Here is a 57671-nt window from a genome sequence, read left to right on the forward strand (position 1 = left end):
GGTTTCCTCTCTTCCGGGCACTAGTTGAGCGATCTAGTTACCCCTTTCCTCCGGTTTCCTCTCTTCCGGGCACTAGTTGAGCGGTCTAGTTACCCGAGCAGCACTTTCCTAACCAACTTGGCCATTAGTTGGAGCACCCAGTTCACCTTTCACCAAAAAAAAAGATAACTCAAAGATCCCCTCTGAATTATCTTTATTCTAATCGTTATTAACATTCTGCCACTATATATAATTCCCAAGCTTCATCAAACACTGTCATGCTTTCGAGATACAGTGCATTTAATTCCAAATAAGAACTAAGTTCATGGTAATCCTGTGAGATTTTTGGAAAACTGTGATCTTCATAAGCATTATTAGCAAAGATACTGATGGCATCAGGTGGTTCAGGATGCCGATACTTCATTAAAAAATGATAAAACGATTTTGACATATTACCGACTTCCTTTTTGATGAAATGATACTTTTCATCATGAAGGAAGCGATAGAATAAATCAAGAATTAATCATCTATTCTTGTCCTGGGTAGCTCGAAAAGTCGAAATAGTTTCTTTTTAATAGTCTTGGCTGGGCCATTAGATCTTCGTAGCTAATTTCATTGCCAACAGCATTTGTATTTATTAAAAATAGCTGATCTTCTATGACTTTGACCGTATTTTCTGTTTGATACTCCATTTCGCATGAATGGCAGGTAATTGAAGGTGTTTGGCGAATTTCTATCGCTCTTGAACCATCTGGCAATTCCCAGAAAACACTATTCTTGCTACTGGTAACCTTTTCGCTTTCACACCAAGCGCAAGTCTGTGCCACATCCATCCCTCCTTATTCGCATTCTTTTGCTGACCTATTAGGAGCTTTTGCCCCCATAATCGAACTTATTCGTTCGTAGCAGCTGTTTCTGAATCAGTTTGCTTTCGTTGCTCAGCTTTGAATTTCTTCTCCTTTAATTCATCGCGTTTTTCCCGTTTATCCTTTAAGCTAGCATGTGCGGGGTCATGATCATAATTATCTCGACGGTTTAACCGCTCTAGCCCGTTCGGAACAAGATTAAATGCCTCATCATTCATTAAGCCTGCTATGCCTGCCTTTGATTTCATGCCATCTAAGTCACCATATATTTGCTGGAAATATCCCTCTGCTCGCCCTGGTACATAGCTTTCTGGCTCTGGATACGTTGTAATGACCCCTTCAAAGTTGCGCAAGACCACTTTTTCCGCACTTTGTGAGATTAAGTAATTTGGCTGAAGAGATATTTTCCCTCCTCCGCCTGGTGCATCTACCACAAATGTTGGAACAGCATAGCCTGAAGTATGTCCTCTCAGACCTTCAATAATCTCAAGGCCCTTGGAAACTGGTGCACGGAAATGACCGATCCCCTCTGAAAGGTCACATTGATAAATATAATAAGGGCGCACGCGAATTTTAACGAGATCATGCATTAACTTTTTCATGATTGGTACGCTATCATTAATTCCTGCAAGGATGACAGACTGATTACCAACAGGGACACCTGCATTTGCCAGCATTTCACAAGCCAGTTTTGATTCTTCTGTAATTTCAATTGAAGTATTAAAGTGAGTGTTTAACCAAACTGGATGATATTTTTTCAAAATATTGCATAAATTTTCTGTAATTCTCTGTGGAAAGACGACAGGTGCTCTCGTGCCAATTCTAATGATTTCCACATGATCAATTTCACGAAGATTCTTCAGAATGTATTCAACAATATTGTCGTTAATTAATAGTCCGTCTCCACCTGATAATAGGACGTCACGAACTTCCGGAGTATTACGGATATATTCAATTGCAGCATCAAGCTGCTTCTTGGGTACACCCATGCCAATTTGTCCTGAGAATCTTCTTCTCGTACAATAGCGGCAATACATTGAGCACTGGTTTGTAACTAAAAATAAGACGCGATCAGGATAGCGATGAGTTAGCCCAGCGACTGGTGAATCTTCATCCTCGTGAAGCGGGTCCTCCAAATCATATTTTGTTTTATTGATTTCTTCTGAGATAGGCACTGATTGCATTCGAATAGGACAACGTGGGTCATCCGGGTTCATTAATGAAGCATAATAAGGCGTTATATTTAAAGGAATCGTTTTCGTTGAGATTCTAACACCTTCTTCTTCCTCAGGTGTAAGATTAATTACCTTTTTTAAATCATCCAAGGTACGAATGGTATTGGTTAATTGCCAAAGCCAATCATTCCATTTTTCTTCAGGTACATCCTTCCACAGCTCAATATCTTTCCAATGACGATCTGGCTTATACAAAAATGGTTTCATGTGTATTCCCCTTTCAAAGTAGTCATCGTATCTATTACTTGCAATTCCTGTGCCACTTATCTTATTTATCACTATAAGCTATGCGAACTAAAGGCATCTGGGTACATGTGGAGATGTTGATGGCAATGGAAAAACAAGGATTTATAAAAAGATGATTATTTCTGAATTCAATGAGTAAAGGAGCAAGTAGAAAATAAAAAAATGCCGATTATTCGGCATTCGCAGTTTCTAGCTTTTGGAGTTTATATTGTAACGTTTGTCTAGGTATTTCTAATAGCTTAGCGGCTTTAAGGATATTCCCTTCCGTTTTTAACAAGGCTGTTTCGATTAGATCCTTCTCTATTCCAGCAATTCTTTCTCGTAAAGACATACTTTCCTCCACTGCATCAGAGGTCCGATTTCTTGTCTGCTGCTTTAGCATAATAGGAAGGTCAGCCTCGCATAAAGTATCTCCTTCACAGACATTCATCATATATTCAATGGTGTGTTTTAATTCTCTTACATTTCCCGGCCATTTGTATTGTGCGAATAAATGCTTTACCTGATTGTTCACACCGCTTATATTTTTATGAAACCGTTGATTATAAGTCTGAATAAAATGATCTGTCAGGAAGAAAATATCCTCTGTTCGCTCCCTTAAAGGAATCAGCTCGAAAGTTAATACATTTAAGCGATAAAATAAGTCTGTCCGGATTTTTTGCTTTTCCATTGCTTGTCGCGGATGAATATTCATTGCGGCAATTACGCGAAAATTAACATATGTGCTTGTTGTACTGCCGATTCTTCTTACTTGCCCATCCTCAATTACCCGCAAAAGCTTCGCTTGTAGTTCAATAGGCATCGCATGAATTTCATCAAGGAATAATGTACCTCCATCTGCTAGTTCAAACAATCCAGGACGATCAAGCGCGCCGGTATAACTGCCTTTTGCCGTCCCAAATAATACACTTTCAAGTAGCGATTCAGGAATAGCTGCACAATTTTGCGCAATAAACGGTGCATCAGGTCGTAATGAAGCATGGTGAATTCCTTGAACAAACAGTTCCTTGCCTGATCCACTCTCACCAAAAACTAAAATCGGAGAGTCTGATTTTGCGAGCTTCTTAGCTTCTTCTTTAATTCCTTTCATTTTGTTATTCGCAGTTAGCAAACTATCCAATGTATACTGAATACTATTGTTGCTCACTTGTTTTTTCTTGGTTCTTGGCTTACTTACCATATTTCTCAGATCCATCAAGCTCTCACTTAAAAGCTTCAATCGGGAATAATCCTTGGCGATTTCAACCGCGCCAGCAATCCTCCCATCGACTTGAATGGGGAGCGTCGTATTGATTGTTTCAATCTGATCGCCATGCAGATTTACATAGCTTTGCGTTTCATTGAAAATAGGCTTATTTGTTTCCATTACCTTAAGTAAAGTACTCGTTCCGTCGTTTAATGATGGAAAAACGGATAATAAAGGTTTCCCTAACACTTCATTCACATTTAATCCATCATGCTTAGCAGCAATATCATTATAATAAATGGTGTTGCCTTCAAGGTCTACAACATGGATACCTTCATCGATGCCATTCAGTATGGCTGCAAGAATTTCTTTAGAAATCCCACGTTCTTCAGCCACCCTCATTCCCCCTCTAATCATGATTGTTGTTCAAGTGCTGAAAGTTCGTCATTTCACTGCCCGTTTTTCGGCAAAAATAAAAATATTATGAATTAACTAAATTTTTAACCCAAACATTCATATCTTCAAGCTTGTCAAAAATATAGCAGTTATTCAACAACCTCCCTCTGTAATCGTAGCCTAACTGATGAAGTACTCTATTCATTCCAAATGATAAAGCTCTTGCAATCGAATAGGCACAATAAATACCATGGTCTTTTAATTCATCCTCTAGCCTCTGCAGTAAAACCTTCATTAGTCCATGCTTCCGATGCTCTATAAGAGTAGCGCAATCGGTTAATTCCGCATTTTTATAAAAGCTATTTACTTCTGCTGATGCCGCACTTACACATTCGCCTTCATACATGAATCCATAATAGATTGTTCCTTCTTCCATGGTTTGCTTAATATAATTCGGATCATGCAGCGGTGTAGGATAAACTTGAAATACTTTTTTATATAGTGCTGCCAGTTTTTCAACATCTGTTTCCTGAATTTTTTCTAATCTATATTCAGGGGGAATATGGTCAACTTCGTTATTCCGATCCAGTTTTAGCACGCTTTCCATTAGGTCATCTTCCTTCAGCCAATGGTTACTGTTCCTCCTTTCACCCTGATAATATTTACAGAAAAAATAGAGATCAGAACCTAAAAAATATCGGTCTATTTTAGCTTCACAAAGAAAACCTTTCTCTAAAAGATGGTGATAATCCTCCTTCCTTGCCTTTATTATCAGTTTCTCAGCTCCATTTTTCTTTGCATGCTTTTCTGCCATCTCCATCACTAATCCAATATTGCCTGTCATATCGTCAATGCGCAGACGCTTATTATAATTGTCAATATACATTTGCATCGAATAATTTCTCTCTTGGATGACGTTCATTTCTGCTGTCTCATTCACTATTATCTCCCCCAAATATTAAGATTGCCCGGTGTCGGCACCGGGCAATCTTAAGCCTAATTTATATGGAAGCTGACAAGTTTCATCTCTGTCATCTCTTCGATCGCATACTTGATTCCTTCTCTTCCAGTGCCGCTCTGCTTTACACCGCCATATGGCATATGATCGACTCTAAAGGTTGGGAAGTCATTGATCATTACCCCGCCAACATGAAGATCTTTAGCTGCTTTGAAGCCTTTTTGAAGATCATTTGTGAAAACGCCCGCTTGCAGGCCATATTTTGAATCGTTAACCCATTCAAGCGCCGTATTGAAATCGTTGAATGCATTGATATGAACAACAGGGGCAAAGGCTTCTTCGCATGAAATTCTCTCCGTCAACCCAACATTTAAAAGGATAGTTGGATGAAGTACACCGTCTGTTGACTTCCCTCCTAAAGCAAGCTCAGCTCCACTTTCGATTGCTTCATCTATCCAGCTTTGGGCCCTTTCAACATCCCCTTTAGAAATAAGCGCAGAAATATCTGTCTGCTCGTCAAGCGGATCACCAATTTTAAGTTTCTTTGCTTCCTCAACAAATCTTTCAACAAATGGTTTAAATACTGATTCGTGAACAAAAATTCGCTGTACAGATATACAAACTTGGCCTTGAAAGGCAAATGCTCCTGCTGCAATCCGGGGAACAATTTTTTCGATATTTGTATGCTCATCAATGACAACTGCTGAATTTGAGCCCAGCTCAAGCGTGACTTTCTTTAATCCTGCATTTTCTCTAATCGATTTGCCTACCTCTGGACTTCCGGTAAAGGTAATCATCGAGATACGTTCATCATTAATAAGCACATCTCCTACCTCACTTCCGCTGCCTGTCACCACATTTAAAGCACCGCTCGGCAGTCCTGCTTCATGAAAGTATTCAGCAATTTTATATGACGACAACGGTGTTTGACTAGCAGGTTTCAACACAACTGCATTTCCTGCAGCAATGGCAGGGCCAACTTTATGGGCAACAAGATTCATTGGAAAATTAAATGGTGTAATGGCCCCGATCACCCCTAAAGGTTCTCTCACTGTGTAGGCAACTCTCCCTTCCCCTCCAGGCGCTCCGTCCATTGGAATGGTTTCACCATATATTCTTCTCGCTTCCTGCGCGGCAAATTGATAGGTCATGATTGTTCGATCCACTTCCGTAATAGCTGCCTTGATTGGCTTCGCCGCCTCGCGTGAGATGATTTTTGCACATTCTATACGGTCTTGCTTTAACAAAGCTACTACCTTTTCTAAAATATCAGCCCGCTTATGCGCAGGCATTGCTCTCATTTCCTTCGCCGCTTCTGCAGCTGCATCAATTGCATTGGTGACATCCTCAGCTGAGCTTTGTGCCACATCTGCAATAATTTCTTCATTATAAGGACTTTTCAAACTTTTATATGCCTGTGATTCCTCACGTTTACCGTTAATCCATAGTAGTTGCTGCATAATCGATTTCCTCCCTTAGATTATTTATATACCCACTATTGGTAAATCTTCATCTATTAAATTATGACCTACTGCTATTGTATAGGAAATCGATGGCAAATTTCATCTAATCAAACTGGTGTATATAGATTATTTAATAAGCTGCGCTTAAATAAGAAAAGGCTATCGCTAAAACATTCGCTCAAATATTATTCATCGCTCATCCCGCACCAATCTACTATTGTATGTGCAATAATCTCGGCTGCAGTAAACACCTCATCAATATGGATATATTCATTTACATCATGCGCGGACGCTGTTACTCCTGGTCCGATTACTACAACCGGAGTATTGCCAATATTAGAAAGAATCCCGCCATCGGTTCCCCATGGCGAAGCTTCAATGATCGGCTTTTCATTTTTTACTTTTTCAAAAGCATGAGAGATAGATGCCATTAATGGATGTTCAACCTCTAAATTTCCAGGCAGCCAGCGCCCCCCAAACCATTCAATTGCAGGCGGATTCTTCTGCAGCCATTCATCCTGGGCAGAGGCCTCAGCGACACAGTTCTCCAGCTCTTTCTCAACATCTTTCATCTGTTCATTAGGAGCAACGCCTATTCTGCCTTCAATTGTTGCAATATCTGGTACAGAGGATGGCCACTGACCGCTATTCATTTTACCAATATTCAAAGGGATGGGAATCGGGATGCGATCATAAAGGGGGTCATCTATTCTTTCATTCCTCTTATTCTCTAACTCTTGTAAATGCTTAATTAACTGCATTGCCTTTTCAATCGCATTCACACCTTCATACCTGGTCCCACCATGTGCCGATCGGCCTTTAACCGTTATTCTAAACCACATCGAACCTTGTTGTTTAGGGAAAACCTTCATATTAGTAGGTTCAGGAATAATCGCTCCATCTGCCTGGTAGCCTCGTAATACGGCGGCCAAGGTTCCAGCCCCTCCACTTTCCTCTTCTATAACGCTTTGGAAAATCACATCGCCCTTCAGTTTAATTCTTGAAGAAATAATTGCCTCCATCGCGAGCAAAAGGGACACAGATCCGCCTTTCATATCTGTTGATCCTCGGCCATAAAGCTTTCCATCTTCAATATATCCGCTATAGGGATCATGCTCCCAATCATTTTCATCGCCTTCAGGCACGACATCAATATGACCATTTAATATTAGTGACTTCCCACCGCCGCTTCCTTTTAAAACAGCAACGACATTTGGATTTCCAGTGAAATCTGTTCGGTCTGAACAATAGGCAGGGTGCTTGGTGAGCTCCTCTCCACCAATTTCCCAGATATCTAAAGTTAACCCAAGCTTGCGGCATTTTTCAATGATGACCGCTTGCGCGCCGCTCTCCAAACCACGCGTACTATTTTCTTGAACGAGTCTTTGGAGAAATCTCGTACCTTTTCCTCTATTCCCCCATAACCAATCTTCTATTTTTTTCTCATATTCCATATAGAATCACTCCTTATTTTGAAGTGGAGATTTCGATGTTTAAATGACTTTCAGCTCTTTATTAGTATTGAAGGTACAACCAGTGTTTAATATAACCTCTTCGATGGTGTGCGGAGCAAATACTTCCGTTAATTCAAGGCCTTCTTTCCCAAGAGTAAAAACTGCCATATCCGTTATAATCATATCTACGCAACCGGATGATGTTAATGGCAGAGTGCATGACTCGACGATCTTTGATTTCCCGTGTTTATCTGTCTGGTTCATTACTACAATGACTTTTTTAGCTTTTTGGGCTAGCTCCATTGCTCCCCCCATTCCCGGTACTTTTTTTCCCGGGACAATCCAATTTGCAAGATCTCCTTTTTCACTGACTTGCAGCGATCCTAAAATTGTCATATCGACCCTGCCTCGTCGGATCATTCCAAAAGAAATCGTGCTATCACAATAAGATCCGCCAGGGAGAAGGGAAACCGGAAAGCCCCCTGCGTTGCATAAATTTGCGTCTTCAGCCCCAGCTTCTGGGCTTGGACCCATTCCAGTAATGCCATTTTCAGCGTGGAACATGACCAACATACCTTCAGGCAAATGATTAGGAACGAGCGAAGGAATCCCAATTCCTAAATTGACGACCATCCCTTGCCTGATTTCCATCGCTGCTCTTCTAGCAATCTTATTCCTTATATCTACTCCCAAGCCCATTTCCAGTTCACTCCTTCTGAAGGAATTATATAATCAACAAATACTCCAGGCGTGATGATTTCATCAGGATGCAAACTGCCTAATGGTACAATTTCCTCGACTTCAGCAATCGTAATATCTCCAGCCATCGCACAGAGCGGATTGGTATTGCGGGCACTTTTGTCATAAATTAAATTTCCATATGAATCAGCTTTTTTAGCGTATATTATCGATATTTCCGCAGTTAGTGCGGGTTCCACTAAGTATTCCTGCTTCCCTATTGTGCATGTTTGTTTGCCTGCTGTTACGATCTCATTATCCATCCCAATATCGGAAAGAATGGCTGGAATCCCCATTCCTCCTGCTCTGATTCTTTCAGCCAGTATACCTTGAGGGCAAAATTCCACATCCATCTTCCCATCGGTCATTAGTTGACCTGCGATAGGATTGGAGCCGATATGAGAGGTCGTGATTCTTCGCACCCTGCCCTGGCTGACAATCTGCCCGATTCCGATATGAGGAAACCCTGTATCATTCCCTATCAGCGTTAAATCTTTAATCCCTGATTGAAGAATGGCTTCGATTATGGTAGGAGGCGACCCAACGCCTCCGAATCCACCGTACATCAATGTCATCCCATCATGAAAATGCCTGATTAATTCATCTGCAGTTGTGATTTTTTGGAAAGGATTATTCATTTTGGCTTTCCTCTCCTTTGGAAATATTTATATACTGTTCAAAAAACTGTTGCAGCGTTTCTTTAAGCCGTTTAATTAATTCTTCCATCTCTTTATTTGATATCGTTAAAGGCGGAGCTATCATCACCGCATCACCGCTCACCCCATCTGAACCCGCACCAGCTGGATAAAGAAGCAAGCCATTCATTTGTGCCAAGCTGATAAGACGTTCAGTTACTTGATAATCTCTAGGGAATGGTATCTTGTCAGCTGGATTCTGCACAAACTCTAAGCCTATCATTAGTCCCCTGCCTCGAACATCTCCTATAAAAGGATACTGCTTTTGTAGCTCCAATAATTCATTCATTAAAAAAGCGCCTTTTTTCTCTACTTCAGGAATAATTTTGTTTTTTTCCAAATATTCTATGACTGCAAGTGACACTGCACAAGCCTGGGGGTTGGCGCTTAATGTATGGCCGCCCATTATCGTTTTTGATCCCTTTAAGACAGGCTCCATCACATGATCGCCAACTAAGGTGGCAGCGATTGGGGTATATCCCGCCCCCATTCCCTTTCCAAGTGTTACAATATCCGGTTCAATATCCCATTGTTCACAAGCAAGCATCGTACCAGTCCTGCCAAAGCCTGTCATGACTTCATCAGCAATGAAAAGGATATTATGTCTTTCACAAATTTCTTTAATAACCTTGTAGTAATCCTTCGGCGGAGTAATGGCTGCACCGGCTGCACCAATCACTGGCTCAGCAATGAAGGCGGCAATATGATCAGCTCCGATTCTTTTAATTATGGTCTCTAATTCATGAGCGCATAAATAGCCGCACTCCGGGGCCTCTTTGTTATAAGGACACCGATAACAATAAGGGGGCTGAATAACAGGAAAATCCTCAAGCAGCGGAATAAAGCGTGCACGCCTGCCTGTATGCCCTGACATCGATAAAGCTCCCATCGTAATTCCGTGGTAGCTCATCCAGCGTGATAATACTTTTGTCTTTGTAAAAACTCCTTTTTCCTGCCAATATTGAATGGCGATTTTCATTGCCGTTTCTGTTGCCTCTGAACCGCTATTTACAAAGAAACACCAATTTAAATTAGGCAGTGAAAGGTTGGCAATTTTACGAGCAAGCTTTTCTGCTGGCTCACTCGTAAATTGCGAGCGGTAAACAAATGAAACCTTTTTTGCCTGCTCCTGCATTGCGTCGATGATTTCTTGAACACCATGGCCAATATTCGCAGTGATTGCACCAGATGATGCGTCTAAATACTCCTTTCCTTCTGCATCATATAAATACACACCTTTTCCATAATCAATTAACGGATAGTCAGCGTCTAAAACCGGCTTGATTAAAAAGGTTCGATCCATATCACGATCCCTCCATCTCTAAAAAAGCGCCTAAATGCGCTTGTCATGAAAAAAAAGAGACAATTCATATCATGCAGAAGAAGAATGGCCATGTTAGCAATACTCTATTTTATCCATCACAAGCACCGCTGATCTTGGATTTAATCCATTTAGTTCAATTGTATGTGTAAAGCCCGTAAATCTTTCTTAAAGTTTTTTTATAGAAAAGGTATTTGGAATAACGGCATAAGTATTTATTCAATCACTATGAAGTTAGGCCGAAGAAGATCCTGAGCTTTAAAGCTGTTGCAAATTTCTAAAGGAGAATGATTAATTAATCCGGTGCCCGAGCATAGGCCTATCACTTGTCACCCTGATATATTCCCTAATTATCAATCAAATAAAATTACAGTGATTATATCCATTAAGAGGAAGTAAACTATTAAACAACTCTAAAAATTTTATGTACTGACCACTAACCCTCTAAATATGATAACGCTTACATAATTAATTTCTTCTCTTATTTTACCATTTTAAAACAAGAATACAATCTATAAATTCTAAATATTCTATTATTAGTAATGATATATTTGCTAGGAAAACAAAAATATGAGCCTTATTATAGGTCATATGCATTGTCAGGCTCTTTATAGTTATTCAAGTTATATCATCCATGAGCACACTATTAGGTTCCCATGCAATTCGGCTGCAAATGCCATCGCCAACTTTTATGAAGTTCAACGTGTTTACTAGTATATGAAGATTGGATAGAAAATAGTGTGTTCTTATGTCACTAAACTCCCTATAGCTGTACAATCAGGCGCGCATCTTCGTTAATGAAGATGCGCGCCTGATTGTGGACAACCTAGCAAATATAATAATTTATTACTATCCTTAACAGGGACCAGGGATCATTTTCAGATGAAAATCAACTAAATGCGCCTTCGTTATACTTATTTACCAACATCGTTCGAACAAATTGTCTGCATTCAGAAGATAAGAAAGACCTTTGAGGATGAATTAAATCGCCAAATGGCATACCACTAACAAATTTGACTTCCCCTTCAAATTCATTTCCTAAAACAGCATCGTATCCAGTGATTTTAACAAAAGTTGAATGATATTGGGTGTTATTGAAATCAATTATACTTAAAATATGATGATGTTCCTGATACATTCTGTTTCCCCCTTATTTACTGTATAACAACATCAAAAGCTGTTAACGAGAATATGTCAAGTTAGTACAAAAATAGTGGGCTAGAAATAACAAACTACCCACCCACTTTAGTGGAGAGCAACAGCCATCATAGATCTTCATCTGATTTGAAAATGACAGTGCTATGTTGCATTCAAAAATCTTACTCTATTCCAATCACTAAAATGGCTAAAGCCAAGATGCATACATCCTGGCTTTAGCCTATCTCACATCCGTGCGTACATTTCCTGAATCGCAACATCTGTTTCTGCCAGTTCTTCGAATATGCCTTCTTCGTCGTTTTTAAATACATACTGTAATAATTTATTCGCCTCATTATCGCGTTTTAATAGAGCAAGACTGCATGCTTTGAAATAGTAAGCCGCTATTATTTGCTCATCATGAGCGATTAAATCTTCGAAAACATTTAATGCCAATTCAGGTTTACCGGCATGATTATAAGCAACCCCAATTTCAATCGATAGTCCAATATCCTCGGGAAAGATATCGATTGCAACCTTGAGTACTTGAATGGCTTCCTCATGTCTCTCAGATCCATTTAGCAGATTTCCTAGTCGATAATGCGCTTCTATATTGGATGAGACCTTTTTTATCACCGTTTTATAACATTTCTCTGCTTTTTTTACTTCGCCTAACTCATTATAGGCATTTCCTTTTATTATTAGTGCTTCCACAGTGTTTCTACTATTGTCCTCGAAAGAATTCATCTGCTTAATACTCTGAAGCAAATCAGCTTCATCCCCTGTCATTTCCCCTTTAGTTAAATATAGCTGTCCAAGCTGCAGCGAAATTTCAGCATGCCCTGCATGAGCATACGCTTTTGCTAATACTTTCTCAGCTTCATCAAATAACCCAGCATTTTCATAGAAAGAAGCTAGCCTGCTTGCGGCTTCCATATTATCAGGGTCAAGCTTCACTGCCTTTTCATAGAAACGGACAATTGTGCCAGAGATGATAGCTTGCTTTGACTTCTCCTTTAATTTCCCAAAGATTTTGCCCAAATGAAAGCCCACCTGCTCTTCAGACTTATCCATTTCGTCAAAGTATGAATCAAGAGCCTTGGCAGCCTGCAAATATACTTCGCTTTTTTCTTCTGTCCTCTTTGCTAATTTATCAATGGTATCTGAAAGCTGCATCCATTTCCCGGTTTGGTCTATGAGGTTAATAAGTCCATCATATATTTCTTCATTCTCAGGATTTTCCTCTAATATGTGCAGAAGGGTTTTTTTAGCTTCGGTCCATCTTTTAAGTTTGAACTCCAACTTAAATTGACTAAGCTGGATATGAGGATGATCTGGCATGATTGCAAGGGCTTCATGCAGGTGACGCTCTGCTCTCGATAAATCACCTAGTTCAATAAAACCTTTCGCCATACTTTCAAGAAGCCAAGCTGGATCAACTTTTCCTTCACGTTCCTGTAAATGATGAAGACAATCATGAACTTCTTTTTCTGAAAGAATAGAGAAGAAATACTCCATATTCACACCTAGAGGAGAGTGCTCGAGCAGCTGCTTCATCATATTTATCTCCTCTGCCTGATCACCTTTTATTGCAGCGATTTGCGCCAGACCGGAATAGCTCCCTGCTAGGGTTGGATCAATATGAAGACTCTGGTGATATGCTTTTGCAGCCAATTGATATTGCTTCATTTTAAAATAAGTCTCCCCCATTTGATAATAGGGAAAGCTTGTTTCCACAATTGTAATTGCTTGTTTATATAATGCTAGTGCTTCGACATATAGGCCGTCCACATCAAATAAAAGGCCAGTATAACAGTGAAATTCATTCCCCAATCTTTCAGAAGTGGTAAGATCGAGGAGGAATTTTCTCGATTCTTTTACAAATGGGGAATCAATGACTAACTCAGTATAGATTTCAAGTGCATCATCTATATCATACTTAATAGATGGAATACACGATTCGATATAATCTAATCCTTCCCTAATCAAATGTTCTTCTTCTAAACTTTTTCCTGTTTCTCCTATTAACTTTCCACCGTAAATAAAATACTCTGCATCCCCTTCAAAGTCTGATCGGTGACCACGGATGAATGATATAGCAGCGTCCTTACCTTGCACAGAGGAGAGCACAGAGGCGTACCCAATAAATGATAACGCTTCTTGAGGGAATTTATCTAAACAATGAGTATACAATTCTTCCGCTTTAGACCATTCCTCCTGTTCTAGAAGGATATTGCCTAGTCTGAAGTAAAGCTGACAATCTTCACATTGCTCGATTCCCAGGACCAGTATTTTCACTGCTTCTTCCATCCGTAACTGATCCATATATAAATCAGCCAAGGCTATATAACCTTCTTGGAAATCCGGCTCTAAGGATACAGCAATTTTGAAGCCTCTTTCTGCTCTTTTAAGCTTATTCAAGGTATGATCAATCCTTGCTCTTTCAAACCAAGCTTGTCCATCCCTGCTATTCTCTTTAATAAGAAGATCATAGATTGTATTTGCTTCTAGATTTTTACCCTGTTCCGACAAAATGAGTGCATGGTTAAATCGCGTAAAACGATCGTGACCATATAGATTCATTGCAAGATCTGATAGCTTTCGGGCTTTTGGAATATCTTTGGCAAAACAATAAGAAATCGCGATATAACTCCAAAGCTGCATTTGATCTGAATCAAGCTCAAGTGCCAGCTTAAATGAACTCACTGCTTCCATATATTGATTCTGATGAAGTTCAATTTGCCCTTTTAAAAAGTGATAATAAGGACTATAAGTTTTTTTTCTGACAGATTGCAGCAACTCGGAAGCTTTCTCTATGATTTCTAGCCGTAAATAAGACTCTGCGGCATGGAGTGTATAATAATCTTCCTCTTGATACTTTTCCATAATGATTTCAATACATTGGTGAATAAATGGACTCTCGCTGTGATCAAAAATTGAATTCATTACATAGATTGGTGTGTAGGGAAACTCAAGATTCTTCTTCAAATATTGATATAATTCTCCAAACCGCTCTTCCCCATTATCTAATCCATCAGTAATCCTATGAAGCTCCCTAAAGTACTGATCCTCTTCTTTATCTAATAAATCGAGAATTGCTGATTTCTCCTCAGGAACAATAGCAATAGACATAAACGCAGTATGCTTTTGCTTTCGATCGAATTCATCGTAACCAACATATAATGTTTCAAATAGATTGGGGTCTTGAATATGGTAAATTGAAAACCTGTCATCATATCCTTTTAAAATTTGCACATGAGAATAATTTTCCATATCGACACTTAATAATATCGGAATACCTTTTTCCAATAGGGTGGAATAAACGTCATGGTTACCGATAAAATATTGACAATGATAGCCTTGGCTCTCTAAATAGCTTACCGTAGTTGAAAGCTTTGAGCCTGTGACATCAAAAATATGATGAGCCACGTCCTTTTGCACTTTTCTTTCGCCATAAAAGGCGGAAATCATTTCTACACTGGCAGGCACACAATAATTACTTTCTTGTATAATAGGTGAAATCTCAAGACTTTTTTCGTTTTTATCAATATTAAAGGTCTCAAATGAAAAGGGAGTATCTCTCAATTTTTGCTCCACAGTTAATGTCTTCAATTCACTTAGCTTTTCCGTCCGATATAAAGATACGGAATGTAAATGCAAAAAATAATCATGAAAATGGTGATAGGGAAGCATCTCATTTAGCTGATCTATGAGTACTAACATCTCATCCCACTTCTCAAGCTCAGATAGCCTTTTAACCTTGGCAAGTATTAATCCCGGCATTGAAGGGAATCTGACTAATCCTTCATTTATCACATGCACGGCCTGAGAATAATTAGCTGCACTAGCATAGTAATCTGAAAGAATCCAATAACAATGTGCCCCATATTCATCGTTCTCGATACCTTTTTTCAGCAGCTCTTCGGCTTTGCTTTTTTCCTCCATTTGCATATAGATATAGGCTAATTTATCTAATGCTGGGTGTTTTTCTATATTAAATAATGCAGCGATTTTCTCTCTCACTTCATTAAATCTTCTTAATTCGATTAAGCAATGAATTTCACAAATCATTGCTTTTACTACAAGCTCTTTATTTGTTTCTTCATTTATTTCTTCCCGCATACACGCTGAGATTTCTTCAAGTGCTTCGATTGGTTTAGCACGTTCAATTAGTTCTTCACTGTACCAAATCATTGTTTGCAGGCTATGAAAGCGCATATGAGCATATCTAGCCAGAAAACTTGAATGCTTATACATTAATCCGCGGTCAAGAAGCTTAATTAACATATGAAAATCTTCTATTGCCTGGATCCCCTGCAGCACTTGCTTCAATTCAGAGAGCTTCATTGACTTCATTTTTGATAATTCATCTGCAACTATTTGTAGCGCTTGTTCATATTGATTTCCATTGACCAATTGCTTAAGCTCACTTATTCTTTTCATTTAACACCTCAAAAGTTTCATTTCATCCCTATCATAACTGCAATGATGCGAATATACTACATATATTTAATACAAGTTGATATAGGCGGGGGAACTGGAAAGTGGCAAAGAAAAACTACTTTGCACAAGCCTGACAAGGATAGGGGTAGTCAGCTTAAAGGATGATCATTAGCCTTTTTGCTCTGTAAACAACAAAACCCTAATTGACCTCAGTCATTTAGGGTTTTGTTCGATGAAAATTTCCGTTTTTTCGTTTTCGGCAATAATTGATGCTCGTCCGCCAAAAGGAATGGCTGCAATTGGCTGTACATGGCCAAAGTTAACATTTGCAATGACCGGGATCCCTTGTAACTCTTTTTTTGACTCTATAATCTTGCTTAAAGCTGGCACAGTTATTTGCGAGTTCTTCTGAAAGCGTCCGATGATAACTGCTTTTATTGTATGGGCATCCGGCTGATGCAACAATGATTGTAAATCACGATCAAATGTTAAGGCGTGAGACTCCTCATCATCTTCAATAAAAAGTACAGCATCCTTTAATGACGGCATAAACTCCGTTCCCTGGAGAAGGTTGAGCGTGCATAAATTACCGCCAATTAGAGTACCTTCCGCTGCGCCTTCTTGCAATACAGTATATTCTCCTGCTTCTACAAACTTACGAGCCTCCTGGTCAAGATACCATGCATCATCACTCCAATGCGAGGAGGGCTCTATTTCATATGGTGCGTCGTTCGTCATCGCTTCGATAAAACCATCTAATGTATAGTCGAATCCATGCTTTACTCCAAAACTCGAGAAATGAGGACCCGAATAAGTAATTAAGCCGGTTTTTGCATAAATAGCCGCACCTAATGCGGTAATATCACTATATCCACAAAATATTTTGGGGTTATCTTTAATTAAATCAAAATCAATGTAGTTCAACAGCTGATTGGTATTATATCCTCCTATTGCTGTTAAGATTCCTTTTACATTCGAATCCGTGAATGCATCATGCAAATCCTCTACTCTCTCCTCAATTGATGAGCTAAAGAATTCATCATGTACTTCTACGTTTTTTCCATATGTAACAATAAAACCAAGATTATTTAGACGGTCTTCAGCAATCCTTACTTGTGCCGATTTCATAATCGCCATGCTTCTTGAAGGCGCAATGATACGAATCTCATCACCTGGCTTAAGTCTTTCAGCGAACATTTCTCTTCCCCCTAACATTTGAAAATAATAATATTTTATCAAATATGGGGGTTTAAAGAAATGCTTTTTAAAGAGTATTCAACTTATGCTATCTAACAAATATAAAAAGGAGGCATATTTGCCCCCTTAAAAATCATCACCAGTTTCCAGCCCAGCTAGCGCCGATGATGATTAACAAAATAAATAATACAACGATTAATGCAAAACCGCCAAATGCTCCACCGCATCCATGTCCGCCATAACCTGCTACAGGATAGTAAGGTTGTTGAGCACAAGGGTCGCATCCATATCCATATCCATGTCCATAACTCATTCCATTCACTCCTCTTTAATATTAGGCATTTTCAAAATTATCTTATGAGATAGGTTCTTGTCCTGCATGTGCATTCGCCTAGTTTTTCTTTAGAAATGTAATTTATTTTATAATAAAGCTAGACGCAGCTAGCCTCATTGCATACAATTCATTTATGGAGCAATACTTTGCTCTCATTACTCATTGTCGATTGGGAAACCATATAAACAATCAAGAATAACCAAGGGGAAACATATATGAGAAAAAATAAGCTTGGGCTGATGATGATTAGCTTTACATTGCTACTAGGTATTTCTTATTTCTTACTCCTATTTACTAAGGCAGAAGGAGCAGATCAATCTGGTACAGTGTATGAAAAAATAGCTGAAGGCAGGAATATCAACTATTTAATTATTGGAGATAGCATTGGACGCGGTTCCGGTGCTTCTGATAAAACAGAAACATGGTATAGAAAATGGGAGAGATCCTTAAAAAATGAATATGGTGTGAAAGCAAAAAGGCATTTAATCGTACAAAGCGGTGCTACCGCCTTTGAAGGCCTGAACAAGCTTGATAGTACAGAACATCTCGGTCAGATAGATGTCACCTTTATCGTATTTGGTGAAAATGATCGTAAGTATATGGACGAGGATCAGTTTTCTTACTTTTATGAAGCGCTCATTCGTAAAACAAAGAGCTTGTACCCGGATACTGAAATTATTACTCTAACAGAAAACCCATTAAATAATGAAGCTTTTGCTGGAGTTATCCTTAAACTTTCCAATCATTACCTTGCTAAAAATATTGACTTAAGACCGGCTTTTATTCATTCTGGACAATCAACTTTTGAATTAACAACCGACTTAATTCACCCAAACGACCAAGGTTATACAATCTATGCTGATACCATTTTCCAATCAACAATAAAGGCTGTTGCGAACAAAGAGGGAATCGCTATCCTGGCCCCACCTCTTATGGATAAAACAGATATAACATTACAACAGACCTCAGCCTATACGAAGGCGAGCCATCTATTTTCTAATGATGTATGGTTTAGTGATAAGGCAGGAGATACAATTGAATTCACCTTTTCAGGTCCTTTTCTCGGAGTGAAGGTGTCAAGTAATGAATTTGGCGGTATGATGGATGTTTTCATAGATGGAAAGCCTGTTAGAACAGTTTCGACTTGGTGGCCGATAGAGAAGGAGCGCCATCTATACATTGCGAGTGGATTGGACGAAGGTGTGCACAATGTTCAATTTATTGTCGCAGATCAAAAATCTGTCTATAACGTATCCGATAAAGCACAGATAAAGCTTACTTCGATTATCATGGCAAAAAATAAAGAATAGCTGACCACTCTGCAGTCAGTTATTCTTTATGAGTTTTCCAGTTATCAATCATTATAAATTTTATGGAACATTATAATAAAGGGTGTTTTCATTTACTTTGTTGCTTTTCACATCAGTGGTTGATTTCCTCTCCAGGTGCTCGCTTTCAGTTCCAATCAACTTTTTTATCAACCTATGAAAAAAACACTTTTAGAAAAGAGCCTTATAAAAAAAGAATGAGCCCTCATTAAAGAATACTTTTTCTGTTTCTTCCTACATATTAGAACTCCTGATTAAAATTCCTTAACTTATTTGTAATAGCTTTCGCACCTTCTTTTAGTAGATTGATCAGTTCTATTTCATCATATTCATCAAATCGAGGGGAAGGCACGATGAGTGAAACACCAGCTATTATTTCTTCAAATGGATTAAAAATTGGTGCACTAATTGACACAGCCCCTTTGACTCTTTCCCCATTGCTAAAGGCGTAGCCCTTTTCTTTTATCCGCTCTAGCTCATCTAACAAATCTACCTGTTCAACTATTGTATTCTCAGCCAATTTTTCTAACTTGATGCTTTTAATATAATCTCTTTGCATCTGTTTAGGATAATAAGCGAGAAGTACTTTAGCAGATGCCCCAGCATATAATGGTGATTCCTGTCCTACAAATGTCATTGTTTGCAGCTCGTAGTTACTTGTAAGATTTTCGATGCATTTCCGTTTATGATTTTCGATGACATTAAGACTGATGCTTTCACCCGTCTGTAATCTAAGGTCTTTCATAATTGGCTGTGCAATCGATAATAGGCTTGTATTTTTCTCCACTAAGTTACCTAAGAATAATAACTCTAAGCCTAATTGATATCTCTTTGTTTCCGTATTTTTCTGCAGTAATCCTTCAAACACCATAGTAGAAAGTAAGCGTTGCAAACTTGACTTCGATAGGCCAGTTGTTTTATGTAATTCTGTTAAAGATAAGGTTTTGTTTTCTATAGAGAAAGACCTTAATATTTGCATTGCTCTATGCAAAGTTTGCATAGAATAATTTTTCTTGAATTTATCATCATCCATGTATTTTACCCCTTTTGAAAGTCCTATCTCATCTATTTCAGAGCATAATCCTCTCTGCTTATTTAACAGTTTTAATATTAAGACTATTATCAATTTATCATTATCATAATAAATAAACAAGGTAGGCTTCTCCGCATGATGTTTATGTCAAAATGAACAGTTGCTAATAAAGAGCAATGAAATGATAAAAACAATAGGAATTCACGAGAAAAAAGCGTTGGTTACCCAACGCCCTTTTCCGACATTTCATTTCAATCCAAAGCTTTATCAAATAGCTTCAAATACACCTCATAGCCTTCTTCTTCCAGCTTTTCAACAGGAATAAACTTTAGGGCTGCCGAATTGATACAATATCTTAAGCCTGAAGGACCAGGTCCGTCATCGAATAGATGGCCTAGATGAGAATCAGCTGTTTTACTTCTTACTTCCGTCCGAACCATGAAGTGGCTTCGATCCTCTTTTTCCAATACTTCTTTGTCTTCAATTGCCTTTGTGAAGCTAGGCCAGCCGCAGCCAGCATCATATTTATCTGTCGAGCTGAATAATGGTTTTCCAGATACGATATCCACATAGATACCGTCTTTGAATTCATCCCAATATTCGTTTCGGAATGGTGGTTCTGTTCCATTATTCTGTGTTACTTCATATTGCATCGGGTTCAGTTTTTGTTTTACATCCTCTTTATTTTGACTCATTTTACATCTCTCCAATGATTGTTGATAAATCCTGCCCGCCCTGAGCCTTTATGGTACGCATTATAGCGAAGCGGATTTTTCTTATAATAATCTTGATGGTACTCTTCAGCAGGATAAAACGTTTCTGCCGGTAAAATCTTTGTCATGATTGGTTTATTAAATGGGCCGTTTTCAGCTAGCTCTTGCTTCGACTGTTCGGCTAGTTGCTTCTGTTCTTTTTTATAATAAAATATCGCGGTTTGATAAGATTGTCCTCGATCATAAAACTGTCCACCTTCATCGGTCGGATCAATTTGCTGCCAATACAGTTGCAGCAGCTTTTCATATGGAAAGACTTCAGGGTCAAATTTAATTTGTACCGCTTCATAGTGGCCAGTTGTTTCTGAACATACTTCTTCATAAGTAGGGTTTTCCTTTGTACCTCCTGTATACCCAGACACGACCTCAATAATTCCTGGCTGCTCATCAAATGGTTTGACCATACACCAGAAGCATCCTCCTGCAAATGCAGCTTTCTCATATTGTTGATTTTCCATTCCATTCACCTCACCTTTTTATCACTTAACTAGCATCTCCAAATGAAGAAACAATTAAGCTTCTTCACTAAAGATTGAAAACTCGCTTCCTTGAAGACGCAAAGACAGGGGCACAATTGTATCATTCATCATTTCTAAATTGACTACTCATTCGATGTGCTTCCTTGATGCCAATTCATACTTAAAGTGTAAAGAAAAAACGAGCGAGATGCAAAAGAAACCTCCCAGACCACACAGAGGTTTCTTTTCGAGTTATTTTTGCTGTTGCTTCATAGACTTACTGATGTTTTTCCATTGTTTTTTCTCAGCAGCTTGTGCGCGGGAATCTTGTTTTCTTTCTAAATAGGCAAGTTCTCTTAATAGTTTTTTATAACTGGTTAATCTCGATTCTTCCAAAAGACCTTCTCTTATTTTTTCTTTTACCGCACAGCCTGGTTCTTTATGGTGGGTACAATCACGAAATTTGCAGTCCTCTGCATACCCTTCGATATCAGCAAAGCTTCCTGCGATGCCATTTTCAGATTCCCAAAGCTGCAACTCCCGCATGCCCGGGGTATCTATAAGGACTGTTTCATTAGGAAGGAGCACAAGTTCACGATGTGTTGTGGTATGACGGCCTCTCGCATCATCTGAGCGTATGTCTTGAACCTTTTGCTTTTCATGTCCTAATAAATAATTTGTTAATGTTGATTTACCTACACCTGAGGAACCTAAGAGTGCAATCGTATGACCAGGTAATAAGTAAGGATAGATTGCGTCCATTCCGCCTTCATTCAACACACTTATTGGCACAATAGGAACCCCCATTGCCACTGTTTCGACTGCAGCCAATTTAACTTCCATATCATCACATAAGTCGGCTTTTGTCAGTACAATCACTGGGTTTGCTCCGCTTTCCCACGAAAGAAGAAGGTAACGCTCTATCCTGCGTAGATTCAAGTCTTCATTCAGTGAATTAACAAGAAAAATGGTATCAACATTCGCTGCTACAATTTGCTCTTCTGTACTTAAACCAGCCATTTTTCTGGAGAATTTACTTTTTCGATTGAGAACTGCATGGATGATTCCTTTTTGTTCACCCGGCATGCGCTTCAAGACAACCCAATCTCCTACAGCCGGATAATCCTCCCTGCCTTGTGCTGTATATCCAAGCTTGCCACTAACTTCACAGAGCAGTTCTTCATTCTCAGTCCATACCCGATAAGACCTTTTATGCTCAAGTGCTACTCTGCCTACTTCTAAACCTTCCATATCAAAAGATTGTAATTGTGATTGAAAAAACTCAATAAATCCAAATTTTTCTTTATTCAACTAATCCATCCTCCATGTTTAATGCGTATCGCATTAGTCCATTTTTTAAAATTCAAAAAAGCCACAGGCACACAGCCCATGACTTAAAATGGATAAGCACAAAAAAGACGGAAAGATAATTACCAGGCCGATTCCTTGTGGGCTGTGTGAATATATACAATTAACGATGTTTTCATTATTGACATACCCATAACACATCACCCACCTTCTCATTAGTTAATCTTATTATATTTAATGTTTACAGAAAAGTAAATCATTTTCTACAAAAACTTTTCATGATAGCCAAACACAGTAAAAAAATATTAGGCATATATTGATACCATCATGGAAATGCCCATTATTTGAATGGGATTGAGACAGGAGCGGAGCACATGTCGGAAGATGGAACACAACGGATGTATCTCGATCGGGCAAGTGAATATGATTTGCTCTCACAGTATTTTAAATACACAGACCCCGTGAAGTATTTTCACTATTATCAAAAGCATTTAAAATATGTCAACGCTGCGATTCACCATATGACAATGAGGACTTCAACCGTAAGAAAATTACCAGCTATAGGAAATGGGAAGCTGCGTTTTCTTCATGCATCCCCGAGCGCCAATACGGTTGACATTTATTTAAATGGACTGCGAATATTTAAGGAGCTCCCTTACAAGGAAGTGAGTAATTATTTAACGCTTCCTGATGGTAAGTATCAAGTGGATATTTATCCTTCAAATACAATGGTTTCCTCCATCTTAAGTCAAAAAGTCACTGTTGAATCAGCCTCATTTCATACTGTGACTTTTTCAGGTGAGGCGAATGATTGCAAATTTGTTTTTATTAAAGATGATATGCAAACACAGTATGGAGAATCAAAGATAAGATTTATTCACCTTGCAGCTGATGGACCCGCATTCGATTTAGCAGTCCAACAAGAAGAAGCCTTTATCCCCAACACCTCCTATCGTACTGCAAGTAACTATATTTCTATTTCACCCATGATATTAAATCTAGAAATAAGAGGGACGAAAAATGGCGAACCCCAATTGCCTTTACATTCATTTGCAATCAAGCCACATAAGGTTTTCTCAATTATTCTCATTGGCTCAATCACTGGTGAGCCTCCGCTTGAAGCTATCATCATAGAGAATTAATTTAGCTTTAGCCGGTTAATCTGAATTTCCTACTACCTAACAAAAAAGAATGATCAATTAGATCATTCTTTTTCCGCCTACTTCACAGGAACCAGTAACGTAAATTGTATTTCATCATTTTTTAAATCGAATTGATCGACTTTAACCTTAACATCACTCTTTAATTCCATCTCAGTTAATGCCACATAAATTCTTTCTTCATTTGGCTGGATGACAACCCAATCCGGGATATTATAATTATCCTTAATTAACTTCATGACGAACGATATTGGCAAGTCCATTTGCCCGACTGATATTCCTTTTTGCTGAAGGACAATATCGCCATTCTCCATGGCCATCGATTCGAAAGAAAGCTTCAATTGAAGGTTTTGGCTAAATATTGGTAATGTTCCATATAAATCCACCTCTTCATCTAGCAGCACCTTATAATCCATCGCTCCTTCTAAAATTTCTTCCTCTAAATAATGATTAATCAACAGATTTAAATCATGCTTATTAGTTGATATATTAAACGGAGCGTAATCTGACTCATCCAACGAGGTTCCCCTGTATTGATCATCTTTAGGAGGAATGCTCATCATAATAATCAATATGAGAACAACAGAAACAACCGCTCCCAATAAAATGAAAAAAAGATGTTTCCATTTAACCATTTTCAAATGTCTTTCCCCCTCTTTCTCACTACTTTCTCTCTAGTATCTCATTTAGCCCTTCTTCTTGTAATCGTTCATAAATCCTACCCGCAATGAGTTCATATCCACGGTTATTCGGATGGAAATAATCCGTATACAATAAATCTTCTTCACTTTTTTCAAAGATGTCATCAATATCTACAAAGTAAGTACCTTCATAGTCAGATAAGATGCTTTTGCTCGCTTGATTCCAATCATCCATAATCATGCTCATCTCTTTAATATGTGAAAACCATTCAAGAAAAGGATTATATAATCCAACCAATAAAACCGTACTATTTGAATTTCCCTCTCGGATCGAATTTAAAACATCACGCAGATTTTCCTCAAACACTCTCTTTTCTATATCAAAATCATCGAGATTCAACCGTGTGAAGTTCTCACGGATAACCTTCATAATATCATTGCCGCCTATAGTAATAATCACTAAGTCAGCTTCACCTAGCGCTTGCTTCACTTCATCCGTTTCTAGTTTATTTAATAATTGATTTGAACGATTCCCTCTGACCCCATAGTTATGGATCTCTGTCTGCTCGATCCCCTTATCATTATTCAGCAACCGCTCAAGGTATGGTACATATCCCCCTTTTTCAGTAGTGTCTCCCACTCCTTGAGTCAAAGAGTCCCCCACAGAGACCACATTCAAATCTACTGGAAAAAAACCGGCAGGTATCTCTTGCTTTGTGGAAATCTCACTTTTTTTTAAGGAATTTGGCTCATTGTTATTTGAAGTAGAATTTACACTGCATGCTGTTAATAATAATGAAGTAATGAGTAATAAGGTGAATGTTTTATTCATCTAATCACCTGCTTTTTTAAAAGATAAAAAGGATATTTTTTTAATTAGAATAATGTCTAGCTCCAGCGCCTATCAAACTTCAGGTCTCCTCACCAAGATAAGTTAACATCTGTTCGCTTACGCCCACCGTGTTTCCTTTATCGAAAGAACAACGCCTTCCAGTTTGTACGGCGATGAGCAAGGCACCCAGCGCTTTTCTTATTGTATACATATTATATCATGATGACCATTTATACTAAAAAGATAGGATGTTTTTTTAAAAAAATAGGGATTACCATAAGAATAAATAAAATAGACCTTATCAAAGGTCTATTGTAGTTTCTTCATATCTTCTATGATTTGCTCAAACGGTACTTCTGATACGCCATCATAATCTTTCATGACAGTTCCTTCCTTATCAACTAAGTAGTACTTAGTTCCGTGAATCACTTGATCACCAGATTGAGGTTTCTTCACAAGCGCTTTAAAGGAATCTGCGGCAAACTTTTCAATTTCAGCTTGATCATAACCCGTGAGGAAATGCCAGTTGCTGAAGTCAGCATTATATTGTTCACCATACTCTAACAATACTTCAGGTGTATCAACGGTTGGATCTACACTAAAGGAGACAAACTCAATATTTTCAATACCCTCTTCCTTCGCCATTGCCTGAAGTCTATTCATATTAGCTGTCATCGGCATACAGACATCTTCACAGCTTGTAAAAATAAAATCTGCTAACCAAACCTTTCCTTCTAAATCCTTTAAACTAAGAGGCTCATTATTTTGATCTGTAAAAGTAAAATCGCCTATATCATAATTAAGAGGATTTTCTATTGCCTCTTCCTGGCCACAAGCTGATAGCACGAGCAAGGTAAAGCCAATCATTATCATCCAAATGGTTCTCTTCAATCTATTCACCCGCTTCTTTAATATACGAATATCATTGTATCAAACGTTGTTGATGGAAGAAAGAAAAGATTTTGACAAAGATGTGAACGAATCATCATTCACTCTTGTTCTTTCATTCAATCACAATTTAAGTATATAACAATAATGAACCTCCTCCTGCCAATTGAAAAAGGAAGGAGGAGGAACAAAGGTACATATATATGATTTAGATATACTTACTCGATGTGGTAACAAAAACCAATTGCACCTGGGCCGGTGTGTGTACTGATGATTGGTGTGGTATCTTCAATTGTTACATGTAAAAAGCCTGTTAGATCTTCAACTGAATGCTTTAATTTATTTGCGAGTTCTAAACCATTTGCATGGCTGATACCAACACTTTTTATCGTCTTCCCTTTGGCATCTTCGACAAATTGCTTTACCAAATATTTGACAACTTGCGTATGACTTCTAACCTTTGATACCGGTGTATACACGCCATCATCAAGGGAAGCGATCGGTTTAATATTGAGCAAGGAACCAATAAATGCTTTTCCTTTGCCAATTCTTCCACCTTTAATTAAATTCTCCAAAGTATCAACCACTACATATAAACGTGTGTTTTGGCGAATTTCACTGATTCTTGCTAAAATTTCATCCATGGATTTATGTTCTTGGGCCATTTTTGCCGCTTCAATTACTTGAAATGACAAAGCTTTGGAAATATATCTGGAATCTACAACAGTCACATTTGCCTTTGACATGCCTGCAGCGCTCTCTGCAGATTGAACGGTTCCACTCATACCACCGGTCATATGAAGGGAAAGGATTTCATATCCTTCCTCATGCAATCGATCATATAGTTCTAAAAAGACACCAGTCGGCGGCTGCGAGCTTTTAGGCAATTCATCAGACTCTTTCATAAGTTCTATAAATTCAGAAGGTGTAATATCTACACGATCCTGATACGTTTGCCCATTAATATGAATCAATAATGGTACAACCGTAATATTGTATTTTTCGATTATTTCATTTGAAAGGTCTGCAGTTGAATCCGTAATAATTTTAATTTTACTCATGCATTCACGTCCCTATTATAACAATTCATCCTTATTATACATGGTTCTTGTCCCGAATAAAAGAATTTACAGGTATGCGATGTATAAATATAAAAATTCCATATCTAAATATTAATGTTTCCTTAAAGTTAGAGGAAAACACTTACATGTTGTTATATAAGAACACAAAAAAAGGTCCGGAATAACCGGTACCCTGAATTTAAGCATTACTCTTTAATTTTGGTGTTTGGAAAATTCGGTCATAGTCTGGCCATCTCATCACTCGTTTTAAATACTCTTTAAATGAATAAGTATGAATCTTATCACAAGTATGAAACACGAATGTCATATACGCCTGTAAACGGACTTGAACTAAGAAAAAATAAGGACTATCTTTTTCTAACACTGGTATATCAATGATCTTAACCTTCTGTCCAACCGCATTTTTGAACTCTAGGCTTTTGAATAGCAAAATATCAATCCTCTTTTTCACCCGTTTAACTACATTATAACTCATAAAACTAGCAAAATGTGTCTAAATTTGTAACCTTCACAAATATTTATCTTGTTATAGGCCCGTTTCCTCAACCTGCATTTCCTTTTCCTTTCTAAGCTTTCTTCTATAGACAATCTTAGAAAGATTAATACTTATTTCATATAAAATTAAAAGCGGTATGCTCACAATAATATCAGACATTAAATCTGGCGGTGAAATCAATACTGATATAACAATTAGCACAAAATAAGCATACTTCCTTATTTTCGTCAGCACATACGGATTGATGATACCCATAGATGTGAGAAACATTGCTACAACAGGAAGCTCAAATAGAATACCAAATGGTAACGTCATATGAAAAATAAATTTAAAATATTTATCGACAGTAAAGCTGGTTTCCATCATACCTGCACTTAAGTTTGTTAAAAAGTTAAACATAGTTGGAAGTATGACGAAATATCCAAAACAAAGACCTACAATAAATAATACGAATAGGGCTGGAATATATGAAAGAGTAATCTTTCTCTCCTTTGGCACCAATCCCGGTTTTACAAATTGCCATATTTGTAAAGCAATGACGGGAATTGTCCCTGCAAATGCAATCACTGTAGCAATCGTAAAGTAAACCCAAATAATATCGCTTGGCCCTAAAACTATCAGCTTTTGTTCCAGATCACGAACAAACCACCTATAAATATCATCTACGAAGACAAATCCGACGATAAAAAATGCGATGAAAGCTACAACAATAATGATGAGTCTCTTTCGTAATTCCTCTAAATGATCAATATAATTTAATTCTTTTTCGTTCATAGTCGTCCCCTGCCAGTTTCAATATCGAGAGCCCGCAGGCATTCTTGATAGTCATATAATCTACCCTTCATTCATCAAAAGAAAAAGTGCAAGACTTATCATCTTACACCTTATTTAAGTGCATTCTTTTTCTTTTCATCATCGAATTCTTCCATTACATCGTCTGTAAGCTCTCGAGTCGACTTTTTGAATTCTTTTAGTGTTTGTCCAGCAGCACGACCAATTTCAGGTAATTTCTTAGGACCGAAAACAATTAATGCTAATACGAGAATAATAATCAGTCCTGGAATCCCGATGTTTGATAGCATGAAAAACATCCCCTTTAAATAACTTTAAACCAATTTCATTATAGGCTTAAAGGAAATGTATAGTCAAATCAAAATTGGATAAAGAACTCCTTCTATTAAACAAGTAAATGAAAAAGGTTTTCATCATTATTAATGGCCTGATAGGAGAATCCCTTCCTGTCCATTCTTTCAATCAGCCCGCTATAATGTTCCTTATGTTTCAGTTCAATTCCTACTAATGCTGGTCCGCTGCCCTTATTATTTTTCTTCGTATATTCAAATCTGACAATATCATCCGTCGCTCCCAGTACTTCATCCAGAAATTCTCTAAGTGCACCTGCACGCTGAGGAAAATTGACAATGAAATAATATAGAAGACCTTCATATAATAAAGAGCGCTCTTTAATTTCCTGCATACGTTCGATATCATTATTGCCGCCGCTAATTACACAAACGATATTCTTTCCTTTGATTTCTTCTTTATATAAATCCAATGCTGCAATGGATAACGCCCCAGCTGGCTCAGCCACGATCGCATGTTCATTATACAGCTCGAGGATTGTCGTACAAACCTTTCCTTCAGGAACACTGAGGATATCCTCGATATGACGTTTACAAATATCAAAGGTCATTTCACCGACACGCTTCACTGCTGCTCCATCAATAAATTTATCGATTTCTTCGAGTGAAACCACTTTATTCATTCGAATAGATTCCTTCATTGAAGATGCGCCCTCCGGTTCTACTCCAATCATCTTCGTTAATGAGGAAACACTTTTTATGTATGTAGATAAGCCAGCCATCAATCCGCCACCGCCGATGCTCGCAAAAACAAAATCAAGCGGCTCATCGCAATCATTCAATATTTCTACCGCAACCGTTCCTTGTCCTGCAATGACATGCTCATCCTCAAAAGGATGAATGAATGCCCGATTTTCTGCATCACAACATTTCTCTGCTTCCAGAAATGAATCATCAAATGTATCTCCTACTAAAATGATTTCAATTGCATCTTTCCCAAACAGCTCTACTTGGCTGACCTTTTGCCTCGGTGTCGTAGCGGGCATGAATATTTTCCCATGAACACCTAATTTACCGCAGGCATATGCCACACCCTGTGCATGATTCCCCGCACTCGCACATACAACACCGTTCTTTAGCTGATCCTTATTCAAGGAAATCATAGAATAATAAGCCCCTCTAAGCTTAAAGGAGCGAACATGTTGAAGGTCTTCTCTCTTCAAGTAAACATTGCAGCCGTATTTCTCTGATAAACGATTGTTTTTTTGCAGCGGCGTATGGGCAACAATATCTTTTAGATGCTGATAAGCAATCAATATATCCTCCAATTGCACCATTCTATCTTTCACTGCCTTCTGTTCCATCTGTGTCATCCTCTTTTCTTTGCCTGTTTAATTTGTACATTATAACATGATAATCAACTTTATCAATTATATTTTTGTAAAATTTTAATTTTTTAAAACAATCCGTTTAATGCCGTTTCCTATTATACTATTGATGGTTTAATTCCACTTTTCTCCATAATAAGAATAGCGCAAGCTCCTTGCTCATCGCCGAACAAGCGCAGAATGACTTGTGCTTGGCGCTGGACATTTTTCTAATTGAAAAATTTATACATTTTATCTTTAAATAAAAATCGTTGCTCTATAATAGAGCAACGATTGAGATTGTAGACAAACTCATATCAATTTATGAAAAAGAGTGGCATGGGATTTTCCGAAGCTTACCGCTCGCTTTTCACGGGCTGTTTCCTCGCTACGCTTCTGCAAAGTCCCGCCTGTCTCGCCTCTCCCCCAGGTGTCGAACGGTCGCTTCTCCAAATCCAAGAAAGTTGGCTTACTTTAACTTTTGTCGACTTGCTGATAAGTTGCTCTATGATCTGAACAACGATCTTTCAAATCATATTAAGTAATATCTTTTACCAAGAAGGTCGCAATCTCTGGAAAGAATGATAACAGTACAATAAACAGAATCATAATAATAGCATACGGGACAACGCCTTTTACAATTTCACTAATCGTATTGTTTCGATCCAGTCCCTTCAAGACAAATAAGTTCAATCCTACCGGAGGTGTAATCAATGCTAACTCCATATTGACAACCATAATGATGGCAAACCAGATGGGGTCAAATCCTAGAGCCATAATAATAGGATAAAGGATTGGCAAAGTGATAACTAATATCGATATCGTCTCTAAAAACATTCCAAGTAGCAATAACGCAATGTTAATTAAGATGAAAATAATCCAAGGTGAAATATTTTGTTCAGTTGCAAATGCTGTAATTGTTTGCGGGATTTGCAAAACCGTCATGATATAGCCTAAGAGCATCGCCCCGACGATGATGAGTAATATCATGGCATTCGTTTTCACCGTCGAGATGATAATGTTTTTAAAATTTGCCATGGTTAAATTACGATAAATAAACGCGGCGATAGCAAAGCTGGCTACAACACCAACTGCAGCCGCCTCTGTAGGAGTGAATAATCCAGTATATATTCCACCTATTACAATCGCTGGCAAAAGCAGTCCCCATATTGCTTTTCTAGAAGCATCTAAACGCTCAGGCCATGTGGCAGCTGCTTCTCTTATATTTCTAGATTGATAGGCTGAAAAAATCATAAAAAACAAGGTTAAGAGTAAACCAGGGATAATCCCAGCTATAAATAATTTACCTATCGATTCCCCTGTTACTGAGCCGTAAATAATCATTGGTACACTAGGAGGAATGAGTATACCTAATGTGCCGCCGGCTGCTAAAAGTCCTAACACCCTTCGCTTATTATAACCACGCTTGACCATTTCAGGTAAAGCCACAGCGCCGACTGTAACTGCAGTCGCTACACTTGAACCAGATATCGCCGAGAAGATTGCACAGCAAAATAACGTAGCAATTGCTAGACCTCCAGGGAAATGCCTAAACCATTTGCTCGCCATCTCATAGAGGTCTTTACCTACCCCGCTAACCACGAGAACTTGGCTCATTAAAACATACATTGGCAAGGCTGTTAAAGAAAAATCATCAAGCGCTTTATACGATATGATTGGAATTTGCATGAATGCAAAGGTTCCGCCATTGAAAAAGTACATACCTGCAACAGCAATTAATGCGAGTGAAAATGCGACAGGCAACCCGATTAATAATAATACGCTTAGCCCACCTGCAAAAAAAAGATTCAAATGTGTTCCCCTCCTTTGTGAATCCCCCCATCAATGATTTGCATAATAAATGCTAAACATAATAATATGCCGCCAAGCGGAAGCAATAATTCCGGCAAATACATGGGAATTCGGAGTAAAGAAGCAGAAGTAACGCCTAATTCAAACGTTTTCATTACATGATGAAATCCATAAAAGGTGAAAATTAGACTAAAAACAAGACCTAATGCGTTTGATAAATAGGCTAAAATCGTTTTGAATTGATCGTTAACATTGTTCACTATAAGATCAACAGTAATATGCGAGTAGGTTCTAACTGCGTAGGCGCTCCCGAAAAAACAGCTTCCAATAATAGCATAAATCGATAGCTCCGTTGCCCATATTGTTGGTTGCCCTAAAACCGTTCTGGATATGATTTCAAAGAAGATCATAAATGTAGCGACTATAATGAAGAGCCCTGATATGTATGCTCCCATTGTTATTAGATGATCGGTCAATTTATATAGCTTTTTCAACGCAGTTTCCTCCTAATCTACCATTTTTAATAATTCTTTTCCTATATTACCTGCATTATTTGAAAAAGCGTCCCACGCTGGTTTAGCGGCCTCTTTCCACATTGGAATATCTTCTTCAGGGACGACATAAACCTCCATACCCTTCTCTTCTAGCTGTTTGGCCGTCTTCTCATCCTCTATTTCTGCCTGAGTACGAATCCATGCCTCTGCTTCGGTAGCTGTTTCTGATAAGAGAAGTTGTGATTTCTCCGGTAGCTTATTCCAGAAATCCTTATTTACTGCTAAAATAAACTCTAAATATGCATAGTTATTAATTGTTAAATACTTGGTCACTTCATCATATTTTCTTTGAACCATTGCAGTGGTACCTGAAGTCGCTCCATCTACTGTACTTCTTTGCAAGGCCATGTACACTTCCCCTCCGCCCATGAAAACAGGTGAAGCCCCGTATGCTTTAATCATTTCTGACGGAATATCTCCTATACTTCTAATCTTTAAACCTTCGAAATCTGCAGGGGATTCTAAAGGACGTTTATTATTGGCAAATTGAGCAAAACCGTAATCGGCAAACATTAAGACCTTTGCTCCTTTTTCTTCCATTGAAGCTTTTAATTTATCCCCAAACTCACCATTCAATGCATCCCCTGCCTCTTCATATGTGTTAAATACGTATGGTACATCGAAAATACCCATTACCGGAACGGTGCTTGCCCATAAAGTAGAAGAGTTAACACCCATTTCAACTCCCCCTGTTAGAATGGATTGATTCATATCTTTGTCACTAAGTAATTGCCCTGCCGGATAAACTTGAACATTTATTGCACCACCTGATTTTTCTGTTACATCCTTAGCAAATTGCTCGACCCCTTTAGCTACATGGTGATCCTGTGGGAGGTTATAGGCTAAACGAATCGTTGCTTCTTCGTATCCTTCGCTATTCGTCTGCCCACTCCCTTGTGAAGTACTGTAAGAACTACACCCCGCCACAAAAGTAATTAAGATCAGCATTATCCCAAAAGACTTGATCCAGTTTCTCATCATATTCCTCCTCTAATCTACTCATATTGTGGTATTCAAATTTAAAAATAGCTCATTTCTTTACTTAGAAACCGCTTACAAAATATAAAAGATTCAATGTCTTGTCAAATCACACCATTCTTCTTTAGTTCATGCAATTTCTCATGATTAATATTTAAATATTCTTTAAATATCTCTTCGTTATGCTCACCTAGCTTAGGACCTATCCAATCTATTTCACCTGGTGTTTCCGAAAGCTTTGGTACAATACCAGGGACTAAAACCTTTTTCCCATCTGGTAAGCTAACCTCTTGCAGCATTTCCCTAGACAGATATTGTTCATCTTTCACAATTTCCTTAATACCATAAATTGGACCCACTGGAACCGAAACATCATCCAGCTTACTTTGAGCCTCAGATAATGAATGTTGTTTTGTCCACTGCTCAATCACTTTATCTATAAAATCAACATGGTCCGCTCTTCCTTGATTAGTTGAGAATACTGGATCCATGGCTATATCTTCTCTACCTATAGCCGTCATTAATCTCTGAAAGATTTTATCTCCGTTTCCGCCTATCACTAAAAAATTGCCATCAGCACATTCGTATGTATTTGAAGGTGCAATACCAGGCAGTGTACTTCCCGTTCGTTCTCTCACAGAGCCAGTCATATCGTATTCAGGAAGGATTCCCTCAAGAAGGCTAAAGACTGATTCATAAAGAGCTACATCAACAACCTGACCCTTTCCGTTGCTTGAATTGTCCCGCGCATATATGGCCATTAGAGTACCAATAACCGCATACAGGCCGGCCACTATATCTCCAAGTGCGATGCCAACTCTTACTGGTGGCAAATCTGGGTACCCCGTTAAATATCTCAATCCACCGATCGCCTCGGCCACACTGCCAAAACCTGGCTTCTCTTTATAAGGTCCGGTTTGACCATAACCAGAAACTCTTGTCATGATGATATCTGGATTCACTTTACGAAGCTCTTCTAACCCAAGCCCCCATTTCTCCAATGTCCCAGGCTTAAAGTTTTCTAGCACAACATCGACCTTTTCTGCTATTTGCTTAATAATTTCCTGACCGTTCTTATCACGCATATTGACAGTAATAGATTTTTTATTTCTTGATTGAACATACCACCAAAGTGAAGTATCCTTATGCATGACACGCCAATTCCTTAACGGATCGCCTTTGGTTGGCTCTTCAACTTTGATCACTTCCGCGCCAAACTCTGATAGAATCTTTCCCGCATATGGCGCAGCCACTAAATTACCTAATTCTAAAACCTTGATTCCCTCGAGTGGTTTCTTTTTAGTCATCTTTCTCCCTCCACCCCATGATTACTTAGCCTCATAAAGATAATGAAATCGTTTTCAATATGTTCCTTCATTAGCTTTTTAGCATCGTTCGCATCTTGATCAACAATTGCTTGAAAAATCCTTTGATGTTCATTAAATGCATCTGCAAAATGAAGTGGCTTCTCTTCTAATATTGATTTTCTATAAAAGCTATTGATACCCCTGAACTGATTAATGACTGTAATTAGAAAGGGATTTGCACTTGCTTTAACAACAGACTCATGAAAATTAACATTAATATCATGGATCTTTTTCATTCTCTTTTGTTCTGGGAGCCCTTCCATCTGCAGCAAGTGTGTACGAATCGTTTCAAGCTGCTCATTTGTTCGGCGCTGCGCAGCAAAATAAGCCGCCACAGGCTCCATTTCAACTCTGCACTCATATAAGTATTGAAAATCTTTGATTGAAGGTTTAACAACATTCACACCACCGGATTGATTCACGAGTAATAACCCATCTTTTTCAAGCATTCTTATTGCCTCTCGAATGGGACTTCGGCTTATGTTTAATGCCTCTGACACCTTACCTTCTACCAATCTCTCACCAGGCTTAAGCTCTCCTAGAATGATTTGTTCCTTCAAATAGTCATATACCTGTTCTTTTAATGTAACTCCTTTTTTTATTACACTAACGATGGATCTCACCTCTCACTTTTTGTCGACTGTATACAATATCACTTTTTATTAGAATAATCTAATAATTATAAATAGTCAAATGAATCATTACTTTTATGCGCAATTAAAAAGCTATCCAAAAAGGTTAATATTAACCACTACTGCCTAATTTAAAAATGCATTCTGTTAAATCAACTTTTATTTTCTCATTACTTTTTCAACCAAATTACATCTTTGGGAACCCCTTACGAAATGACACAGTGACAGGCGAACCGGTCACTAAGTGGTTAAACTAGTTACCTAATTGATACAATGACAAGCTGACCAGCTAAACTAATGCCCGGACTGATTCAAATATTCAATTACCATTTCGAGAAAGACCTCTAAAAACAAAAACGGTTGGAGGAAATTGATTAATTTCCTTCAACCGTTTTATTTACGGGACTTATACGACTGCACCTTTATCTTTTTCTTATTTACGCTGATAAATTTTAAACTCATAATCATACGGGTTTTTATCATCTTTTAACCCTTTTTCAGTGGAGAGGTTTTTCCAATCTGACAAATCTAATTCAGGAAAATAGGTATCTCCCGCAAATTGATGATGGATCATTGTCATATATAAATGATCAGAGAAAGGGAGAACAGATTTGAAAATTTCTGCTCCGCCAATTACAAAAACATCTTGATCTAGTTTATTGCTATAGTCGATCAATTCATCCAAGCTATTTAACACCGTTGCTCCCTCTGGAGAAAAATCCTTGTTTCTTGTGATAACAATATTTTCTCTCCCAGGGAGAGGACGGCCGATCGATTCCCAAGTTTTTCGCCCCATGGCAATTGGGTGTCCCATCGTCGTTCGCTTAAAGAACTTTAAATCCTCTGGTAAATGCCAAGGAAGCTCGTTATTAATGCCGATTACCCTGTTCTCATCCATTGCCCACATTAAAGATATCATACACTTACTGCTCCTTTAATATGTGGATGTGGATCATAAGCTTCCAATGAGAAATCCTCAAATTTAAAACTGAAGATATCCTTTACTTCAGGATTAATGATTAGTTTTGGCAAAGGTCTAACCTCTCTTGTTAATTGAAGATTGACTTGTTCGATATGATTTTGATAGATATGAACATCACCAAAGGTGTGAACAAACTCACCAGGCTCTAAGTCACAGGCTTGCGCGATCATATGCGTTAAAACGGCATACGAAGCGATATTGAAAGGCACGCCAAGGAATACATCGGCTGAGCGTTGATATAGCTGGCAGGATAGCTTGCCATCCGATACGTAAAATTGGAACAAGCAATGGCACGGAGCTAATGCCATTTTATCTAAGTCTCCTACGTTCCATGCATTGATGACAAGACGTCTAGAATCAGGATTGGTTTTAATTTGATGAATGAGATCGGTAATTTGGTCTACAGTATTTCCATCTGCTCCAGTCCATGAACGCCACTGATGCCCATAAACGGGGCCTAAATCACCATTTTCATCTGCCCACTCGTTCCAGATACGCACACCATTGTCTTGAAGATACTTCACATTCGTATCTCCATTTAAAAACCATAGAAGCTCATGAATAATTGATCTTAAATGTAGTTTTTTAGTTGTAAGAAGAGGAAACCCTTCTTGTAAATTAAAACGCATTTGATAGCCGAATGTACTGATTGTACCTGTACCTGTTCGATCCTCTTTTTTTGTTCCATTTTGTAAAACATGTTCACAAAGCTGTAAGTATTGTTTCATTTTTTCACACAACCTTTTTTATAGTTACTCGTATTATTCTATCGTATTTTATAATGAGTAGCGAAAATTTTTATAAATTTTTTATGAAAGAAAATGATTTCGGTGCGTGCTGGTATAAGAAGCTCCTGCTCGCAGCATCTAAATAATACAACGCAAACACTTCTGCGAAATATTCTTCTGGGAAAGTAGCAAAGTAAGCATGACCAGGAAACAGCTTTTCACGTTCCTCTTTCCAAATCGATTGGAAGGCTTGATTAAAACGGATCCCATCATATACATATCGATCGATTGAATGAGCAAGCTCATGGAGCTCTAAATTAATTGTGCCATGCCCTTTGCCTTTCTCACTAAATCCAATCTTAACAAGAACGGTTTTTCCGCCACCCATTCCAGGCACTTCATCCCAAGTAAGTCCACTCTTATAACCTCGTGGAATGATGCCAGCAAGATGACTGGCTGTCGGATTTTCAGTTAACCTTCCTGAGAATAGCTTAATCTGAATATTCTCCTTAACGATCTTAGTAAGGAGTGCAGACGGCAAGTGGTCAATTCTGCTAATTATCTTTGCAGCTTCACTTTCATCAAAAGGCTCTACAGGTAACAAAAAAATGTCGCCTATTTGTTTCGGAGATTGCAGCTCTAAAGAGGATTTCAAGGAAGAAGACGCAGGGAAATCCTTAAATCTAATTGCACCGATATCTGCCTGTGAACTTCCCATTAAGGCTAATGAGACAGCAAGGATAAGTACGATATATAGCATTTTTTTCATAAATGATGCACTCCTTCCCGTCAGCCTTACCAAGTGTAAATAAGCTCTATTATGCTAATAATATCTTAAATTATAACATATGAAATCTGCTATTAAACGGGAGGAGGGTTATTAATAATTGGAAAACTGAGGAATCAATAGGAGAAGGCGAACGAAACGATTGGCCTTTTATCTTGGTCAGGCCCGGACTTTTTCTGATGAGAGAATAACCTAATCTACGTGCTCCTTAGAATATGTTGTAATATTTTCAGCACAACATAGAGTTAGAGCGATGGCTTTAAGTAAATATGAACGTCTTATGCTAAACGATATTCTTGGATTATTTCCGTGTAAATAAACACACTTACTTAAGGAAAAATTCTTATCTATAAAAAAAAGCTGGCAGAGAAAGGATATAACCCTTTCTCTGCCAGCTTTGCATTATGCGTATGAGCGGACGATTTCACTTAGGCCAGGTGCAGTTGTTCCAGTACCTACAGCTGCGAATTTCCAGTCATCTCCATTGCGGTAAATTTCACCTACTACTAGGCTGGTTTTTCCGCTGTAGTTTTCTGTTAAGTTAAAGTGGATGATTTCTTGATTATTTGCAGAGTTAACGATGCGAATAAAAGCATTTTCAATCATTCCAAAGTGCTGTTTACGTTTTACGCAATCATAGATATTAACAATGAATACAAGTTTTTGAATAGTAGTTGGAATTTTGTTTAAATCAATGAGAATTTGCTCATCATCGCCGTCTCCATCACCTGTTAAGTTATCTCCAGTATGCTGGATGCTACCGTCATTACTTTTTAAATTTCCAAAGTATACAACATCTTTATTATTTTTCAATTTATCATTTTCACCGAGCATGATAACTGAGGCATCACAGTCGATATTTGGACCGCCACCGCCTCCGAATAATGAGCTTAATATGCCGCCACCGCTTTTAGTTTGAACCGGATCCCAACCTAACCCAACTAAAATCTTTGATAAGCCTGGGTTTCCTTTTGTTAAATCTACTCTTTGACCTTTTTGTAAATTGATAGCCATCCTTAGTCACCTCGTATATTATTTATCTATCTCTATCTATTCCATTAACCTTGATTTTTCATTTTTTTGAAATTATCTTGAAGCTGCTCTAGTTTCTTCGTACCTTCTGCACGTAAGCGACGGTTTTCTTCTTCGATTGATTTTGTCTCTTGCATACCTTTCATGATAATATTCCAAGATTCTTCAATCGTTTCTACCTTGATGCTTGGTCCACCCGCAAGTCGCGCAATATCAGTGCTTTGAGTTGAGATGTTTTGGGCATTTCTTACGAGCATTTCATTTGTCCTTCTGTCTAGCTCACTCATTGAATCTGCAACAAGCTTTTGACGTTTTGCAGCCATCGCTTGAATTAAGCCATTTTTAAAAATAGGGATTGTCGTTACAAACGCTGAATTTATCTTTCCAATTAACTTCGTATTTCCTCGTTGCAGCATACGAATCTGCGGAGCAGTTTGCAATGCAACCATTTTTGCCATTTCGAGATCATATACCCTTTGTTCAAGAAGCTCGACAGCATTTCTTAAAGTATCTAATTGCATCGTTGCCATTTGATCACCAGCAGCCGCGCGAGATTCAAGTTGTGGAAGCTGATTTGCTTTTAACTCATCTGATTTTAATTGTCCAGCTACCGCATACTTCTCTAATGATAAATAATATTGATAGTTTTCTTCATACATTTGATCAAGCGTGGTTGTGGATTCGACCATTTCACTTTGGTACTTGGAGATCTCGACATAGATTTTATCGATTTCCTGGCCCATTGTTTGATACTTTCCAAACAATTTTTCTACGAGCTTTTCTCCTCTTTTAAACAATTTGCCTAAAAATCCGCCTTTATCCTGTTCGAAATCCTTTGCATCGAACTTATCCATAATCTTTCCAAGCTGCTTTAGTAACTCGCCTGAATCCTCTACCTTCGTTGTTCTCATATTGTTTAAGATTTGATCAGAGAATCCAGAGATTTGCTGTGCTGGCTCTTTACCAAATTCTAATATTTGAATTTGATCTCTTTCATCAATTGAGCTGGCTAAAGACTGCACTTCCGTATTTTGTCGGAGCGCCAGTTTAATTTCACTCGCACTTGCTTCTGTCAATTTTTCTTCAGGATTTGTTTTTATTAAATCTAGATTGGGTTGAACTGTATTCATTTATCTATCTCCTTTAGAATTTTTTAAATATCTTGGTAATTGCACTTTTCAAAATCGATGGTTCTTTAAATTCTTGTTCAAATACGACATCCTCTAACCAATGGGTATCGTATAATCTCTCGTCAATGAAGTTCTCTACATCATTATGTCCCGCAGGGTTATAAATGACGATGTCTACACCAAACTGATTCAGTAATAGCAATAATACAGCATCTGTTCTCCCCATCATCCCATCCATTTCATTATTATAAAGGATGAATGTTGGTACATCCTGAGAATAATCAAATTTTTGAAAGAGTTGAATCATCCTTGGAGGAATTTGCATGCTTTGTGCAAATAAATAAATTTTCACATCTTCCTCTGATTCTTGAGAAAGCGGCTTTAATAAAGGCCGGGCACACATATTTCGGATAGCCATGGCGATTCCATTCTGCAACCCATTCGGTAAATGCTTAAATTTCCAATAATGAGAAGCAATGATTTTTTGCGGATCAGGCAATCCACCCTGATCTAGCGAATTGCGATAGTGATAACGAAAGTCATTATTCATGCTATTTGAGAATGGTAGTCTTTTTGCCATCAAACAGTTTTCGTATTCGATGATGGCATGTAAACGATCCCAATATTCCTTGCGGTTCTTACTCACACCTTGAATCTTAGAAAATATGGTAGGAATTTTCACCTGCCCATTTTTCACCTCAAAGTTAGGACGTATCATTGCCTTTTCTTTGAGGAGGAGAAATAGCTCATCATAGGTTGTTTTTAACGTGACTGATGAAGGTGTATAATCCCTGAGCTGCCAAGGTTTATATAGACCTGATCCTTCATGGTTGAGAATCGTCTCTATTTCCTTAGATGCTCTATAGGCTACAGTTGATTTCCTTCTTCTTTTTTCAGTTGGGAATGGCTCTGCTTCCTTCTTATTCGGCAAAGAATGTACGAGTGATCCTTCAAGATTTACAGCTGGATCAGCAAAGACATCTTCCCCTGAAGGAGAAACTGCCAGAATATCACAACCAAGTCTTTGCAGATAGTATAGGAAATAAAAATGGGTTTTCTTTGCATTGCCATACCATATGAATTTCGGTAATTCAATTTCTGGATTGCATGATGTTAATTTGTCACCTACATGGTTTTTAGACCATTTAATGGTATCAGTCAATACTCTCCGCAATTCAGGGCTTTTTAAACCGCTAGTTTCCTTTTCATCAAAGAGCTTTAACATATCCATCATTGCTTCTCTAATTTTCCTATGAATGGCTGGGTTGGATGATTTCAGCAATAGCTGATCTCCATCAAGAAAAGCGACAAACCGATTGATAGATAATTTTTGATCTTGATTGATATTCAACACTTTCTGGATCGCCTGAAACTGCTGATTATCCATTGTTTTATCCAAAGTGTCGTCACTTAACAAAGTCAAGGGCTGCTGTTCGCGATTGACGAAGTCAAATAAAAGGTTGAAGTATTCATCCTCGTCAAAAGGAACACCTAAAAACCTTGCGACAATCTGGCCAGTATGTAAGGTCCTATCTCTCATTTCAAACAGCGGTCTCTCTTTAATTGGCTTATCAAGCTGCTCTGGATAGGTTTCAAAAGTAACCGGTATAATATGATTCTTTATATGGCTGTAAGATGCATTCATTTTTTTAATCCCTTCCCTTTTAAAGCGAAAGATTGTTCCTTAATAATAAGTCTCACCGGTCATTATATACACTTGGAGAATTCATTCGCGCGTGTATATAAATCAGTAAATAAAGAAAATCTTATAGTATTAGTTTAGTTACTACTATCATATCACACGAATTTACTGTTTTCTTAATGCTTATTAGTTTTCTACGTACTTGCATCGAAAAAGGTTTCACCGTTTTTCACCAATGAGCCCATCCCAGCATATATTTTCATTATCAATACAGACGCTGGAATACGAAAAGGATGGTTTACTATGAGGTTATTATATAAGAAATCAAGACTACCGAACATTGATGATGAATTACATGCAATCGAGTCGGTAGTAAGCTCAAACTTTTTTGTGTTGTTTGATTTATTTTTCTGGTCATCATTCCTTACAATATTCCTCTACCCTATACATCAGTCACTGTTCCTAGCTGGAATCGTTTTTGTCTGTTTTTACGCGTTTGGTGCATGCCTCTATTGTCTCTTAAGCAAGCTGCTGGCTGATTCATAAATTTCCCGGTATGAATGCAACTTCTCTTCAATCGATTGAAGCAATTCCTCTGTCGCCTGCATACCCTTTTCCGCTGTAAATTCATAGATTCTCCCAGACTGGATAAGGCTAGCAAGCTCTCCATGAATTGGAACAAATGAATGATCACATTCTTGCAAAAAATCATCATCTAATAATGAATCTCCAGCCCCATAGGAGATGCTGATATTTTCTCTTTCTTTTATAAAATTTACAGCTTTCCCTTTACTGATTGGGTTTGGCATAAAGTATATTTTTCGTCCCTGCAAGGATATTCGCCAACCTTCGGAAAAGGCAAATTGCGAAAGCTCATGAACAGTGTTTGCTGGAAGGGGGTCAGCCAAAATATAATAGAAAAATAAACCATCAGCTACCTTTCTGATGCCATCAATTGAAAATTGGTGGATATCCTTCATTAATGCTTCTATATCTAAGCATTCATCGCTTAACCTTCTTAACACAAGCTGATGCCACTCATTAAGAATTTTCCCTTTATAGCAGATGTTTGCACCATTAGACGTGATTGCATAGGTAATGGGCAGCTGAAGATCAATTCTGTTATATTGCTCTGGCGTCCTGGTTGTTACAGGGACAAAAAGCACTTCCTTAGCAATATTATGCAGTGTTTCCAGTGAAGATTTCGTTATATATGCCATTTCCTCACCATTTTGGAACTCAACTGGTAAAATGTCTAGACGACCTTCCTCTTGGAACTCTGCTAAAGCCCGCTTTGAATAAATAAGCGTTCTGTCTAAATCACTGGCAAACAGCATCATGCATCTTGACCCACCTTCTTAATTAAACCGCAGCAAGTGTAAGACATGTTTGGATAATACTCAATCTCAACACCGCGTTCTTTGGCAAGCGCCAATATGTGACGCACATAAGGGCTATCCTTTTCCTTCATTAGGATTTTCCATGGAACCCTCCTAAGTAAAACTCTCGTTGTTTCACCTACTCCAGGCTTAACAAAATGGGAGGATTCAATCATAAATTCCTTTTGAATCCTTTTTGCCTCATCCATCCCTTTAAAAGAAACTTCCTGCACGTGATCCATTAGTTTGACAGCGGTTCTTTCTGCATCTGCTTCGATTTGTGGAAACAAGGCAGAAACGATATCAAGGTATTCGTTTGACACATCCGCATCCATTAATTCTTTATAAAACTTTGCTCCATGAAAATCCAGTACTCCTATAAGCTGATCATTTAATACCGTCCGACTGACAAGACCGGACACAGTTGAATTTAGGCAAGCACTCGGAATAAGAAAATCCTCTCTCGTACCAAACATCGTTGTACAATGACCTGGATCAGCCAGAACTGCAAGTGTGTCATCAAGTTTAATGCCATATCTTTCTTCAAATAGGCTGCATGCTTTGGTTAACTCAATAGAAATCGCTCCCTTACCTGTCCAACCATCAATAAATTGAATCTCTTTACCTGGGTGGTTTTGCAGAATATAATGGAGAGCATTTTCATCAATTCCTCTATCTCTAATAATAGAAATACTATAGTGGGGAAGATCAATTTGGTATTTCTGTTTTAGATACCTTTTGATCATAATACCAATTGGTGTACCGGCACGGGCCAATGAAACGAGAACGGTCTGACTGCCTTTTTTACTTAATATCTGCTCTGCAACAATTCCAGTGCATAACGCAACCTTCAGCTTATATTCTTGAAGTGTTTCATGAAATAATTGCAAGTAAGGGGCTGGAGGCTGGTATTCTATGGGAAGCGTTTCACTATAATGCTGGCCTGATTGTATCGCCTTTTCCCGTTGCTCTGTCTTACCTTCAAGCTGGAAGGTACTCAAATCCTTAAGTAGAAAAATAACATCATCTTGAGCATAAGATCCAAAATGGCTTTTTTTCTCCATTTGATGCATTAAGGTTTTCCCCCTTTAAAATAGACTATTTTAACATTGGGTGTTTCTGTTTTTTCTAACTCTGCTAAAAATGGTGCAAGCTTTTCTTTTGTAATTGCTCTTTCAAAGAAAACAAATATTTCATCATATTCTTTAGGAGGGATATTATATACAAATTGAGCGATTTGCTGATCATCAGGATTAGGAAAGGATAGGCCGAATTTCGCCCCATAATCCTTCTGATTCAACGTGTAGATCGGGCTTCTCGTTGTACTATGATAGCTTACACCGTCCCCCATCATACTTGCGATTTTCATGGGGATATACATAAATTCACCCGTGCCCAAACAGAGGGTATTTAAACCTGTCCTAGATTGGTTCAACTCTTCAGCAATTGTTTCTAGCCTTAGATGAATAGAGGCGTTTTCTGTGGCATGCAGTCCAAATCTGCCCGTCTCTCTCATATAAGGAATTGATTTCTCGACACCATCTAGTGTGACTGAAACTTGTTCCACACCCTCTAATTCTTGTGGAAATATTTCTTCTAGGTAGATTTCTTCTATGAATGGAGTCACTTGCGATTGATTATAGTCAGTTATTTGTTGATTTCCTGGCTCAGGGGCACCGTCAACCTCTATGGTACCGCTCAGCAAGCTTACAGCTTTTATCCTAATTCCTAGCTCTTGCTCGAGCAGTGCAAATTGTTTCTTATGATCATCCGAACGCCAATCTAATATGGAAACAACCGAATAAGTGGTTCTTGGATATTTTTCTTGAATCGACCGGATGATATTTATTGCCGTTTTACCAGTCGTCATTTCATCGTCGACTAAAATAATCTCCCTGCTATTATCCAGCAAAACCTCTGGAATGTAGGAGCGGTGGGAGGTTGCATGTGAATGCTCCTCTTCAAAGTTGATGACTGATGTCTGACTTTTTAAAATCTCCCTTGTTGTGTGAAAGAAATCTGCCTGAGTAAACGATTGGTAAAAAGCATGTCCTAACGCTGTTGCAGTTTCAGCAAATCCAATAATGACAGGATTAATACCTTCACCGATGAATGGAGAATCATCTATCACTTTATGCTCTCCTGATAAATAGCTAAGCCATTCTTCTTTTTTACCAATCTCTTTGTCATACACAGCTTCCATATATCGATTCGCAAGTAAGAGGCCTGTGGCCAGCCCTGTTGCAGGGTTAATCGGGATGTGCTTGCCTAATAGTTTACTAACGAATAAGAAGGATCTTTTTTTATTCATTCTTGCAGCCATCTCAAATAGTTCTTCTAATTTCAGCCCATATGGATTGTCAGTTATTTGTATATGAACCTTCAACTGACTGAGAATGTCCAGTGTGGATTTCTGATTGCAGCAAGTCAATGTACGTGAATTCTTCATGAAGCACCCCATAGATTCTTGATTTTAAAAGGATTCTTTGTGCCCAATAATAATGCGGCTTAATCTCATTCATTTTATTTGAAAAGGCACTCTTTAATACACCCTTTTCCCCAGCAGCTTGATCTATAATGCTTTTGGCATCAAGATACTCTTCATAGTTGATTGTATTCAATGCCTGGACAGGCTTAATATGGGTTGGATGAATAATTGTTTTCCCTGTTATTCCATTCGTGATATCCATCAAAATTTCCTTGATAAAGCCATCCATCTGACTATTAATTAATTCTGATCTAAAATTTACTCCTTCTTCACCATACCGTTCTCTGAAAGGCGTTCTCCGAAGCTGTGGTTTAAGCATTCTCTCTTTCGATGCAAAATGCTCCCACACTGGTCCTGAAACAACATACGCCTTATCGGACCTTAAAAAGATATTCAAAATATCGGCTATACAGTCATTAATAACTGCAATATCATATACGGTTGTATCCGTGTTTCTTCTAATTCCATATAGTCCGCAAAAATCAGTGGCTCCCATTCTTACATTAAGAACTAAATCATAATAATCATCGAGAATAGACTTAATTAATATCAGTTCATTCATTCTTGTCTCTTTAAAAATAATATTCTTTGTTTCTAAAATGGGCATTACGTATAGGGAATGGCCTTGTTTGTTTAATTGCGAGACTTGTTCTAAGATCCTTTTTCCGAAATCAGGTGAAAACTTCGGAATAACTATGCCAGTCAATAATCCCCATTCCTCTTGAAGACAATCTCTCAGCCGTAACAGTTGCTCATTGTTTCTTATTCTAATAAATATCAGCGGCAAATCATCCAAAGAAACATAGCCTTTTGAAATATCACAATAAAGCTTTTGAAGTTCATTTTGGAGAAGCTGCTCTGCTCTTTCTACCTCATTGTCCCCGATAGAGTCTTCAAGGCAAATGACGATTGATGTTAATCCTGCATGTTTTTTTGTTACTAAATCCTGATGAATATTCGGTCTTGTTGCAGGCATGTATAAGGTAGCGCCTAGGGCATAAGATAATACTTCTTTGCTTGTATGTTTGTTGAACGATTCTGGCTCCTTATAGAAGAGCTTTCTCTTTTCTTCATTTGAAAGATCAACAAATAACCTCATATACCTTCTCCTTTCTCAAATAAATCAGTTTTAACGTGATCTATTTGCTATATGAAATGTCCTATATTATTGGAAAATCACTGGATATACTGATCTCTTATCCAACTGCAGACCCATTAATATGAACGTAATTTTACTATTTTATTTAAAATGAATAAAAGAAAAGGGAGATGACACAATCGTCAGTCCCTTTTTCCACACTTGATGTCTACTCTATTATTCTCTTTTCATTCAACCTGTAGCTTCTTTTTTCTTATTCCTTGCATGCACAATAAACGTGATTGCAAATACAATGATAAGAACGAAGAAGAAATAGATGTGATCAATATGAATACCTGCTGCGCTTAGTAACATCTTTAACGCGATCAATAGAATCAGGATATATGAGCTTGTTTCCAATTCTGGAACACGATCGATCAGCCTTAGGAACACCCCTGCCACTCCACGCATCATGATAATACCTAACATACCACCGACTAGAAGAACCCAGATTTCTTGACTGACACCAAGTGCCGCTAAAATGCTGTCGATAGAAAATGCAATATCCATTAATTCAACAGCGATAACCGTTCCCCAAAATGTACCAAATAAACGAATCAGCAGACCTCGTTGATTAATACCTTTTAGTTCTTCTTCGTCACCGGCTTCTTCAGCTCTTTTCTTATCTATGAAATACTTGATGGCCAGCCATGCTAGATAGCCTGCTCCAAGCACTTTTATCCACCAAAATTCTATTAAATAAACACCGACTCCTATGGCTAAGAAACGGAAGAAATATGCACCTAACAATCCATAAAACAAAGCTTTCTTTCGCTGCTGGGGCGGAAGATGTTTAACCATTACTGCCAATACTAGTGCATTGTCAGCTGATAATAGCCCTTCTAAAATAACCAGAGTACCAATTAGTGCCCAGCTTTCTGGTCTAGATAGAGCCTCTACCCACATTTCCCAATTAAAAAATTGGGCGTAGGTATGCAAAATTCCATCGATAATCGCCATTCGTGTAAGATCCTCCTGAAATAAATGAATTTTATTTTGTTAGAGATAATTATATCAAACCTCTATATCAATATATCAAGTTTCTCTTTTATTTCATATCTAATATTTTCATAATCAGATAAAATCTCCAATTAAGATAAAACACCCATTAACACATTCTAACATGCATTAATGGATAAGGTAGAATACGAAAAATATGGATGTTTTGGCTTAATATGTACTGCATGCCATAAATATCACTAGGATCAGCCTTGTTATATTGCTAGAGTTTCTCTTAATAAGTTATACGGTGGACATTTAAATAAGTTTCATGATTATTGATATTTATTTTTGCTATTTAGCTCATCCATTTTGGAGGTGTGTTTTTATCCCAATATATAGCACCTAGATCATGATGCGTTTGAAATTGATCATGATAAGTATGATAGTGGAAATTAAACCAATAGCCTTGTTGCGGCGGATGATCTCTTCTAACGTGAAAGCGTATCACATCTTCATTTTTCCCTTCATCCGCAATATGAAATATTTTTTCTGACATTCCGCCTGTAGCGGTTTCAGAAATCTTCAAGTTAACCAGACTTTCTTCTGGAAATTGATAGGCCACTTCCCCAATGGCTTTTTCAATATTAGGAAGAATGATTTCATTGAATTCATTTTCAATCATTGGTTTAATTTTCACACCAAATTTATCAAATGATTGCTGTTCTGCCGTTTTTACCATTTGACTAATAAATGCCTCCTTAGTAATGAATGGCTGATCTTCTTCCGTTTCAAATTCCGAATGATGATGGTCGCCATCTGAAAAAATAGCCTTTTTTGGCGACTTATCTGAATTCGTATTCTCAAATAATAAATCCTGTGATGGGGTAACCATTCCAAATGTCAAGATGGTTACCATGACAACCAACGATTTGCGCAGCCATTTAGGCATCTAAGTCACCTCCAAAACCTATTTTGTATGAACCCCCGTTAAAATTCCGCTTTTTTGAATGCGTTGAACGACTTCTAATAATGTCTCTTCTGATTGAACTATTCCCATTCTCACAAAGCCTTCTCCCCATTTTCCGAAGGCATTGCCTGGAGTTACAACCACATTTGCCCGTTCTATTAGTTCCAATGCAAATGCCTTTGATTCAAAACCTTCAGGCAGCTTTGCCCAAATGAACATGGAGCCCTTAGGCATAGCCACATTCCAGCCAAGCTCCCTCAATCCATTCACAAACAAATCTCTTCTTGTTTTATAAACGCGTCTCAGATTATCCAAAAAATCAGATTCATCCGTTAATGCTTGTGCTGCAGCAGCTTGGATAGGATAGAATACGCCATAATCCAAATTGGATTTTAGATTGCTTAAAAGGGCTATAACTTCTTTGTTTCCTGCAGCATATGCCACTCTGCAGCCTGCCATATTAAAACTTTTAGACAAAGAATTCATTTCAATTCCAACATCCATCGCCCCATCTACAGATAGGAAACTGATTGGTCTTTCCTCAAAATAGAGCTCCGAATAGGCAAAATCATGCAAAATAACAATATTATGTTCTTTTGCAAATGCAATCGCTTCTTTAAAAAATGCTTCAGTAGCAAGTGCTGGCACTGGATTACCTGGGTAATTAAGGATCATCAATTTTGCTTTTTTACACACCTCAATCGGAACTTCCGTAAATTCCGGTAAAAAGTCATTTTCTTCTTTTAATGGCATCGGATAAAGCTGACCGCCAGCTAAGTTTACACCTGCTTCATAAGCGGTATAACCGGGATCCGGAACAAGCACAATATCCCCTGGGTCACATAGAACCATCGGCAAATGGACTAAACCATCTTGAGATCCCATAAGAAGTGTTACCTCTTTTTTTAAATCAAGATCCACCTGATATTTGCGATGATAATATTTAGTGACCGCTTCATGAAACGCATCAGTACCCTTTAATGTATAGCCGTATAAATGAGGGTTACTTGTCATTTCACTCATCGCCGCTGTTATGTATGAAGGCGGTGGGAGATCAGGGCTTCCAACACTTAAATCAATCATTGAGATACCTTTAGAAATTTTCGAATGTTTGATCTCTGCTAGTTCTGAAAAAATGCTTTCTTGAAATGACTGCATTCTTGTTGCCATTTTTATATTCATAATTATTCCTCACTATTATTCTCTTATACCTGTATTCTACCATAATCTGATATAATAAATATAATCATTAAGCATGATTAATATAAGAATTTTTTGGGGATACATACAATAAAGGAGGGTGATTTGTTTGGACACAAGCTGGATAGCTGTCGGGGGCAGTTTTTTATTACTTATATATTTCGTTTACCTTTCATTTGCAGATTAATGACAGGAATGGAGCAATTGATGCTTCATTCCTTTTTTTATTTCTTTTTGAGTATCCCATAATGAAATTTCGCCGTTTTTCTTTTATAAACCTCGAATGAAAATTGGTCAAAACGACTGCTGCGAAAGTGATCCTTCAACACTACTCTATCCCTTGTTACCCTTAAAGCCTCTTGTACAAGCGCCTCTGTCAGCCCCTCATACACAGCAAATCCCCTTAACGCACCGATTCCCTCTGATTCAGGAATATCTGTTTCAAACATTGGGTCAAAATAGATGCAATCATAACTATTATCAGGCTGTTCTTGCAAATATGGCAGCGAATGCGTGTTAATCACTTCCACTCTATTCATCGCTTCATTCATTTCTCTATCGCCTGTATCCCATTTATGCAAACCATCCGTTACTATATACGCGACAGCAGGGTTGCCCTCAAGACCCGTCACTTTACCGGTATGACCTACTGCAAAACTTGCAATAATACTGTCTGATGCCAGCCCAAGTGTACAATCAAGCAGTGTTTTTCCCAATCCTAAATTAGTTGCTTCAATCAATGGATCGTGCTCATCGCGTTTTAATCTCTTCATTCGGAACATTGCGGAGCTTGGGTGGAAAAAGAAAGGCTGGGTCTTACCCTTGGCGTATATTTCAAGCCTGTTTTTGCCAACCACAAAACAATCTGTTTCTTCTCGTTCCTGCAGCTCGGTAACAGAAGATTTATTCCGGGCAACATATTTAACATTTAGTTTTCCTGCGATTTGTTTCGCCTCGGCTATCTTCGATTCATTCGTTCTTCCAGAGGTAGTAATAAACATCTATGCACCTACTTTAAAAATAAATCTATTTAAACTATATTACCATAGAAAAAGGAGTATCAGCAGATACCCCCTTTCTAAATTATAGATGATTATTGAACGCTACAAGTAAGTTATCCATGATTTCTTCCATTGAGTGATCCTCAATATCATGACGCGGAATAAAATGCACAACTTCTTTCCCTTTCATCAGAGCCATAGATGGTGAGGAAGGTTCAATTCCCTCAAAATATTCTCTCATTTTCGCTGTAGCTTCTTTATCTTGACCAGCAAATACAGTCACTAGCTGATCGGGTTTCTTCTCAGCATTTAATACTGCTTGAGTAACTGCCGGTCTTGCTAGTCCTGCTGCACAACCACAAACAGAATTCACAACTATTAATGAAGTTCCATCTGTTTTCTCCATGAACAGTTCAACATCTTCACTTGTAGTTAGCTCTTGGAATCCAGATTGAACAAGCTCTGCACGCATCGGTTTTACCACTTGTTTCATATATTCTTCATATGCCATTGACATCTTCATCATACCTCCCTTTCATGTTTTTGCACTGTAAGCATACTACAATTTCAGCTTGCTTTGCAATTACATAGATCAACAGGCCAGGCAGTTAGTATTATACCTCTGATAACGATCCCTGATTATTTTTCAATGAGAGGCTTTCCTCTTCTTCAAAGAAATCTGTTACTGCACCTTTTGATGCACAAGAAACCACTCGTGCATACTTCGCAAGTGAACCCCTTTTCGGCAATGCTGGCGGTGCCCAATTTTCTCTTCTTTTCTCAAACTCTGCATCAGAAAGCTCAACAGAAATTTCCTTCGTTTCACTATCGATTGTAATAATATCTCCACTTTGAACCAAACCTATTGGACCGCCAACCTGTGCTTCCGGAGCGATATGTCCAATCACAAAGCCATGAGAGCCGCCTGAGAATCGACCATCCGTTAATAAAGCAACTGTTTCCCCAAGCCCTTTTCCGACAAGGATGCCTGAAATGGAAAGCATCTCCGGCATTCCCGGTCCACCTTTTGGTCCTTCATAGCGAATAATAAGTACATCACCGTCTTTTATTTCACCGCTCATTACCGCTTCTGTTGCAGATTCTTCATCATCAAAAACCTTCGCTGGTCCAGTCATTCGATTGACCTTTAAGCCTGAAACCTTTGCTACCGCTCCAGCTGGTGCAAGATTTCCTTTTAATACAACAAGCGGGCCGTTGTCTCTTAATGGTTCTGAAACAGGACGAATGATTTTTTGTCCTTCTTGCAAATCATTTGTTTCTGCCAAGTTTTCTGCAAGTGTTTTACCAGTTACAGTTAGGCAATCCCCATGGAGCAAGCCTTCTGCAAGAAGCATCTTCATTACAGATTGTACTCCACCGATATTATGAAGATCCTGCATAACGTATTTTCCGCTTGGTTTCAAATCGGCAAGATGAGGCACCTTTTCCTGCATACGATTGAAGTCTTCAAGTGATAAGTCAACTTCAGCAGCATGTGCGATTGCCATTAAATGCAGGATGGCGTTTGTAGACCCACCTAGTGCCATAACAACTGTAATGGCATTTTCAAATGCTTTCTTTGTCAAAATATCCCGTGGAAGTATTTCTTGCTCCATCAGGCGATAAACAGCTTGTCCCGCTTCAAAGCAGTCATTCCGTTTTTCATCTGTTTCAGCAGGGTTAGAAGAACTGCCCGGAAGACTCATACCGAGCGCTTCGATAGCACTTGCCATTGTGTTCGCTGTATACATACCACCGCATGAGCCTGATCCTGGACATGCATGGCATTCAATTTTTGTTAACTCATCCTTATCGATGCTGCCTCCGTTAAATTGACCTACCCCTTCAAATACAGAAACGATATCAATATCTTCACCATGAAGTTTTCCTGGCTTAATTGTTCCACCATATACAAAGAGAGATGGCAAGTTCATTCTGGCAATGGCAATCATACAGCCAGGCATGTTTTTATCACATCCGCCAATTGCTACGTACCCATCAAGACATTCACCGCCAACAACCGTTTCAATGGAATCAGCTATTAAGTCACGTGATGGCAATGAATAGCGCATACCTTCTGTACCCATTGAAATGCCATCTGAAACGGTAATCGTGTTAAATATCATTGGTGCTCCGCCTGCTTCACGTGCACCTTCTTTTGCTTTAACTGCAAGGTCATTAATATGTATGTTGCAAGGAGTTACTTCACTCCAAGTACTGGCGATCCCGATCATCGGTTTCTTAAAATCTTCATCAGCAAAACCAACCGCGCGTAGCATAGCCCGGTTAGGTGCTCTTTTTTCATCATCGCTAATTACATAGCTGCGTGTTCTCAAATCTTTTGACATGATTGTTTCCTCCCCCGGATTATTTTCTTTCAAATATATTACTTTATTGATTGATTTGCAATAATTTTCGATAAATTTGTATTATTTTTCGCTTTAAAACGGTAAAACGGTTTATTACGAAAGGAAAATGCATGAAAATCAGTTAATATCCATCTTCAATTTAATGAAGTTTTTATTATTTCACATTTTAACTTCTTGTTTGTTTGTAGTTACTAGTGGTTCTCCGCTATTGACGCTTTGATCTCGGATTCGGGATTGGAATACCTGCGATTCTCCGCTATTGACGCTTTAATCTCAGCTTTGGGATTAGAATAACTGCGATTCTCCGCTATTGACGCTTTGATCTCGGCTTTAAGATTAGAATAACTACGATTCTCCGCTACTGACGCTTTGATCTCGGATTTGGGATTAGAATACCTGCGATTCTCCGCTATTGACGCTTTGATCTCGGATTTGGGATTATAATACCTACGTTTCTCCGCTATTGACGCTTTAATCTCGGCTTTGGGATTAGAATACCTGCGATTCTCCGCTACTGACGCTTTGATCTCGGCTTTGGGATTAGAATACCTACGTTTCTCCGCTATTGACGCTTTGATCTCGGCTTTGGGATTAGAATACCTGCGATTCTCCGCTACTGACGCTTTGATCTCGGATTTGGGATTAGAATAACTGCGATTCTCCGCTATTGACGCTATAATCTCGGATTTGGGATTAGAATAACTGCGATTCTCCGCTATTGACGCTATAATCTCGGATTTGGGATTAGAATAACTGCGATTCTCCGCTATTGACCCTTTGATCTCGGATTTGGGATTAGAATAACTGCGATTCTCCGCTATTGACGCTTTGATCTCGGCTTTGGGATTGGAATAACTGCGATTCTCCGCTATTGACGCTTTGATCTCGGCTTTGGGATTAGAATAACTGCGATTCTCCGCTACTGACGCTTTGATCTCGGCTTTAAGATTAGAATAACTACGATTCTCCGCTATTTACGCTATAATCTCGGATTTGAGATTAGAATACCTACGATTCTCCACTACTGACGCTTTGATCTCGGCTTTAAGATTAGAATAACTACGATTCTCCGCTATTTACGCTTTGATCTCGGCTTTAAGATTAGAATAACCCCGATTCTCCGCTACTGACGCTATAATCTCGGCTTCAAGCTTAGAATACCTACGATTCTCCGCTATTGACGCTATAATCTCGGCTTCAAGCTTGGAATACCTGCAATTCTCCGCTACTGACGGTTTAATCTCGGATTTGAAATTAGAATTCCCGTATACCTTGCCGGAATGCCGTTGTTTGACAAGGCTATGTTATAACTGGTTTTTAAAGAAAAAAACAAGCCTAAGAGATTTCCTCTTAGGCTTGGTATACATATTAATTTTTCCGCGACTCTGTCATTTGCTTCCAAACTGAGCCCTTAGCTTCTTCGCCTTGTTCTATCCGTTCAATGGCAAGTTTGATTTGCAAGCTTACTTCGAATTCATCGTCGTTTTCAGCTGTTTTTAATGCAGGCAGGGCTGCTTCATCCCCAGCTTCATAAAGAAACATTGCCGCTCTCCAACGGACAAGCTTACTCTTATCAGTTAAAGCCTCCATCATTTCAGTCATTGCTTCTTTAAATCCTAAATCGGAAAGGCAATCGCCTGCAGTCCTTCTAACCGTTACTGTCTTATCTTTGAGCGCTTTATATAGGTAGGGTAGGACTTTGCTGTCTTCAATCATCCCTAAGTAAACCGTTGCCAGTCTCCTAACGGAAGCTTTTTCATCTTCCAGCGCTTTATCGAGCAGCGGAAGATCCTCTAGTGTAGGGTCATCCATTTGCTCTAATTTTTGGTACCGAACGCGCCAATCTTCATCTTCAAGATCTTGCACTGTCAGTTTTAGCCGTTCCTTGGCTTTACTTCCCTCCAAACTTTCGGGATTATTAGCCATTTCTACTAACTGATTAATTCTATCTTCCGGATAAGCTGCTAGAATTTCATCAACGACCTCATTTCCTACTTGTTCAAAATCTCCGTATCGAACGCCAAGCTCTTTCCACTTCCTTACAACAACCACATTATCATCAGGGTTTTGCGCTTGACCAACTGCCTTAACATAGCGGTCAGGCAGACCAAAGCGTTTTTCCTCCGTCCCATCAGTTAATTTCACTTGCATCGGAATTCCCTTATACACTTGGACGAACGCTTGCACTTCACCGAAATGTTCATCAATTACTGCTCCCTGGTGATTTGTTTCACTTTCTTCTCCGAAAGCGTTTCTCACTTGTGGAAGTAGCTCCTTCCAATCAAATCTCGCGTTCCTTTCCACAGCAAGGAAATCGGCCACATGGTATACACCTTTGATGCCCTCTATCTCCAGAATATCCTTGATTACTTGAGGCGCACCTTCAGCAGTTTCTTTTTTATAGTTATTGCTCGTCCCCATCGGAAGCTCTTTATCTAAAATGACTTTCATTGTATTAGGACTTGGCGTAGGTTCTATCGCTTTTATCAACAAAGTTATCACCCTTTACATCGTAAGTAGAATGGTATTATTTTAACATATTGTCTTTTGTGTATCATTCAATTAGCTTTTGCTGTTTAAGAGATAAGAAGGTATAAAATTTTTCATGTTAGAAAAATGACCAGCTCCAACGCCTCCTCCTCGAGTCATAAGCTAATCCTTCCAGAAAGGTAAAGAAAACACCTTTCCTTGAGGCTCGTCTTTATGCTATGACTGAGGGTGAGCAAGTCGCCCGCGCTTTTATTATGCATCTGCCAGTTCAGATAAGTAGCTCCAACGTTCAATCGAGTATTCAAGCTCTTCATTTAATTTCGTTTCTTCATCCATCAGTGTCTGAGCTTTTTCGAAATCGCTTCCGGTTCCTGCCATCTCTGCAGCAATTTCCTCCAGGCGGTTTTCAATTGCAGCGATCTTTTCATCTATTTGTTCCCATTCTCGGGTCTCATTATATGACATTCTTTTCTTCTTTGGTTTTGGTGTATCTGCTCGTTTTGGCTGGATGCTTTTCTCGGATGAACTCGAGTCCGTCTTTTCCTTATCCAGATAATCTGTATAGTTCCCGTAAAAGGATGTAATCTTCCCTTGTCCATGTACGATGATCAGTTGTTCAGTTACTTTATCAAGGAAATACCTATCATGGGAAACTGTTATAACCACACCCGGAAAATCTTCTAGATAATCCTCTAGCACAGTTAATGTTTGTGTATCAAGATTATTCGTTGGTTCATCCAGTAAAAGAACATTAGGGGCAGACATTAGGATTTTCAACAAATACAATCTTCGTTTTTCCCCGCCAGATAATTTTCTAATCAGTGTGCCATGAGAATAGGAAGGAAACAAAAAGCGTTCAAGCATTTGCGCAGCGGAAATTGTTTTACCATCAGATGTCTCTACCATCTCAGCGGTTTCCTTTAAATATTCCACCATACGCTTATTAGGATCCATATCTTCACTTTCTTGTGTGTAATAAGCAGTTTTTACGGTCTGACCAATGATTCTTTCGCCGGAATCAAGCGTAACTTTCCCAGCTAAAATATTTAACAGGGTTGATTTCCCTGTCCCATTCCTGCCAATAATCCCAATCCTGTCTCCTGGCTTAATAAGCAGATCATAATGATTTAGGATCGTTTGGTCTGGATAACCTTTAGTTGCATCCTTTAATTCAAATACCTGTTTGCCTAATCTACTTCCATTTAATGACATATCCATTTTTTCCGTTGATTTGACTCCTGCCAACTTGTCATCCAATTGATCGAAACGCTGAATTCTTGCCTTTTGCTTCGTTGTTCTTGCCTTCGCACCGCGTCTAATCCACTCTAATTCCCTGCGATAGAGGTTTCTTTGTTTATCAATCGTCGCTGCCAGATTTTCTTCTCTTACAGCTTTCGCTTCTAAAAATGCCGCATAATTCCCTTTATAGCTAAATAGTTCTCCACCATCCAACTCAAACATCCGATTGGTAACACGATCTAGAAAATAACGATCATGCGTTACCAGTATCAGCGCGCCTTCGTATCTAGATAAATACTCTTCAAGCCATTTGACTGATTCATAATCAAGGTGGTTTGTTGGCTCATCGAGAATCAGAAGATCTGCTGATTGAATTAAGCTTTGTGCAAGCGCAACCCGCTTTCTTTGACCCCCTGAAAGCTCTCCAACTTTCTTATTAAAATCTTCTATCCCTAACTTTGTTAAAATTGTTTTGGCATTCGTACTTGCTTCCCAGCCGTTAGTTGCATCCAATTTTTTTTGTAATTCAAATAACTTCTCTTGGATCATTGAATTGTCAGGGCTTGAATTTAACTCTATTAGCGTTTGCTCGTACTCCCGGAGAAGAACAAGAATAGGTGCCTCTCCTGCAAAAACTTGGTCTAATACGGTTAAAGTGTTCTCGAGCTGAGGCTCTTGTTCTGAGTAAGCAACCGTGTAGTTTTTCGGTGCAATGATT

The 57671-nt window shown here is 38.4% G+C and carries 51 protein-coding genes (1 of these 51 running past the window's edge); 2 read left to right on the plus strand and 49 right to left on the minus strand.

Going from position 1 to position 57671, the window contains the following annotated elements; genetic code table 11:
- Positions 1-208 precede the first annotated feature (208 nt).
- From J2S17_RS18720 to J2S17_RS18785, 14 genes are all read right to left on the minus strand, one after another.
- Entirely contained in the window at positions 209-430 is a 222-nt protein-coding gene (locus tag J2S17_RS18720) for a YozE family protein (protein WP_307477296.1), read from the minus strand.
- Between the two features lie 76 nt (positions 431-506).
- Complete coding sequence (locus tag J2S17_RS18725; RefSeq protein ID WP_370875068.1) at positions 507-806, minus strand: YokU family protein; 300 nt, start codon at positions 804-806, stop codon at positions 507-509.
- Between the two features lie 65 nt (positions 807-871).
- Positions 872-2287 (minus strand): lysine 2,3-aminomutase, encoded by a 1416-nt coding sequence (gene kamA, locus J2S17_RS18730; protein WP_307477298.1) that lies wholly within the window; start codon positions 2285-2287, stop codon positions 872-874.
- A 208-nt stretch (positions 2288-2495) separates the two neighbouring features.
- On the minus strand, positions 2496-3908 hold the full coding sequence (locus J2S17_RS18735) for a sigma-54 interaction domain-containing protein (protein ID WP_370875069.1): 1413 nt from the start codon (positions 3906-3908) through the stop codon (positions 2496-2498).
- An 85-nt stretch (positions 3909-3993) separates the two neighbouring features.
- Positions 3994-4848 carry a putative beta-lysine N-acetyltransferase gene (gene ablB / locus J2S17_RS18740; RefSeq protein WP_307477300.1) on the minus strand — a complete coding sequence of 285 codons (855 nt, stop codon included), beginning with the start codon at positions 4846-4848 and terminating at the stop codon, positions 3994-3996.
- 56 nt (positions 4849-4904) lie between these two features.
- Entirely contained in the window at positions 4905-6326 is a 1422-nt protein-coding gene (locus J2S17_RS18745) for an aldehyde dehydrogenase family protein (RefSeq protein WP_307477301.1), read from the minus strand.
- A 188-nt stretch (positions 6327-6514) separates the two neighbouring features.
- A complete protein-coding gene (locus J2S17_RS18750) occupies positions 6515-7783 on the minus strand; it encodes a peptidase (RefSeq protein WP_307477302.1) in 1269 nt (422 codons plus the stop codon).
- A 39-nt stretch (positions 7784-7822) separates the two neighbouring features.
- Positions 7823-8482 carry a 3-oxoacid CoA-transferase subunit B gene (locus tag J2S17_RS18755; RefSeq protein WP_307477303.1) on the minus strand — a complete coding sequence of 220 codons (660 nt, stop codon included), beginning with the start codon at positions 8480-8482 and terminating at the stop codon, positions 7823-7825.
- Positions 8467-9159: a CoA transferase subunit A gene (locus J2S17_RS18760; RefSeq protein ID WP_307477304.1), complete on the minus strand. Its 693-nt coding sequence runs from the start codon at positions 9157-9159 to the stop codon at positions 8467-8469. Before J2S17_RS18760 ends, J2S17_RS18755 begins: the two co-directional genes overlap by 16 nt.
- Complete coding sequence (locus J2S17_RS18765) at positions 9152-10519, minus strand: aspartate aminotransferase family protein (RefSeq protein ID WP_307477305.1); 1368 nt, start codon at positions 10517-10519, stop codon at positions 9152-9154. Before J2S17_RS18765 ends, J2S17_RS18760 begins: the two co-directional genes overlap by 8 nt.
- A gap of 907 nt (positions 10520-11426) precedes the next feature.
- Positions 11427-11675: a hypothetical protein gene (locus tag J2S17_RS18770; protein WP_307477306.1), complete on the minus strand. Its 249-nt coding sequence runs from the start codon at positions 11673-11675 to the stop codon at positions 11427-11429.
- Positions 11676-11920: 245 nt separating this feature from the next.
- The gene (locus J2S17_RS18775) at positions 11921-16117 is read right to left on the minus strand and encodes a tetratricopeptide repeat protein (RefSeq protein ID WP_307477307.1); all 4197 of its coding nucleotides are present in this window, start codon (positions 16115-16117) and stop codon (positions 11921-11923) included.
- Positions 16118-16330: 213 nt separating this feature from the next.
- Positions 16331-17314, minus strand: a complete 984-nt coding sequence (locus J2S17_RS18780) for a S66 family peptidase (RefSeq protein ID WP_307477308.1) — start codon at positions 17312-17314, stop codon at positions 16331-16333.
- A gap of 136 nt (positions 17315-17450) precedes the next feature.
- Positions 17451-17627, minus strand: coding sequence for a YjcZ family sporulation protein (locus J2S17_RS18785; RefSeq protein WP_307477309.1), 177 nt, complete (start codon positions 17625-17627; stop codon positions 17451-17453).
- A gap of 236 nt (positions 17628-17863) precedes the next feature.
- Here J2S17_RS18785 and J2S17_RS18790 point away from each other — a divergent pair, with 236 nt between their 5' ends.
- A complete protein-coding gene (locus J2S17_RS18790) occupies positions 17864-18958 on the plus strand; it encodes an SGNH/GDSL hydrolase family protein (RefSeq protein WP_307477310.1) in 1095 nt (364 codons plus the stop codon).
- A 259-nt stretch (positions 18959-19217) separates the two neighbouring features.
- Here J2S17_RS18790 and J2S17_RS18795 read toward each other — a convergent pair whose 3' ends face one another.
- The 4 genes from J2S17_RS18795 to rsgA all read right to left on the minus strand — a co-directional run bounded on the left by J2S17_RS18795 (position 19218) and on the right by rsgA (position 22551).
- On the minus strand, positions 19218-20129 hold the full coding sequence (locus tag J2S17_RS18795; protein WP_307477311.1) for an IclR family transcriptional regulator: 912 nt from the start codon (positions 20127-20129) through the stop codon (positions 19218-19220).
- Positions 20130-20260: 131 nt separating this feature from the next.
- Positions 20261-20704 carry a peptide-methionine (R)-S-oxide reductase MsrB gene (gene msrB, locus J2S17_RS18800; RefSeq protein WP_307477312.1) on the minus strand — a complete coding sequence of 148 codons (444 nt, stop codon included), beginning with the start codon at positions 20702-20704 and terminating at the stop codon, positions 20261-20263.
- A complete protein-coding gene (msrA, locus tag J2S17_RS18805) occupies positions 20701-21240 on the minus strand; it encodes a peptide-methionine (S)-S-oxide reductase MsrA (RefSeq protein WP_307477313.1) in 540 nt (179 codons plus the stop codon). The genes msrB and msrA overlap by 4 nt, the downstream gene beginning before the upstream one ends.
- A gap of 252 nt (positions 21241-21492) precedes the next feature.
- Positions 21493-22551 carry a ribosome small subunit-dependent GTPase A gene (gene rsgA / locus J2S17_RS18810; RefSeq protein WP_370875070.1) on the minus strand — a complete coding sequence of 353 codons (1059 nt, stop codon included), beginning with the start codon at positions 22549-22551 and terminating at the stop codon, positions 21493-21495.
- Positions 22552-22922: 371 nt separating this feature from the next.
- On the opposite strand from rsgA, the gene J2S17_RS18815 reads away from it, so the two are divergent.
- Positions 22923-23690 carry a DUF4397 domain-containing protein gene (locus tag J2S17_RS18815; RefSeq protein ID WP_307477314.1) on the plus strand — a complete coding sequence of 256 codons (768 nt, stop codon included), beginning with the start codon at positions 22923-22925 and terminating at the stop codon, positions 23688-23690.
- A 77-nt stretch (positions 23691-23767) separates the two neighbouring features.
- Here J2S17_RS18815 and J2S17_RS18820 read toward each other — a convergent pair whose 3' ends face one another.
- The 31 genes from J2S17_RS18820 to J2S17_RS18970 form a co-directional block, all read right to left on the minus strand.
- Entirely contained in the window at positions 23768-24343 is a 576-nt protein-coding gene (locus J2S17_RS18820) for a YpmS family protein (protein ID WP_307477391.1), read from the minus strand.
- A gap of 28 nt (positions 24344-24371) precedes the next feature.
- Entirely contained in the window at positions 24372-25181 is an 810-nt protein-coding gene (locus tag J2S17_RS18825; RefSeq protein WP_307477315.1) for an SGNH/GDSL hydrolase family protein, read from the minus strand.
- A 309-nt stretch (positions 25182-25490) separates the two neighbouring features.
- Entirely contained in the window at positions 25491-26072 is a 582-nt protein-coding gene (locus tag J2S17_RS18830) for an SCO family protein (RefSeq protein WP_307477316.1), read from the minus strand.
- A 215-nt stretch (positions 26073-26287) separates the two neighbouring features.
- A complete protein-coding gene (locus tag J2S17_RS18835; RefSeq protein WP_307477317.1) occupies positions 26288-27130 on the minus strand; it encodes a DegV family protein in 843 nt (280 codons plus the stop codon).
- Positions 27131-27329: 199 nt separating this feature from the next.
- Positions 27330-27581, minus strand: coding sequence for a DUF2535 family protein (locus J2S17_RS18840; protein ID WP_307477392.1), 252 nt, complete (start codon positions 27579-27581; stop codon positions 27330-27332).
- Between the two features lie 96 nt (positions 27582-27677).
- Positions 27678-28421: a twin-arginine translocase subunit TatC gene (tatC, locus tag J2S17_RS18845; RefSeq protein WP_307477318.1), complete on the minus strand. Its 744-nt coding sequence runs from the start codon at positions 28419-28421 to the stop codon at positions 27678-27680.
- A 110-nt stretch (positions 28422-28531) separates the two neighbouring features.
- The gene (tatA, locus tag J2S17_RS18850) at positions 28532-28729 is read right to left on the minus strand and encodes a twin-arginine translocase TatA/TatE family subunit (protein WP_307477319.1); all 198 of its coding nucleotides are present in this window, start codon (positions 28727-28729) and stop codon (positions 28532-28534) included.
- A gap of 95 nt (positions 28730-28824) precedes the next feature.
- Positions 28825-30093: a threonine ammonia-lyase IlvA gene (ilvA, locus tag J2S17_RS18855; protein WP_307477320.1), complete on the minus strand. Its 1269-nt coding sequence runs from the start codon at positions 30091-30093 to the stop codon at positions 28825-28827.
- Between the two features lie 540 nt (positions 30094-30633).
- A complete protein-coding gene (locus tag J2S17_RS18860) occupies positions 30634-31908 on the minus strand; it encodes a TRAP transporter large permease (protein WP_307477321.1) in 1275 nt (424 codons plus the stop codon).
- On the minus strand, positions 31905-32402 hold the full coding sequence (locus tag J2S17_RS18865; protein WP_307477322.1) for a TRAP transporter small permease: 498 nt from the start codon (positions 32400-32402) through the stop codon (positions 31905-31907). The genes J2S17_RS18860 and J2S17_RS18865 overlap by 4 nt, the downstream gene beginning before the upstream one ends.
- 12 nt (positions 32403-32414) lie before the next feature.
- Entirely contained in the window at positions 32415-33443 is a 1029-nt protein-coding gene (locus tag J2S17_RS18870; RefSeq protein ID WP_370875071.1) for a TRAP transporter substrate-binding protein, read from the minus strand.
- 101 nt (positions 33444-33544) lie between these two features.
- The gene (locus J2S17_RS18875) at positions 33545-34747 is read right to left on the minus strand and encodes a CaiB/BaiF CoA transferase family protein (protein WP_307477324.1); all 1203 of its coding nucleotides are present in this window, start codon (positions 34745-34747) and stop codon (positions 33545-33547) included.
- Positions 34744-35430 carry a GntR family transcriptional regulator gene (locus J2S17_RS18880; RefSeq protein WP_307477325.1) on the minus strand — a complete coding sequence of 229 codons (687 nt, stop codon included), beginning with the start codon at positions 35428-35430 and terminating at the stop codon, positions 34744-34746. The genes J2S17_RS18875 and J2S17_RS18880 overlap by 4 nt, the downstream gene beginning before the upstream one ends.
- Positions 35431-35872: 442 nt before the next feature.
- Complete coding sequence (locus tag J2S17_RS18885; RefSeq protein WP_307477326.1) at positions 35873-36358, minus strand: dihydrofolate reductase; 486 nt, start codon at positions 36356-36358, stop codon at positions 35873-35875.
- Entirely contained in the window at positions 36355-37149 is a 795-nt protein-coding gene (locus J2S17_RS18890) for a thymidylate synthase (RefSeq protein ID WP_307477327.1), read from the minus strand. Before J2S17_RS18890 ends, J2S17_RS18885 begins: the two co-directional genes overlap by 4 nt.
- A gap of 70 nt (positions 37150-37219) precedes the next feature.
- A complete protein-coding gene (locus J2S17_RS18895) occupies positions 37220-37918 on the minus strand; it encodes an anthrax toxin lethal factor-related metalloendopeptidase (protein WP_307477328.1) in 699 nt (232 codons plus the stop codon).
- Between the two features lie 420 nt (positions 37919-38338).
- Positions 38339-38950 carry a TerD family protein gene (locus J2S17_RS18900; RefSeq protein WP_307477329.1) on the minus strand — a complete coding sequence of 204 codons (612 nt, stop codon included), beginning with the start codon at positions 38948-38950 and terminating at the stop codon, positions 38339-38341.
- Between the two features lie 44 nt (positions 38951-38994).
- On the minus strand, positions 38995-40098 hold the full coding sequence (locus J2S17_RS18905; RefSeq protein ID WP_307477330.1) for a toxic anion resistance protein: 1104 nt from the start codon (positions 40096-40098) through the stop codon (positions 38995-38997).
- A gap of 13 nt (positions 40099-40111) precedes the next feature.
- Positions 40112-41743: a YceG family protein gene (locus J2S17_RS18910; protein ID WP_307477331.1), complete on the minus strand. Its 1632-nt coding sequence runs from the start codon at positions 41741-41743 to the stop codon at positions 40112-40114.
- Positions 41744-42249: 506 nt separating this feature from the next.
- On the minus strand, positions 42250-43080 hold the full coding sequence (locus J2S17_RS18915; protein WP_307477332.1) for an HAD family hydrolase: 831 nt from the start codon (positions 43078-43080) through the stop codon (positions 42250-42252).
- Positions 43077-44192 (minus strand): cysteine protease StiP family protein, encoded by a 1116-nt coding sequence (locus J2S17_RS18920; RefSeq protein WP_307477333.1) that lies wholly within the window; start codon positions 44190-44192, stop codon positions 43077-43079. Before J2S17_RS18920 ends, J2S17_RS18915 begins: the two co-directional genes overlap by 4 nt.
- On the minus strand, positions 44192-45568 hold the full coding sequence (locus J2S17_RS18925; protein WP_307477334.1) for a phosphoribosyltransferase family protein: 1377 nt from the start codon (positions 45566-45568) through the stop codon (positions 44192-44194). The genes J2S17_RS18920 and J2S17_RS18925 overlap by 1 nt, the downstream gene beginning before the upstream one ends.
- The gene (locus tag J2S17_RS18930) at positions 45480-46706 is read right to left on the minus strand and encodes an HpcH/HpaI aldolase/citrate lyase family protein (RefSeq protein WP_307477335.1); all 1227 of its coding nucleotides are present in this window, start codon (positions 46704-46706) and stop codon (positions 45480-45482) included. The genes J2S17_RS18925 and J2S17_RS18930 overlap by 89 nt, the downstream gene beginning before the upstream one ends.
- A 231-nt stretch (positions 46707-46937) precedes the next feature.
- Positions 46938-47705: a TerC family protein gene (locus J2S17_RS18935; protein ID WP_307477336.1), complete on the minus strand. Its 768-nt coding sequence runs from the start codon at positions 47703-47705 to the stop codon at positions 46938-46940.
- 337 nt (positions 47706-48042) lie between these two features.
- A complete protein-coding gene (locus J2S17_RS18940; RefSeq protein ID WP_307477337.1) occupies positions 48043-48636 on the minus strand; it encodes a YpjP family protein in 594 nt (197 codons plus the stop codon).
- An 18-nt stretch (positions 48637-48654) separates the two neighbouring features.
- The gene (locus J2S17_RS18945) at positions 48655-49836 is read right to left on the minus strand and encodes an LL-diaminopimelate aminotransferase (protein WP_307477338.1); all 1182 of its coding nucleotides are present in this window, start codon (positions 49834-49836) and stop codon (positions 48655-48657) included.
- Positions 49837-50078: 242 nt separating this feature from the next.
- Complete coding sequence (locus tag J2S17_RS18950) at positions 50079-50855, minus strand: class I SAM-dependent methyltransferase (protein WP_307477339.1); 777 nt, start codon at positions 50853-50855, stop codon at positions 50079-50081.
- A gap of 82 nt (positions 50856-50937) precedes the next feature.
- On the minus strand, positions 50938-51372 hold the full coding sequence (locus tag J2S17_RS18955; protein ID WP_307477340.1) for a BrxA/BrxB family bacilliredoxin: 435 nt from the start codon (positions 51370-51372) through the stop codon (positions 50938-50940).
- A 97-nt stretch (positions 51373-51469) separates the two neighbouring features.
- The gene (gene ilvD / locus J2S17_RS18960; protein WP_307477341.1) at positions 51470-53203 is read right to left on the minus strand and encodes a dihydroxy-acid dehydratase; all 1734 of its coding nucleotides are present in this window, start codon (positions 53201-53203) and stop codon (positions 51470-51472) included.
- A gap of 1389 nt (positions 53204-54592) precedes the next feature.
- On the minus strand, positions 54593-55717 hold the full coding sequence (locus J2S17_RS18965) for a conserved virulence factor C family protein (RefSeq protein WP_307477342.1): 1125 nt from the start codon (positions 55715-55717) through the stop codon (positions 54593-54595).
- 249 nt (positions 55718-55966) lie between these two features.
- Positions 55967-57671 carry the 3' portion of an ABC-F family ATP-binding cassette domain-containing protein gene (locus J2S17_RS18970; protein WP_307477343.1) on the minus strand. It continues 176 nt past the right edge of the window, so the window shows 1705 of its 1881 coding nt (coding positions 177-1881); its start codon lies beyond the right edge, outside the window; the stop codon is at positions 55967-55969.

This window comes from Cytobacillus purgationiresistens, assembly GCF_030813235.1.
Classification (GTDB): Bacteria; Bacillota; Bacilli; order Bacillales; family Cytobacillaceae; genus Cytobacillus; species Cytobacillus purgationiresistens.

Excerpts from the sequence above, each read along its gene's own strand:
- J2S17_RS18720 (WP_307477296.1), bottom strand. The coding sequence starts at position 430 with ATGTCAAAATCGTTTTATCATTTTTTAATGAAGTATCGGCATCCTGAA.
- kamA (WP_307477298.1), bottom strand. The coding sequence starts at position 2,287 with ATGAAACCATTTTTGTATAAGCCAGATCGTCATTGGAAAGATATTGAG.
- J2S17_RS18745 (WP_307477301.1), bottom strand. The coding sequence starts at position 6,326 with ATGCAGCAACTACTATGGATTAACGGTAAACGTGAGGAATCACAGGCA.
- J2S17_RS18750 (WP_307477302.1), bottom strand. The coding sequence starts at position 7,783 with ATGGAATATGAGAAAAAAATAGAAGATTGGTTATGGGGGAATAGAGGA.
- J2S17_RS18755 (WP_307477303.1), bottom strand. The coding sequence starts at position 8,482 with ATGGGCTTGGGAGTAGATATAAGGAATAAGATTGCTAGAAGAGCAGCG.
- J2S17_RS18760 (WP_307477304.1), bottom strand. The coding sequence starts at position 9,159 with ATGAATAATCCTTTCCAAAAAATCACAACTGCAGATGAATTAATCAGG.
- J2S17_RS18765 (WP_307477305.1), bottom strand. The coding sequence starts at position 10,519 with ATGGATCGAACCTTTTTAATCAAGCCGGTTTTAGACGCTGACTATCCG.
- J2S17_RS18770 (WP_307477306.1), bottom strand. The coding sequence starts at position 11,675 with ATGTATCAGGAACATCATCATATTTTAAGTATAATTGATTTCAATAAC.
- J2S17_RS18775 (WP_307477307.1), bottom strand. The coding sequence starts at position 16,117 with ATGAAAAGAATAAGTGAGCTTAAGCAATTGGTCAATGGAAATCAATAT.
- J2S17_RS18780 (WP_307477308.1), bottom strand. The coding sequence starts at position 17,314 with ATGTTCGCTGAAAGACTTAAGCCAGGTGATGAGATTCGTATCATTGCG.
- J2S17_RS18785 (WP_307477309.1), bottom strand. The coding sequence starts at position 17,627 with ATGAGTTATGGACATGGATATGGATATGGATGCGACCCTTGTGCTCAA.
- J2S17_RS18790 (WP_307477310.1), top strand. The coding sequence starts at position 17,864 with ATGAGAAAAAATAAGCTTGGGCTGATGATGATTAGCTTTACATTGCTA.
- msrB (WP_307477312.1), bottom strand. The coding sequence starts at position 20,704 with ATGAGTCAAAATAAAGAGGATGTAAAACAAAAACTGAACCCGATGCAA.
- msrA (WP_307477313.1), bottom strand. The coding sequence starts at position 21,240 with ATGGAAAATCAACAATATGAGAAAGCTGCATTTGCAGGAGGATGCTTC.
- J2S17_RS18815 (WP_307477314.1), top strand. The coding sequence starts at position 22,923 with ATGTCGGAAGATGGAACACAACGGATGTATCTCGATCGGGCAAGTGAA.
- J2S17_RS18820 (WP_307477391.1), bottom strand. The coding sequence starts at position 24,343 with ATGGTTAAATGGAAACATCTTTTTTTCATTTTATTGGGAGCGGTTGTT.
- J2S17_RS18825 (WP_307477315.1), bottom strand. The coding sequence starts at position 25,181 with ATGAATAAAACATTCACCTTATTACTCATTACTTCATTATTATTAACA.
- J2S17_RS18835 (WP_307477317.1), bottom strand. The coding sequence starts at position 27,130 with ATGAGTAAAATTAAAATTATTACGGATTCAACTGCAGACCTTTCAAAT.
- tatC (WP_307477318.1), bottom strand. The coding sequence starts at position 28,421 with ATGAACGAAAAAGAATTAAATTATATTGATCATTTAGAGGAATTACGA.
- tatA (WP_307477319.1), bottom strand. The coding sequence starts at position 28,729 with ATGCTATCAAACATCGGGATTCCAGGACTGATTATTATTCTCGTATTA.
- ilvA (WP_307477320.1), bottom strand. The coding sequence starts at position 30,093 with ATGGAACAGAAGGCAGTGAAAGATAGAATGGTGCAATTGGAGGATATA.
- J2S17_RS18870 (WP_370875071.1), bottom strand. The coding sequence starts at position 33,443 with ATGATGAGAAACTGGATCAAGTCTTTTGGGATAATGCTGATCTTAATT.
- J2S17_RS18875 (WP_307477324.1), bottom strand. The coding sequence starts at position 34,747 with ATGACTAAAAAGAAACCACTCGAGGGAATCAAGGTTTTAGAATTAGGT.
- J2S17_RS18885 (WP_307477326.1), bottom strand. The coding sequence starts at position 36,358 with ATGATATCTTTAATGTGGGCAATGGATGAGAACAGGGTAATCGGCATT.
- J2S17_RS18890 (WP_307477327.1), bottom strand. The coding sequence starts at position 37,149 with ATGAAACAATACTTACAGCTTTGTGAACATGTTTTACAAAATGGAACA.
- J2S17_RS18895 (WP_307477328.1), bottom strand. The coding sequence starts at position 37,918 with ATGAAAAAAATGCTATATATCGTACTTATCCTTGCTGTCTCATTAGCC.
- J2S17_RS18900 (WP_307477329.1), bottom strand. The coding sequence starts at position 38,950 with ATGGCTATCAATTTACAAAAAGGTCAAAGAGTAGATTTAACAAAAGGA.
- J2S17_RS18905 (WP_307477330.1), bottom strand. The coding sequence starts at position 40,098 with ATGAATACAGTTCAACCCAATCTAGATTTAATAAAAACAAATCCTGAA.
- J2S17_RS18910 (WP_307477331.1), bottom strand. The coding sequence starts at position 41,743 with ATGAATGCATCTTACAGCCATATAAAGAATCATATTATACCGGTTACT.
- J2S17_RS18915 (WP_307477332.1), bottom strand. The coding sequence starts at position 43,080 with ATGATGCTGTTTGCCAGTGATTTAGACAGAACGCTTATTTATTCAAAG.
- J2S17_RS18920 (WP_307477333.1), bottom strand. The coding sequence starts at position 44,192 with ATGCATCAAATGGAGAAAAAAAGCCATTTTGGATCTTATGCTCAAGAT.
- J2S17_RS18925 (WP_307477334.1), bottom strand. The coding sequence starts at position 45,568 with ATGAAGAATTCACGTACATTGACTTGCTGCAATCAGAAATCCACACTG.
- J2S17_RS18930 (WP_307477335.1), bottom strand. The coding sequence starts at position 46,706 with ATGAGGTTATTTGTTGATCTTTCAAATGAAGAAAAGAGAAAGCTCTTC.
- J2S17_RS18935 (WP_307477336.1), bottom strand. The coding sequence starts at position 47,705 with ATGGCGATTATCGATGGAATTTTGCATACCTACGCCCAATTTTTTAAT.
- J2S17_RS18940 (WP_307477337.1), bottom strand. The coding sequence starts at position 48,636 with ATGCCTAAATGGCTGCGCAAATCGTTGGTTGTCATGGTAACCATCTTG.
- J2S17_RS18945 (WP_307477338.1), bottom strand. The coding sequence starts at position 49,836 with ATGAATATAAAAATGGCAACAAGAATGCAGTCATTTCAAGAAAGCATT.
- J2S17_RS18950 (WP_307477339.1), bottom strand. The coding sequence starts at position 50,855 with ATGTTTATTACTACCTCTGGAAGAACGAATGAATCGAAGATAGCCGAG.
- J2S17_RS18955 (WP_307477340.1), bottom strand. The coding sequence starts at position 51,372 with ATGTCAATGGCATATGAAGAATATATGAAACAAGTGGTAAAACCGATG.
- ilvD (WP_307477341.1), bottom strand. The coding sequence starts at position 53,203 with ATGTCAAAAGATTTGAGAACACGCAGCTATGTAATTAGCGATGATGAA.